The organism is Nocardia sp. NBC_01730 (genome assembly GCF_035920445.1).
GTDB lineage: Bacteria > Actinomycetota > Actinomycetes > Mycobacteriales > Mycobacteriaceae > Nocardia.
This window is the reverse complement of record NZ_CP109162.1, coordinates 1-57671: the sequence shown is the minus strand read 5'-3', so window position 1 is coordinate 57671 and position 57671 is coordinate 1. Positions and strand designations below refer to the sequence as shown.

At 66.7% G+C, this 57671-nt stretch carries 49 protein-coding genes, 3 rRNA genes and 2 pseudogenes (1 of these 54 running past the window's edge); 20 read left to right on the top strand and 34 right to left on the bottom strand.

The features are described from left to right. Both OHB12_RS00270 and OHB12_RS00265 read left to right on the top strand, forming a co-directional pair. Window positions 1–1924, top strand: partial view of a GcvT family protein gene (locus OHB12_RS00270; protein WP_327115018.1) — the 3' portion only. It extends 539 nt beyond the left edge of the window; the window shows 1924 of its 2463 coding nt (coding positions 540–2463); its start codon lies off the left edge, out of view; the stop codon is at window positions 1922–1924. A gap of 50 nt (window positions 1925–1974) precedes the next feature. Next, window positions 1975–2388, top strand: coding sequence for a glycine cleavage system protein H (locus OHB12_RS00265; protein ID WP_327115016.1), 414 nt, complete (start codon window positions 1975–1977; stop codon window positions 2386–2388). A 163-nt stretch (window positions 2389–2551) separates the two neighbouring features. Here the strand turns inward: OHB12_RS00265 and OHB12_RS00260 are convergent, their stop codons facing one another. Beyond that, on the bottom strand, window positions 2552–3220 hold the full coding sequence (locus tag OHB12_RS00260; protein WP_327115015.1) for a GntR family transcriptional regulator: 669 nt from the start codon (window positions 3218–3220) through the stop codon (window positions 2552–2554). A gap of 193 nt (window positions 3221–3413) precedes the next feature. On the opposite strand from OHB12_RS00260, the gene OHB12_RS00255 reads away from it, so the two are divergent. From OHB12_RS00255 to OHB12_RS00220, 8 genes are all read left to right on the top strand, one after another. Then, window positions 3414–4646 carry a sarcosine oxidase subunit beta family protein gene (locus OHB12_RS00255; protein ID WP_327115013.1) on the top strand — a complete coding sequence of 411 codons (1233 nt, stop codon included), beginning with the start codon at window positions 3414–3416 and terminating at the stop codon, window positions 4644–4646. A 13-nt stretch (window positions 4647–4659) separates the two neighbouring features. Continuing rightward, window positions 4660–4938: a sarcosine oxidase subunit delta gene (locus OHB12_RS00250; protein WP_327115011.1), complete on the top strand. Its 279-nt coding sequence runs from the start codon at window positions 4660–4662 to the stop codon at window positions 4936–4938. Then, window positions 4935–7799, top strand: coding sequence for a 2Fe-2S iron-sulfur cluster-binding protein (locus OHB12_RS00245; RefSeq protein WP_327115009.1), 2865 nt, complete (start codon window positions 4935–4937; stop codon window positions 7797–7799). The genes OHB12_RS00250 and OHB12_RS00245 overlap by 4 nt, the downstream gene beginning before the upstream one ends. Beyond that, a complete protein-coding gene (locus tag OHB12_RS00240; RefSeq protein WP_327115007.1) occupies window positions 7792–8373 on the top strand; it encodes a sarcosine oxidase subunit gamma in 582 nt (193 codons plus the stop codon). The genes OHB12_RS00245 and OHB12_RS00240 overlap by 8 nt, the downstream gene beginning before the upstream one ends. A 151-nt stretch (window positions 8374–8524) precedes the next feature. After that, on the top strand, window positions 8525–9193 hold the full coding sequence (locus tag OHB12_RS00235) for a GntR family transcriptional regulator (protein ID WP_327115005.1): 669 nt from the start codon (window positions 8525–8527) through the stop codon (window positions 9191–9193). A gap of 418 nt (window positions 9194–9611) precedes the next feature. Beyond that, entirely contained in the window at window positions 9612–10697 is a 1086-nt protein-coding gene (locus OHB12_RS00230; RefSeq protein WP_327115003.1) for an S-(hydroxymethyl)mycothiol dehydrogenase, read from the top strand. After that, window positions 10694–11320 (top strand): MBL fold metallo-hydrolase, encoded by a 627-nt coding sequence (locus tag OHB12_RS00225; protein WP_327115001.1) that lies wholly within the window; start codon window positions 10694–10696, stop codon window positions 11318–11320. Before OHB12_RS00230 ends, OHB12_RS00225 begins: the two co-directional genes overlap by 4 nt. Window positions 11321–11710: 390 nt before the next feature. Then, window positions 11711–12514 (top strand): IclR family transcriptional regulator, encoded by an 804-nt coding sequence (locus OHB12_RS00220; RefSeq protein WP_327114998.1) that lies wholly within the window; start codon window positions 11711–11713, stop codon window positions 12512–12514. Between the two features lie 316 nt (window positions 12515–12830). Here the strand turns inward: OHB12_RS00220 and OHB12_RS00215 are convergent, their stop codons facing one another. The 4 genes from OHB12_RS00215 to OHB12_RS00200 all read right to left on the bottom strand — a co-directional run bounded on the left by OHB12_RS00215 (window position 12831) and on the right by OHB12_RS00200 (window position 16570). After that, complete coding sequence (locus tag OHB12_RS00215) at window positions 12831–13952, bottom strand: aromatic ring-hydroxylating oxygenase subunit alpha (protein WP_327114996.1); 1122 nt, start codon at window positions 13950–13952, stop codon at window positions 12831–12833. A 62-nt stretch (window positions 13953–14014) separates the two neighbouring features. Further along, on the bottom strand, window positions 14015–15184 hold the full coding sequence (locus OHB12_RS00210; protein ID WP_327114994.1) for an NAD(P)/FAD-dependent oxidoreductase: 1170 nt from the start codon (window positions 15182–15184) through the stop codon (window positions 14015–14017). Continuing rightward, window positions 15181–15540 (bottom strand): bifunctional 3-phenylpropionate/cinnamic acid dioxygenase ferredoxin subunit, encoded by a 360-nt coding sequence (locus OHB12_RS00205; protein WP_327114992.1) that lies wholly within the window; start codon window positions 15538–15540, stop codon window positions 15181–15183. The genes OHB12_RS00210 and OHB12_RS00205 overlap by 4 nt, the downstream gene beginning before the upstream one ends. Before the next feature lie 364 nt (window positions 15541–15904). Then, window positions 15905–16570 (bottom strand): GntR family transcriptional regulator, encoded by a 666-nt coding sequence (locus OHB12_RS00200; RefSeq protein WP_327114990.1) that lies wholly within the window; start codon window positions 16568–16570, stop codon window positions 15905–15907. Window positions 16571–16765: 195 nt separating this feature from the next. Between OHB12_RS00200 and purU the strand changes: the two genes are divergently transcribed. Continuing rightward, window positions 16766–17614 (top strand): formyltetrahydrofolate deformylase, encoded by an 849-nt coding sequence (gene purU / locus OHB12_RS00195; protein ID WP_327114988.1) that lies wholly within the window; start codon window positions 16766–16768, stop codon window positions 17612–17614. A gap of 84 nt (window positions 17615–17698) precedes the next feature. Here the strand turns inward: purU and OHB12_RS00190 are convergent, their stop codons facing one another. Further along, entirely contained in the window at window positions 17699–18040 is a 342-nt protein-coding gene (locus OHB12_RS00190; protein ID WP_327114986.1) for a helix-turn-helix domain-containing protein, read from the bottom strand. Between the two features lie 92 nt (window positions 18041–18132). On the opposite strand from OHB12_RS00190, the gene OHB12_RS00185 reads away from it, so the two are divergent. The 4 genes from OHB12_RS00185 to OHB12_RS00170 all read left to right on the top strand — a co-directional run bounded on the left by OHB12_RS00185 (window position 18133) and on the right by OHB12_RS00170 (window position 21581). Next, window positions 18133–19560: an L-serine ammonia-lyase gene (locus OHB12_RS00185; RefSeq protein WP_327114985.1), complete on the top strand. Its 1428-nt coding sequence runs from the start codon at window positions 18133–18135 to the stop codon at window positions 19558–19560. Between the two features lie 362 nt (window positions 19561–19922). Further along, on the top strand, window positions 19923–20252 hold the full coding sequence (locus OHB12_RS00180; protein WP_327114984.1) for a plasmid stabilization protein: 330 nt from the start codon (window positions 19923–19925) through the stop codon (window positions 20250–20252). A gap of 65 nt (window positions 20253–20317) precedes the next feature. Further along, on the top strand, window positions 20318–21007 hold the full coding sequence (locus OHB12_RS00175) for a serine protease (RefSeq protein ID WP_442799922.1): 690 nt from the start codon (window positions 20318–20320) through the stop codon (window positions 21005–21007). A gap of 370 nt (window positions 21008–21377) precedes the next feature. Continuing rightward, entirely contained in the window at window positions 21378–21581 is a 204-nt protein-coding gene (locus tag OHB12_RS00170; protein ID WP_327114982.1) for a cold-shock protein, read from the top strand. 395 nt (window positions 21582–21976) lie between these two features. Here the strand turns inward: OHB12_RS00170 and OHB12_RS00165 are convergent. Together OHB12_RS00165 and OHB12_RS00160 are read right to left on the bottom strand one after the other, a co-directional pair. After that, window positions 21977–22438: pseudogene (locus tag OHB12_RS00165) on the bottom strand (hypothetical protein); the annotation flags it as partial. Beyond that, window positions 22439–22826: pseudogene (locus tag OHB12_RS00160) on the bottom strand (cytochrome P450); the annotation flags it as partial. A 530-nt stretch (window positions 22827–23356) separates the two neighbouring features. Between OHB12_RS00160 and OHB12_RS00155 the strand changes: the two are divergent. Beyond that, window positions 23357–24127, top strand: coding sequence for a hypothetical protein (locus OHB12_RS00155; protein WP_327114979.1), 771 nt, complete (start codon window positions 23357–23359; stop codon window positions 24125–24127). 50 nt (window positions 24128–24177) lie between these two features. Here OHB12_RS00155 and OHB12_RS00150 read toward each other — a convergent pair whose 3' ends face one another. Then, window positions 24178–24687, bottom strand: a complete 510-nt coding sequence (locus OHB12_RS00150) for a hypothetical protein (RefSeq protein ID WP_327114977.1) — start codon at window positions 24685–24687, stop codon at window positions 24178–24180. Window positions 24688–24958: 271 nt separating this feature from the next. Here OHB12_RS00150 and OHB12_RS00145 point away from each other — a divergent pair, with 271 nt between their 5' ends. Both OHB12_RS00145 and OHB12_RS00140 read left to right on the top strand, forming a co-directional pair. Then, window positions 24959–25558 carry a DUF6968 family protein gene (locus tag OHB12_RS00145; RefSeq protein ID WP_327114975.1) on the top strand — a complete coding sequence of 200 codons (600 nt, stop codon included), beginning with the start codon at window positions 24959–24961 and terminating at the stop codon, window positions 25556–25558. Window positions 25559–25766: 208 nt separating this feature from the next. Continuing rightward, complete coding sequence (locus OHB12_RS00140; RefSeq protein ID WP_327114973.1) at window positions 25767–27134, top strand: WS/DGAT/MGAT family O-acyltransferase; 1368 nt, start codon at window positions 25767–25769, stop codon at window positions 27132–27134. 14 nt (window positions 27135–27148) lie between these two features. Here the strand turns inward: OHB12_RS00140 and OHB12_RS00135 are convergent, their stop codons facing one another. The 16 genes from OHB12_RS00135 to steA form a co-directional block, all read right to left on the bottom strand. Then, the gene (locus tag OHB12_RS00135) at window positions 27149–27643 is read right to left on the bottom strand and encodes an anti-sigma factor (RefSeq protein WP_327114971.1); all 495 of its coding nucleotides are present in this window, start codon (window positions 27641–27643) and stop codon (window positions 27149–27151) included. After that, on the bottom strand, window positions 27616–28095 hold the full coding sequence (locus tag OHB12_RS00130; RefSeq protein ID WP_327114969.1) for a Dps family protein: 480 nt from the start codon (window positions 28093–28095) through the stop codon (window positions 27616–27618). Before OHB12_RS00130 ends, OHB12_RS00135 begins: the two co-directional genes overlap by 28 nt. A gap of 366 nt (window positions 28096–28461) precedes the next feature. Next, window positions 28462–29220, bottom strand: coding sequence for an acyl-[acyl-carrier-protein] thioesterase (locus tag OHB12_RS00125; protein ID WP_327114967.1), 759 nt, complete (start codon window positions 29218–29220; stop codon window positions 28462–28464). Between the two features lie 207 nt (window positions 29221–29427). Then, complete coding sequence (locus tag OHB12_RS00120) at window positions 29428–30417, bottom strand: hypothetical protein (RefSeq protein WP_327114965.1); 990 nt, start codon at window positions 30415–30417, stop codon at window positions 29428–29430. Between the two features lie 25 nt (window positions 30418–30442). Next, a complete protein-coding gene (locus tag OHB12_RS00115; protein ID WP_327114963.1) occupies window positions 30443–31018 on the bottom strand; it encodes a PadR family transcriptional regulator in 576 nt (191 codons plus the stop codon). 107 nt (window positions 31019–31125) lie between these two features. Next, entirely contained in the window at window positions 31126–32544 is a 1419-nt protein-coding gene (gene der / locus OHB12_RS00110; protein WP_327114961.1) for a ribosome biogenesis GTPase Der, read from the bottom strand. Next, complete coding sequence (gene cmk, locus OHB12_RS00105; protein WP_327120808.1) at window positions 32541–33248, bottom strand: (d)CMP kinase; 708 nt, start codon at window positions 33246–33248, stop codon at window positions 32541–32543. The genes der and cmk overlap by 4 nt, the downstream gene beginning before the upstream one ends. A gap of 35 nt (window positions 33249–33283) precedes the next feature. Beyond that, entirely contained in the window at window positions 33284–34342 is a 1059-nt protein-coding gene (locus tag OHB12_RS00100) for a pseudouridine synthase (RefSeq protein ID WP_327114959.1), read from the bottom strand. Window positions 34343–34351: 9 nt separating this feature from the next. Then, the gene (scpB, locus tag OHB12_RS00095; protein WP_327114957.1) at window positions 34352–35008 is read right to left on the bottom strand and encodes an SMC-Scp complex subunit ScpB; all 657 of its coding nucleotides are present in this window, start codon (window positions 35006–35008) and stop codon (window positions 34352–34354) included. A 117-nt stretch (window positions 35009–35125) separates the two neighbouring features. Then, window positions 35126–36112, bottom strand: coding sequence for a segregation and condensation protein A (locus OHB12_RS00090; RefSeq protein ID WP_442800057.1), 987 nt, complete (start codon window positions 36110–36112; stop codon window positions 35126–35128). A 635-nt stretch (window positions 36113–36747) separates the two neighbouring features. Beyond that, on the bottom strand, window positions 36748–37608 hold the full coding sequence (locus OHB12_RS00085) for a ParA family protein (RefSeq protein ID WP_327120804.1): 861 nt from the start codon (window positions 37606–37608) through the stop codon (window positions 36748–36750). 584 nt (window positions 37609–38192) lie between these two features. Next, complete coding sequence (xerD, locus tag OHB12_RS00080) at window positions 38193–39146, bottom strand: site-specific tyrosine recombinase XerD (protein ID WP_327114955.1); 954 nt, start codon at window positions 39144–39146, stop codon at window positions 38193–38195. Between the two features lie 6 nt (window positions 39147–39152). Then, on the bottom strand, window positions 39153–39812 hold the full coding sequence (locus OHB12_RS00075) for an NUDIX hydrolase (protein WP_327114953.1): 660 nt from the start codon (window positions 39810–39812) through the stop codon (window positions 39153–39155). 10 nt (window positions 39813–39822) lie between these two features. Continuing rightward, window positions 39823–41538 carry a CTP synthase gene (locus tag OHB12_RS00070; protein WP_327114951.1) on the bottom strand — a complete coding sequence of 572 codons (1716 nt, stop codon included), beginning with the start codon at window positions 41536–41538 and terminating at the stop codon, window positions 39823–39825. Window positions 41539–41696: 158 nt separating this feature from the next. Beyond that, the gene (locus OHB12_RS00065; RefSeq protein WP_327120802.1) at window positions 41697–42632 is read right to left on the bottom strand and encodes a copper transporter; all 936 of its coding nucleotides are present in this window, start codon (window positions 42630–42632) and stop codon (window positions 41697–41699) included. A 13-nt stretch (window positions 42633–42645) separates the two neighbouring features. Next, window positions 42646–43854: a putative cytokinetic ring protein SteA gene (gene steA, locus OHB12_RS00060; RefSeq protein ID WP_327114949.1), complete on the bottom strand. Its 1209-nt coding sequence runs from the start codon at window positions 43852–43854 to the stop codon at window positions 42646–42648. A 590-nt stretch (window positions 43855–44444) separates the two neighbouring features. On the opposite strand from steA, the gene OHB12_RS00055 reads away from it, so the two are divergent. After that, entirely contained in the window at window positions 44445–44864 is a 420-nt protein-coding gene (locus OHB12_RS00055; protein WP_327114947.1) for an SRPBCC family protein, read from the top strand. 9 nt (window positions 44865–44873) lie between these two features. On the opposite strand, the gene recN is transcribed toward OHB12_RS00055, so the two are convergent. From recN to OHB12_RS00025, 6 genes are all read right to left on the bottom strand, one after another. After that, a complete protein-coding gene (gene recN, locus OHB12_RS00050) occupies window positions 44874–46658 on the bottom strand; it encodes a DNA repair protein RecN (protein ID WP_327114945.1) in 1785 nt (594 codons plus the stop codon). Then, a complete protein-coding gene (locus OHB12_RS00045) occupies window positions 46636–47595 on the bottom strand; it encodes an NAD kinase (RefSeq protein WP_442799921.1) in 960 nt (319 codons plus the stop codon). The genes recN and OHB12_RS00045 overlap by 23 nt, the downstream gene beginning before the upstream one ends. Then, window positions 47592–48413 (bottom strand): TlyA family RNA methyltransferase, encoded by an 822-nt coding sequence (locus OHB12_RS00040; RefSeq protein ID WP_327114943.1) that lies wholly within the window; start codon window positions 48411–48413, stop codon window positions 47592–47594. The genes OHB12_RS00045 and OHB12_RS00040 overlap by 4 nt, the downstream gene beginning before the upstream one ends. 1 nt (window position 48414) lies before the next feature. Next, entirely contained in the window at window positions 48415–48717 is a 303-nt protein-coding gene (locus OHB12_RS00035) for a hypothetical protein (RefSeq protein ID WP_327114941.1), read from the bottom strand. 25 nt (window positions 48718–48742) lie between these two features. Beyond that, window positions 48743–49633 carry an HAD-IIA family hydrolase gene (locus OHB12_RS00030; RefSeq protein ID WP_327120797.1) on the bottom strand — a complete coding sequence of 297 codons (891 nt, stop codon included), beginning with the start codon at window positions 49631–49633 and terminating at the stop codon, window positions 48743–48745. Between the two features lie 680 nt (window positions 49634–50313). Next, complete coding sequence (locus OHB12_RS00025) at window positions 50314–51195, bottom strand: tetratricopeptide repeat protein (RefSeq protein ID WP_327114939.1); 882 nt, start codon at window positions 51193–51195, stop codon at window positions 50314–50316. Between the two features lie 129 nt (window positions 51196–51324). Here OHB12_RS00025 and OHB12_RS00020 point away from each other — a divergent pair, with 129 nt between their 5' ends. After that, the gene (locus tag OHB12_RS00020; RefSeq protein WP_327114937.1) at window positions 51325–51699 is read left to right on the top strand and encodes a hypothetical protein; all 375 of its coding nucleotides are present in this window, start codon (window positions 51325–51327) and stop codon (window positions 51697–51699) included. A 362-nt stretch (window positions 51700–52061) separates the two neighbouring features. On the opposite strand, the gene rrf is transcribed toward OHB12_RS00020, so the two are convergent. The 3 genes from rrf to OHB12_RS00005 all read right to left on the bottom strand — a co-directional run bounded on the left by rrf (window position 52062) and on the right by OHB12_RS00005 (window position 57273). Next, a 5S ribosomal RNA gene (gene rrf, locus OHB12_RS00015) occupies window positions 52062–52178 on the bottom strand. A 106-nt stretch (window positions 52179–52284) separates the two neighbouring features. After that, a 23S ribosomal RNA gene (locus tag OHB12_RS00010) occupies window positions 52285–55416 on the bottom strand. Window positions 55417–55754: 338 nt separating this feature from the next. Further along, window positions 55755–57273: ribosomal RNA gene (locus OHB12_RS00005) — 16S ribosomal RNA — on the bottom strand. Together the 16S, 23S and 5S rRNA genes form the textbook arrangement of a ribosomal RNA operon. Window positions 57274–57671: the final 398 nt, after the last annotated feature.

The window sequence follows — 57671 nt, the reverse complement described above, 5'->3', positions numbered from 1 at the left end:
TGGGCGGGTCACGGGGGTGGACACAACGAACGGGGTCATTCCGGCGGACATCGTCGTTTCGTGTGCGGGCTTTTGGGGGCCGGACATCGGGGCGATGGTCGGCATGAACGTGCCGCTGCTTCCACTGGCCCACCAGTATGCCAAGACAGATCAGATCCCCGAGCTCGTGGGCCGCAACAGCGAACTCGCCGAGGCCGGCTTCCCGATCCTTCGCCACCAGGACCACGATCTCTATTACCGCGAGCACGGCGATCGTCTCGGAATCGGAACATACGCCCATCGCCCGATGCCGGTCAGCCTGCGCGACCTCGAGGAAAGCGACGCGGTCTCCGCCTCGGACATGCCCTCGATGCTTCCGTTCACCGGAGAGGACTTCGCCCCGTCGTGGGAGCAGAGCAAGCGTCTCCTTCCCGGTCTCGAGTCCGCCAAGATCGACACCGGTTTCAACGGCGTCTTCTCGTTCACGCCCGATGGCGGACCACTGATCGGCGAGTCCACCGACGTGGCGGGATTCTGGATTGCCGAAGCCGTGTGGGTCACACACTCCGCCGGCGTCGCTCGCGCGGTCGCCCAACTCCTTGTGGACGGGCGAAGCGAAATCGAGTTGCACGGCTGCGACGTGCACCGCTTCGAGGAGATTCAGCTCGCACCCGACTACGTCAGCGAGACTTCGCAACAGAACTTCGTCGAAATATATGACGTGCTACATCCGCTGCAGCCACGCGTTTCGCCTCGAGACCTGCGCGTGAGCCCCTTCCATGCTCGCCAGCGGGAACTCGGCGCATTCTTCCTCGAAAGCGGCGGGTGGGAGCGCCCCCACTGGTTCGAGGCCAATGCCGGTTTGCTCGATGACCTTCCGGAGGAGTGGACGCCCCCCGCTCGCGACGCGTGGTCCGCGAAGTTCCACTCCCCGATCGCTGCAGTCGAGGCCTGGCGTACCCGCACGTCGGTCGCTATGTATGACATGACCCCACTCAAGCGCCTCGAGATCAGCGGGCGCAGCGCCTCTAGCCTCTTGGAGCGCCTGACGACCGGAAAGATGGACAAGTCCATTGGGTCGGTGACGTACACGCTGGCGCTCGACCGCGCCGGTGGGGTGCGCAGCGATCTCACCGTCACGAGGCTGTCCGCCGACACCTTTCAGGTCGGCGCCAACGGAAACCTCGACCTCGACTATTTCCTTCGCCAGGCGCCCGGTGACGGCAGCGTGCAGATCCGTGACATCACCGGCGGCACTTGCTGCATAGGCCTATGGGGCCCGCGGGCCCGCAACTTGGTGCAGGCCCTCAGTAGCGACGGCTTCTCGAACGAGAGTTTCAAGTATTTCAGGTCGAAGAATGTCCGTATAGCCGGCGTTCCGGTCACCGCCATGCGTTTGTCATACGTCGGCGAGCTGGGCTGGGAGCTGTACACCTCGGCCGACAACGGTCTTCGGCTGTGGGACGTTCTGTGGCAGGAAGGCCAGCAGTACGGCGTGATCGCCGCAGGCCGAGCAGCATTCAACAGCCTGCGCATCGAGAAGGGCTACCGCGCGTGGGGCACCGATATGACCACCGAACACAACCCCTACGAGGCGGGCCTCGGCTTCGCCGTTCGCCCGCAGAAAGGGGAGTTCGTCGGCCGTACTGCGCTCGAGGGTGTCAGTGACGCGACGGTCGCCCGGCGCCTGGTCTGCCTGCGGGTCGATGACGGCCGGTCCGTCGTGCTCGGACAGGAACCGGTTTTCCTGGACGGCCGCCCAGTCGGCTACGTCACCAGCGCCGCGTTCGGCCACACGGTCGGCGCACCCATCGCCTACGCCTGGCTGCCGGCGACCGCAGCACCCGGAACGCCAGTAGAGATCCAGTATTTCGACCGGCGCGTCGCCGCCACGGTCGTGGCCGAACCGATGGTCGACCCGGAGATGAGACGAATCAAGGCCTGACCGCTCGGGTCCCACGCCGCCAAACCCGCTTCGAACATCAGAAGGAAGCCATGAGAGCCCAGCCGATCCCGACGGACCGCCGCTATACCGCAGGCCATAGCTGGTTGGCCGTCGCCCCGGGCGAGCATCTCGCCGACTACCCGATTCGATGCGGCGTCGCCGAGGCCGCGGTAGAGGGCGTGAACGTCGTCGCGTTGGACCTGCCCGCGGTCCGCAGCACAGTCACGGTCGGCGCGCCGTGCGCGCTGATCTGGACCTCGGCACGAACAGCGATCACCGTGGCCGCACCGATCACCGGCCTGGTCACATTGGCGAACGCCGCGGCCGTGGACGATCCGAGGCTGGTGGCCGCCGATCCGTTCCACGCCGGATGGCTTTTCGCCGTTCTCCCCACACCGACTGCGTCGACCGAGGGGTTACTCACCGCGGTCCAGTACGCCAACGGACTCGGTGCCGCGACATGACCCGTCGAATGCGCACCCGCCCGTGGGCATCCACGCACCGATCCCCACCCGGATCGCGGCAGGACCGTCAGCGGCGGACGTCGTCATCCGAGGCAGGCCGCGGCGCCCGACCTCGGGCGAGACAGGCCGCGAGCGCCGACCACCGCGGCCGGCAGCACTCCCATCACAGCACGGCGCGGACGGCCTGTTCGAACCCGACGACGTGCGCGAGGGCGAGCTCGGCGGCGCTGTCCGCGTCGCCGTCGACGATGGCGTGCAGCAACTCGGCGTGCTCACGCACATGCCCGGCGACATCGGGCAGCCGGTCGAGGAACAGGCACCAGATCCGGGTGGCGTGGGCGTCCTGGCACACCAGGACGTCCTCGAGGTAAGGGTTGCCCGCCGCCCGGTAGATCTCGCGGTGGACGCGCACGTCCTCCCGGAGAACCTGTCGGCGGTCGCCGCCGCGCTCGAGACGGGCGATCTCCGCGGCGAGTTCCGACAGCCGGGCGCGTGCGTCGAGTGGCGCAGTCCGGGCGGCCCGCGCGGCCGCCACCGGTTCGAGCTGCTTGCGAATCTCGGAGATATGCGCGAGATCGGTGATGTCGACGGTTGTCGCGAACGTTCCGCGGCGCGGGTAGGCCACGACCAGCCGGTCGCGCTCGAGCCTCTTGAGCGCTTCGCGCACGGGTGTGCGGCCGAAACCGAGCTCGCCTGCCAAGCGCTCGTCGTTGATGGGCTCGCTCGGCCGAATGTCCAGCAGGACCAGTCGCTCGAGGATGAGCTCGTAGGCACGGTCTGCATTGGAGGCGAGAGGTTGTGCAACCACCGTCGCCTGCGTTCGGACGCTCACGTTCCTCTTTCTCGGGGCTTGTCGGGATGGGTTCATGGAGACCCTTGACCTTTGCGTGCCAAGAATCATACTCTATCCACCGACTGATATATCAGTCTGCCTCATCTGAGCGGCGGGGCGACTCCGGGTGGCGACCGCGACGCCACCCGGACCGCCCCCCGTATCCGCTCCACAACCTGACGGAGGCCACCCGATGAGACCACAGACCCCGGGCGCTCACCTGCCCGAGCATCCCGACTTCCTCTGGCGTAACCCGGAGCCGAAACGCTCCTACGACGTCGTGATCGTCGGCGGCGGCGGGCATGGGCTCGCGACCGCCCACTACCTCGCGAAAAACCACGGGATCACGAAAGTGGCGGTCCTGGAGAAGGGCTGGCTCGCGGGCGGCAACATGGCCCGCAACACCACACTGATCCGCTCGAACTACCTGTGGGACGAGAGCGCGCGAATATACGAACACTCGCTGAAACTGTGGGAGAGCCTCGAGGACGACCTCGGCTACCCCATCCTGTTCAGCCAGCGCGGCGTGCTCAACCTGGCGCACAGCCTGCAGGACGTCCGCGACAGCGTCCGCCGGGTCGAAGCCAACAAGCTCAACGGCATCGACGCGCAGTGGGTCGAGCCCGACGAGGTCAAGAAACTCTGCTCGATCGTCAACACCTCGTCCGATATCCGCTATCCGGTGCTCGGTGCGACGTACCAACCCCGCGCAGGCATCGCCAAGCACGACTATGTCGCCTGGGGGTTCGCCCGCCGCGCCGATCAGGCCGGCATCGACATCATCCAGGGTTGCGAGGTCACCGGCTTCGTCACCGATGGTGACCGGGTGACCGGCGTGCGGACCTCCCGCGGAGACATCGCCGCAGGGCAGGTCGCGCTCTGCGCGGCCGGCCACACTGCGGTGCTCACCGAGATGCTCGGAATCCGAGTTCCGGTGCAGAGCCACCCGCTGCAGGCGCTGGTCTCCGAGCTGCTCGAGCCCGTGCACCCCACCATCGTCATGTCCAACGCCATCCACGTCTACGTTTCCCAGGCGCACAAGGGTGAACTCGTGATGGGTGCGGGTATCGACTCGTACAACGGCTACGGCCAGCGGGGCGCGTTCCACATCATCGAACGCCAAATGGCGGCGGCGGTCGAGCTCTTCCCGGTCTTCGCCCGCGCGCACCTGCTGCGGACCTGGGGTGGAATCGTCGACGTCACCCCCGACGCCTCCCCTATCGTCGGCCGCACCCCGTACCGCAACGTGTATCTCAACTGCGGCTGGGGCACCGGCGGGTTCAAAGCGACACCTGGCGTCGGCTGGTGCCTGGCCGACACCATCGCCCGCGACGAACTCCATCCCTACACGGCACCGTTCAGCCTGGATCGTTTCATCACGGGTGCGCTCGTGGACGAGCACGGCGCCGCCGCCGTGGCGCACTGACCTAGGAGCGGCAATGCAACTCATCGAATGCCCATGGTGCGGACCCCGCGAGGAGACCGAGTTCCATTACGGCGGCCAGGCGCATGTCGCCTACCCGCAGGACCCGGCGGCCATGTCCGACGAAGAATGGGCGCACTACATCTTCTTCCGGGCAAATCCGAAGGGGCCCTTCGCCGAACGGTGGAGCCACAGCGCCGGGTGCCGGCGCTGGTTCAACGCCGTGCGCGACACCGCCACCTACCGATTCCACGGCGTGTACCGCCTGGACGAGCGGAAGCCGACGATCTCGTGAACGCATCGCATCGCACGCCGACCGGCGGTCGCATCGACCGCGACACCACCTACGAATTCACCTTCGACGGCCGCACCTACACCGGGCACCCGGGCGACACGCTCGCGTCAGCGCTGCTCGCTCACGGCGTGCACAACGTCGCCAGTAGCGTGAACCTCGGCCGCCCCCGGGGGATCTCGGCGGCATGGGCCGAGGACACCGGCGGCATGGTCCAGATCGAGGAACCGTTCCCCGAGCCGATGCTGCTCGCGACCACCATCGGGTTGTTCGACGGCCTGGTCGCCCGCGGTATCTCTGGAAAGGGCCGACTCGCCACGATCCCGGATGTCGCCGAGTACGACGCCCGGCATGTCCACGCCGACCTCTTGGTCGTCGGCGCCGGTCCGGCCGGGCTGACCGCGGCGCTGACCGCGGCCCGAGCTGGCGCACGGGTCCTGCTGGTCGACGAGCAATCCGAGGCGGGCGGCTCCCTGCTCGGCGGCACCGACACCATCGACGGCGTCCCCGCGCTCGACTGGGTGGCAGCCGCGGTTTCCGAACTGGCCACCTACCCGCACATGTTGCACCTGCAGCGCACCACCGCGTTCGGACACTACGACGACGGCTTCGTGCTCGCGCTCGAGCGACGCACCGACCACCTCGGGCCCGAGGCGCCGGCTCACGTCTCGCGGCAGCGGGTGTGGCGGATCCGCGCGCGGCACGTGCTCGTCGCGGCCGGTGCCCACGAGCGGCCCGTCGTGTTCACCGACAACGACCGCCCCGGCATCATGCTGGCGCACAGCGCGCGTACCTTCCTGCACCGCTACGGCGTCCGAGTCGGAGAGCAGGCGGTCGTCTTCACCACTAACGACAGCGCCTATCTCGCCGCGATCGACCTGCACGACGCCGGCGTCCACATCAACGCCATCATCGAGGCCCGCGACCGGGGGCCGCAACGCTGGCAGCGAGAATGCGACAAGCGGGGGATCACGATCCGCACCGGATCCGTGGTCCGCGGCACCCGCGGTACCAACCGCATCACCCATGCCGTCGTGTCCGCGCGCTCCCACAGCGACACCTCGCCCTACGTTCCGCTCGCGTGCGACGTGCTGCTGGTCAGCGGTGGCTGGAACCCGGCGGTGCATCTGTTCAGCCAGGCCCGCGGCAAACTGCGCTATGACAACGTCCTCGGCGCGTTCCTGCCCGATGAGCAACTTCGCGGTGTCTCGGTCGCAGGCTCCGCCAACGGAGTCTTCGCCCTGTCCCAATGTTTGCATGAGGGCAAGAAGACCGCTGCCGCAGCGATTCTCGAACTCGGATTCGCCCCGACGTCGCCGTCGAGCGAGGCGACCGTCGAGGGCGATGCGGAGCAGACGCCCCCTTTGGTGCTCTGGCGCGTCCCCGACGCCGCCGGGGAAGAGAGCGCGTTCGTGGACGTACAGCGTGACGCGACTGTCGCCGACCTGGCTCGGGCGATCGGCGCGGGCATGCGGTCGATGGAACACATCAAGCGTTACACCACCATCGGCACCGCGCACGACCAAGGCAAGACCTCCGGGGTCGTCTCCTCCGGCATCGCCTCCGAACTTCTCGGAGTTCCGATCGAGGACCTGGGCACCACCACCTTCCGCCCGCCCTACACCCCGGTCTCGTTCGCTGCGCTCGCAGGCCGGGACCGGGGCTCTCTGTTCGACCCGGAACGTGTGACCGCCATACATGACTGGCATGTCGCCCACGGTGCGGTGTTCGAGGACGTCGGACAGTGGAAGCGGCCGCGGTACTACCCGCGTCCCGGCGAGGATATGGACGGCGCCGTTCTGCGCGAGTGCGCGGCTGTGCGCGGCGGAGTCGGCATCCTCGACGGCTCCACCCTCGGCAAGATCGACGTGCAGGGTCCGGACGCAGGCGAGCTGCTCGACATGATCTACACGAACATGATGAGCAGCCTCGGGGTCGGCAGGGTCCGGTACGGCGTCATGTGCGGGGTCGACGGCATGGTTATCGATGACGGCACCGTCATGCGCCTGGCCGAGGACCGATTCCTCGTGTTCACGACCACAGGCGGAGCCGCGAAGATCCTCGACTGGATGGAGGAGTGGATCCAGACCGAATGGCCCCATCTGAAGGTCCACCTGACTTCCGTCACCGAGCACTGGTCGACCTTCCCCGTCGTCGGGCCTCGCTCTCGTGACGTCGTCGGCGCGGTCTTCCCCGACCTCGATATCTCCAACGAGGCGTTTCCGTTCATGACGTGGCGGGACACCCGCCTCGGCGACATCCCGGTCCGGGTCGCGCGGATCAGCTTCTCTGGCGAGCTGGCCTTCGAAGTCAATGTCGACAGCTGGTACGCGCTCGCGGTGTGGTCCCGGCTGCTGGAAGCCGGCCGAACCCGAGGCATCACCCCGTACGGCACCGAGACCATGCACGTGCTGCGCGCGGAGAAGGGGTATCCGATCGTCGGGCAGGACACCGACGGAACCGTCACCCCGCACGATCTGGGCATGGCGTGGGCCGTGTCGAAGAAGAAGCCCGACTTCGTCGGCAAGCGCTCGTTCAGCCGGGTCCAGAACAGCAACCCACAACGCAAGCAGCTGGTCGGGCTGCTGCCCATCGACCGGCAGACCGTGCTGCCTGAGGGCTCGCAGATCATCGAGTTCCGCGAGGACGGGGTCCTCCCGCCGCCGCCGGTGCCGATGCTGGGACACGTCACCTCCAGCTATCGCAGCGCCGAGCTCGATCGCCCCTTCGCCCTCGCGCTGCTCGAGGCCGGGCGCTCCCGCATCGGGGAGACCCTGCACATTCCCGTCAAAGGCACCCTGGTCCCGGTGCAGGTCACCGGATCCGTCCTGATCGACCCGGAAGGAGCACGCCGCGATGGCTGACACCCTCGCCCCCGTCAGCCCCCTGCAGGGCCGGGAGCACAAGATCTCGGCGCTACCCGAGTCCGTCCGTCTGAGCGAGGAGCCCTTCGTAGCCATGGTCGATCTGCGCATCGATGCGCCCGGCTGGGCCGCGCCGGTGTCGGGGGTCGGCCTGCCGACCGTGGCGTCCACCTTCGCGCGCTCCGATGCCACCACCGTGATCTGGCTGGGGCCCAACGAATGGCTGGTCACCGACACCATCCGCACCGGCAGAGCCCTCGAAGCCGACCTGCGGGCCGCCGTCGCCCCGCACGGCGGCGCAGCGGTGGACGTGTCAGCGCAGCGAACCACGCTGCGACTGCGCGGTACACACGCCCGCGACGTACTGGCCAAGGGCTGCTCGCTGGACCTGCACCCGAACGTCTTCACCGCTGGCTCGGCCGCGCAAACCACCCTCGCCCGGGCCGGCATCGTGCTGCTCGCCCTCGACGAGACCGGCACCGACCACCGCATCCTCGTCCGATCCTCCTTCGCGCGTTACCTCACCGACTGGCTACTCGACGCGGCCATCGAGTTCAGCCCGGACGGGCGGTGACGGCGGAGCGCATAGGTGACGGCCGGACGGCCTGAGGCACCCGATCCCGGATCCCGCCCGATCCGGGATGGGCCTGCGCACAACCGTGCGCACCGATGTAGCCTGATGGCTGTCTGATACTTCAATGCGTGTAAGAGATGTTTCAGGGGGCATGGTGACACCGTTGCCGCGGCCTTCGAGCAGGGTCCGCACGTCGAACAGCGAGTTACTCTCCGACCGCGCCTACGTGGCAATCCGAGACAAGCTCATCTCTCTCGACATAGCCCCCGGCGACACCATCGACGAGGAGCGGCTTGCCGCTGAGCTGGGCGTCGGCCGAACTCCGGTGCGCGAGGCGATCAAACGCCTTGCCCATCAAAAACTGGTTGTCATCTATCCGCGCCGGGGCAGTTATGCGTCGGAAATCGATGTCGCCGACCTCGAGTCGATCTGCGACATCCGCGAGCGGCTCGAAGGGTTGGCCGCCGAACAGGCCGCCCGCCAGGCCCGGTACGAAGAACGTCAGGAACTCCAGCGCCTGCTCGCCGAGTTCAACGGCTGCACGGACCCGACGGCGCTGCTCGAGCTCGACACCGCGATGCACCGGACGGTGCACCGACTGGCCCACAACGAGTATCTGCGTGACATCTTGATGCAGAGTCTCGACCTGTCGCTACGGATATGGAACATGGCGCGCGAGCGGCTGCCCCACCTCGAGCATCACGTGCACAGTCAGGCCGAGGTACTGCGGGCGATCCTCGACCGTGACCCGGAGCGGGCGGGCGAGCTCGCCCAGCGGCACGTACGCGAGTTCGAGGACGAGGTCCGGGAGATGTTCTGAATGGCGTAGCCGGCTGTGCCGGATCGCCAGGCAGGACAAAACGGGCTCTGTGACACTGCGGTGCACGTGCCTCCGGGCTGGAGCTTCGTGGCCGATGCATAGTCCACGATGTGCACACGGGTCCTTCCACCAGATACAGCGCCCGTCCCTGTGACGCCGATTCCACCGCACCCCTTGACCCCGAAACGCCACCACTCTAACGTGGTGATATATCAGTTGTCGCCACAAAGTGTGACAGGCGCGCCAGGTGAGCGGCTTCCGCGACCAGACGACTCGGAGACCTCATGCCGCGCTATGTCTACGACTTCCGCGAAGGCAGCCGAGACCGAACCGACCCACTCGGCGGTGTGATCCCGGTACGTCTGCGCCGGCAGTCCACCCGCGCACTCGCGCGGCCAACGAAAGCTAGGAGTTCACGATGCCGCAGCAGGTACGCGGGGTCATCGCCCGCGCGAAGGGTGCCCCGGTCGAAACCGCGACCATCACCATCCCGGATCCCGGCCCTGGCGAGGTTGTGGTCGCGATCGCCGCGTGCGGGGTGTGCCACACGGACCTGACCTACCGCGAGGGCGGCATCAACGACGAGTACCCCTTCCTGCTCGGCCACGAGGCCGCGGGCGTCATCGAGAGCGTCGGCCAGGGCGTGGACACCGTCACGGTCGGCGACTTCGTGATCCTCAACTGGCGGGCAGTGTGCGGAAAGTGCCGGGCCTGCAAGCGCGGTCGGCCGCAGTACTGCTTCGACACCTACAACGCGACACAGAAGATGACTCTCGAGGGCGGCACCGAACTGACCCCGGCGCTGGGCATCGGCGCGTTCGCGGACAAGACCCTCGTACACGCCAGGCAGTGCACGAAGGTCGACCCGTCCGCCGACCCCGCGGTGGTCGGGCTGCTGGGCTGCGGGGTCATGGCAGGCCTGGGTGCGGCCGTGAACACGGGAAACGTCACCCGCGGCGACTCGGTGGCGGTGATCGGCTGCGGCGGTGTCGGCGACGCCGCGATCATGGGCTCGCGGCTGGCCGGGGCGAACAAGATCATCGCGATCGACCGCGATCCCCGCAAGCTGGAGTGGGCCACCGAGTTGGGCGCCACCCACACGATCAACGGCGCCGAGGTCGACGTCATCGCGGCCGTGCGGGAGCTGACCGGCGGCTTCGGCGCGGACGTGGTGATCGACGCGGTCGGTCGGCCCGAGACCTGGAAGCAGGCGTTCTACGCGCGCGATCTGGCCGGAACCGTGGTGCTCGTCGGCGTACCGACCCCGGACATGACCCTGGAGATACCTCTGGTGGACTTCTTCTCCCGCGGCGGCGCACTGAAGTCGTCCTGGTACGGCGACTGCCTGCCCGAGCGTGACTTCCCGATGCTCGTCGACCTGTACCAGCAGGGCAGGCTGCCGCTGGAGAAATTCGTCACCGAACGCCTCGAGCTCGACCAGGTCGAGGAGGCGTTCGCGACCATGCACCGCAACGACGTGCTGCGCTCGGTGGTGGTCCTGTGAGTCTGCGTATCGATCGGGTCGTCACCTCCGGCACCTTCAGCCTCGACGGCGGCACCTGGGAGGTCGACAACAACATCTGGCTGATCGGCGACGACACCGACGTGGTGATCGTCGACGCCGCGCACGCCGCGCAACCGATTATCGACGCCGTCGGGGGCCGTCAGGTCACCGCGGTGCTCTGCACCCACGGCCACAACGATCACGTCACCGCCGCCCCCGAACTCGCCGAAAAGCTCGACGCCCCGCTGCTGCTGCACCCCGGCGACGACGTGCTGTGGAGGATGACCCACCCCGACGAGCGGTACCGGCGTATCGACGACGGGCAGCGCATCGGAATCGCCGGCACGGAGATCGAGGTCATCCACACCCCGGGTCACTCGCCGGGCTCGGTATGCCTGCACATGCCCGAGGCCGGAGTGTTGTTCTCCGGCGACACGCTGTTCCACGGCGGCCCTGGCGCCACCGGCCGGTCCTACGCGGACTTCCCGACGATCATCGACTCGATCCGCGACCGCGTGTTCACCCTGCCCGAGGACACGCTCGTACACACCGGGCACGGCGAGGCCACCACGATCGGCGTCGAGTCTCCGCACCTGGCCACCTGGATCACTAGAGGACACTGACGATGACCGACCGTTACACCAGTGCGCAAGTGCCCGCCGTGAGGTGTCGCTCCAGCAGGGCATCGAGGAAGGTCACGGCGCTCCAGCCAGCTCCGTACCAGGCCGATGATCGGCGCAGGCCTGCCGGGGGCAAGTACGTATCCCGCCGATCATCGCGCAGCGGCTGAGCCGATCTGGTCTCACCGGCCCCTCTCGATGCAGCGCGCACGCAATCGTCGACTGCCATCGTCCCGACCTGAGGACAGCCGCTGTCTCGGTGACCATCGTCGGCGCACGCGTCTATGCCGCCGTGCGTCATATGTAACCGACCAGCGCGGCGACAACCCAGAGCGCAATACGCACCATGTTTCTCATTAGGCAACAACGAGCGGCTGTGCCTATAGTTGCGCCATGAAGAACGGCACGGTGAGAGCGGCGAACGGGGCGGCGGGAACCACAACCGGCGGCGTGCAGTCGGTCGACCGTGCGGTGAGTGTGCTCGAGATCCTGGCCCGACGCGGCGAGGCGGGTGTCAGCGAGGTCGCCGCTGACGTCGGCGTGCACAAGTCGACAGCGTTCCGGCTGCTCAGCGCCCTCGAAGGGCGCGAGCTCGTCGAACAGACCCACGAGCGCGGCAAGTACCGCCTCAGCTTCGGCATCCTCCGCCTTGCCGGAGCGGTCCCTCGCCGGCTGGACATCCCGGAACAGGCGGGCCCGGTGTGCAGGACGCTCACCGCACAACTCGGCGAGACAGTGAACGTGGCCGTGCTGCGGTCCCATTTCGTGGTCAACCTGTGCCAGGCACGGGGCCCGTCGACCGTCAGCACGCACAACTGGATCGGCGAATCGACCCCGCTGCATGCCACCTCCAGCGGCAAGATTCTCCTCGCGCACATGAATGCCGAGCAGCGCAGAGACCTGTTGACAGCGGCAGGTCTCAACCGACTCACACCACGGACGATCACCTCCGCCGAGACGCTGGAAGAGCAGCTCTCGATCGCCCTGCGCGACGGCTACGCGTACACCGTCGAGGAGTTCGAGGAGGGCCTCAACGCCATCGCGGCGCCGATTCGCGATCACACCGGCGAGGTGGTCGCGGCGGTCAGCGTGTCTGGTCCGGTCTACCGGTTCACCGAGCGGTGGCTGCATGAGATCGCACGGGACGTGATCGCCGCCGCCGACGCGATCAGCCGCAGGATGGGCTATCTCGACTGATTTCCGTTTCCGGGGCGCGGGGTCAGTCGCTCTCGGCCGTGCATCGCCGCGCCGCTTGGGCACGTACGAAACTTGGGCTCGTCCCTCGATGCGGAGACGCGCCACGGTTACATGGAAGACCCGATATGCCGAACCCGTCAGTCACATGCGGGCGGTGCCGCTCACGCGTTCGAACTCCACCTCCGGCTCTAACCGGAATCGAGAAAGTTGGTGTCGAGGCCGGGGAGCAGCGCGCGGGTGCGGTCAGAGCCTATCGTGAGTTCGCCAGGCAGTACGGTTCGATACTCCCGAGCGAGGTCCCGGATATAGCGAGCAGTCAGTCGGCGATCTTGGTGCGCAGCCAGTCGTGGAACGCACCGATGTGGTGTTCGCTGGGAACCAGCACCCCGCCGTCGCGGTAGGTCCGCGAGCTCATCGCGGGCTGGCACCGCTCGCACGCATCGAAGTCCTGCTGGTTGACCCGATGAAACAGCTCCACCGAACGGCTGAGGTCCTTGCCGGCGGTGACCACCTCGGGCAGGTAGAGCCAGTCGCATTCGACGACCGTGTGGTCGGCAGCAAGCGGGAACATCCGATGCACGATCACATGATCGGGCACCAGGTTGACGAACACCTGCGGCTTGATGGTGATCGCGTAGTAGCGCCGGTCCTGATCCTCGGCGACACCAGGGATCCGGTCGAGTCCGTGCGAGCCGTCGACCGTGAATCCCTCGATGTTCGCGCCGAATTCGGCACCGTGACCGACGTAGTACTGCGCAGCGTAGCCGTCCGCGAATTCCGGAAGCACCTCCGTGAGCTCCGGGTGGATCGTGGCGCAGTGGTAGCACTCCATGAAGTTCTCGACAATCAGCTTCCAGTTCGCCTTGACGTCATAGACGATCCGGCGGCCGACACTGAGCTCGGCGATGTCGTAGCGGGCGATGGACTCGAGGTCGCCGAGCCGGTCGCGCACCTCCCGCAGCACCGTCTCATCGAATGACGGCGGCTGGTTGGCGAGACAGACCCAGACGTAGCCGAGCCACTCCCGCACGGCGATGCGCCGCAGGCCGAAATCGACCCGGTCGATGTCCGGCATCTTCGTCAGGTTGGGCGCGGCCACCAGCTTGCCATCCAGGTCGTAGGTCCAGGCGTGATAGGGGCACTGGAACGCGCGCTGGACCTCCCCGCTCTCCTGGGTACACAGGCGCGCACCGCGGTGGCGACAGACGTTGAAGAACGCACGCACCTCCCCCGAGCGGGACCGTGCGACGAGCACACTCTCGCGCCCGACCTGCACGGTCTTGAACGCGCCTGGCTTCTCGAGGTCGGCGGCGCGCACGATGCAGAACCACATCGCCTCGAAGACCTTCTCCTGTTCGAGGGCGAAGACCTCGGCGTCGGTGTAGTAGTGGCCGGGCAGCGTGGCGATCAGACTCTCGGGCAGGCTGGCGGTGGTCACGGCAGGCTCCTTCTTCGGTGTCGATGTTGTGTTCGATCTCGCTGGAGGTGTCCGGTTCCCGGTCACGAGGCGGCGGACAGGCTTGCGAGCCGGCGCCGCCAGCGGGTGAACAGCCGCGGCCGGTCGACGCCGAGGACCGCGACCGGCAGGCCCTCGCGGCGGTACACGACCAGGAAGCTGGTCCCATCGAAAACGCCGTCCTCAACGGTGATCTCGTCGTCGGGGTGGGCGATGCCGGCAAACTGGATTCGCTTGCCGTACTGGTCGGACCAAAAGTAGGGCGGCTTGGCGGACGTTCCTTGGTGCAGCCCGCCGGCAAGCAACGTCGAGACAGCGATGGCCGGACGCTCCATCGCCGCAGTCCAGTGCTCGACCCGGTGCCGCCGGCCGAGGAGCGGCTCGTGCCAGGATGCGCAGTCCCCCACGGCGACCACGTGCGGGATCGACGTCACCCCGCCCTCGTCGCACAGCACGCCGTTGCCCAATTCCACGGGACCGCCGTGCAGCCACTCGATGTTCGGGATTGCGCCGACGCCGACGAGTACCACATCCGCGGGCAGGTGTGTACCGTCGGCGAGCTCGACCCCGGTGACCCGGTCGCTGCCGGTCAGCCCGGCGACGCCGACCCCACAGCGCAGCGTCGTGCCGTGCTCGGTGTGCAGCCGCGCTACCGCAGCGCCGAGCTGGGCCCCGAGCGGCCCGGCCAGCGGGGTGGGCGCGGCCTCGACCACGGTCACCTCGAGACCGAGCTTGCGGGCGGTCGAGGCGACCTCGGCACCGATGAACCCGGCGCCGATGACGGCGAGCCGGGCGCCGTCGCGGAGCTCGTCCCGCAGTGCCAGCGCGTCGTCGAGAGTACGCAGCACATGCACACCGGCCATCGCTTCCGAGCCAGGCCACTGGCGCGCACGGGCTCCGGTGGCGATCACGACACCGTCGGCGCTGATCCGGGTACCGTCCTCGAGCTCCACCGCTCCCCCCGCGGCGTCGAGCCGGGTGGCATGGGCACCGAGCAGCCAACGCGCGCAAAGGTTCTCGTCGTCGAGCTCGAGGGCCAGGGTGTGGGCGTCGATCTCGCCGGCGAGGAACTCCTTCGACAGTGGCGGGCGGTCGTAGGGCCGATGGGCCTCGGCGCCGACGACGGTCAGCTCGCCGTCGAATCCCTGGGCGCGCAGGGCGCGAGCGGCGGAGAGACCGGCCAGCGAGGCGCCGATGACCGCGATGGTCCTCATCGCCCGGCCTCCAGCCTCCGCACGGACATGCTCGGAGGCAGGTTCGGTGCAGCGCTGCTGAGCTCGACGTGGATGACACCGTCGATGATCTCCACCCGATGGGTACGCACCGGCAGCTTGGCAGGCGGGGCGTCCACCGCACCGGTACGCAAGTCGAACCGCGAGGCGTGCAGGGGGCATTCGACCTGGCAGCCCTCGAGCCAGCCGTCTGCCAGAGAGGCGTCCTGGTGGGTGCAGGTGTCGTCGATGGCGTACAGCTCGCCGTCGTCGGTATGGAATACCGCGATCGGGGGGACCGCCTCGATACGACGGGTCGCACCGCGGGGTAGCTCGGATAGTAGGCAGACTTCGAGCATGAAGGGGCCTCTCTGTAGCGCCTAGCGAAACTCGATTCGCGATATGCAACAGCGTGCGTGGGGTCACACTCGGTTGTCAAGAGCGCGTGTAAACGAGCGCTCCCGTAACCATGTGCCACAGTGACTCATTCGATGAAGTGGTACGGCGCCAGCGGGGCGGACGCCGGGATCAACGCGGCGTCGATGGGCGGCCTACACCGCGCCGGTTCAGGTCACACTCCGTTTCAGCGCCGCGCCGTTGGCCAGAGAGTCGCGCGTTCGACGACCATTCGACCCTGGACCGGTCGACCTTGCCCAGGCACGACAACTCCCGTCGTGCAAGCTTTCCCAACAGATGGCGCAGCGGACAAGGCCGGCGCTGCGGTCAGACGACGGCGCGTATCGCGCGTTCGAAGCCGGTGACGTGGTCGCGCGCGAGTTCGGCCGCACGGTCGGCCTCGCCGTCTGCGATCGCCCGCAGCAGCGCCACATGCTCACCCACATGTTGGGCGACTGTCGGCATACGGTCGAGGAACAGGCAGAAGATCCGGGTAGCCAGGTCGTCGTGTCGGACGAGTACGTCCTGCAAGTGCAGGTTGCCGGTCGCCCGGTAGATCGCCCGGTGCACGGTCAGGTCCCACCGCATGAGCTCTCGACGATCGATCCCGGCGACGTCGAGCCGCTCGGTGCGGTCCGCCAGATCCCGCAGCTCCGACCGGATCGCCGCGTTCGCCACCTGCGCGGCTCGACGTGCGGCGAGTGGCTCGAGCACCTGCCGGATTTCGGAGATGTGCGCGAGGTCGGTGATATCTACGCCGGTCGCGAAGGTCCCTCGGCGCGGGTATGACACAACCAGCCGGTCCATCTCCAGCCGCTTGAGCGCTTCGCGGACCGGCGTCCGGCCGGCCCCGAGGTCCCTCGCCAGCTCGTTCTCGACAATCGCCGCGTTGGGCCGGATGTCGAGCATGATCAATCGGTCCCGGATCGCCGCGTACGCACGCTCGGCCAACGAGTCCGGCACACCCTCGGGAATCGGCGCGACAGTGCTCACAACGAGCATCCTATGCCGTCGGATCGGGACGCTTGACCCCGTTCACACTCGTGCAATATGCTGTGAATCATATTGATATATCAGAACTATATTTCTGATATTCGAACGGAATATCCGTCCAGTCTCTCGATCGAGCAGCCCGCGCGACGAAACACCCGGCGCCGCTCCCCTATCGCCGAACGCCCAGGAGACCCCGTGACGCACAACTTCACCCTGACACTCAGCTGCCCACAGCGGCCGGGCATCGTCCACGCGGTCAGCTCGTTCCTCATCCAGCGTGGGTGCGACATCATCGAGCACCAGCAGTTCGACGACACCAGAGGCGGGTCCCTGTTCCTGCGCACCTGCTTCAACTCCGGGCGCGAGGCGCAAGGCGCACAGCTGAGCACAGCGTTCGAATCCGTCGCTACCGAGTTCGGCATGACGTTCACCCTCGGTGACGAGCGCGTTCCGCGCATTCTCGTGATGGTCTCCCACCTCGGCCACTGCCTCAACGACCTGATCTTTCGATGGCGCGCGGGCAACCTGGGCGGTGAGCTCGTCGGCGTGGTCTCCAACCATGAGGACCTGCGGCCGATGTCCGAGGCGGCCGGGCTGCCGTTCTACCACGTCCCCGTCTCCATGACGACCAAGCCGCAAGCCGAGGCGCGCCTGCTGGAACTGGTTGACGAGCGGCAAGTGGACCTCGTCGTGCTCGCCCGCTATATGCAGGTGCTGTCCGACGAGGCCTGCCAACTGCTGCACGGACGGGCCATCAACATCCACCACTCGTTCCTGCCCGGTTTCAAGGGCGCCAAGCCGTATCACCAGGCCTACGACCGGGGCGTCAAGCTGGTCGGCGCCACGGCCCACTACGTCACCCCCGACCTGGACGAGGGGCCGATCATCGAACAAGAGGTCATCCGCATCGACCACACCTTCGACCCGCTGCGCCTGGCCACCGTGGGCCGAGACGCCGAGGCGCTGGCGCTGTCCCGCGCAGTCCGCTGGCACTGCGAGCGCCGGGTTCTACTCAACGGCCACAGCACCATCGTCTTCCAGTGAAAGCCGTGTCTACACCACGCATCCCCGCGGATCGGAGTTACACCGGCGATCACTCCTGGCTCTCGCTCCAGCGCGGCGAAACGCTCACAGATTCGCCTCCCCCGGTGGCGGTGATGCAAGCGAAGGGCACGCCTTGATCCTCGGTTTGCGGCGTCCCTTCACCTTGAACGAGTGATCCGAGGATTGCGCGTATCCGCGAAGCGCCTGTTCTTGGGCGACCTGGGAGCCCTCACGCAGCCATGGGAGTTTCGCGCGGGCCGCGGTGAGCAGTTTCCCCAGCTTCGCGAACGTCGGCTTGGCACCCGATTTCTGTTGGTGGACGGCCTCATTCCACAACCACCGACACCGCCCCCACTCGGCCAGAAGCGCCGCTTCGGCGGTGGCACCCGGCCGAAGCCGGTACGTGTACCGCACCACCTCATCCACACACGCACTCTATCCAGGAGCACCGACATGCCCGACCAACAACACTTCGTCCTCCGCCGCCTGAACGCGACGGTATCCGAGACGAAATCCCGATGACCATCAGCGTGTTCGACCTGTTCTCGGTCGGCGTCGGCCCCTCCAGCTCCCACACGGTCGGACCGATGCGGGCGGCGCAGAGATTCGTCGAAGACCTGTCCACACTCGGGGCGCTCCACCAGGTGGCCGGTGTCCGCGTCGATCTGTACGGCTCGCTCGCGGCCACCGGCGCCGGGCACGCGACCCAGCCTGCCATCCTGCTCGGCCTCGAGGGACACCGGCCCGAGACGATCGAGACCGAGAAGAAGGAATCGCGGCTCGAACAACTGCGCGCCACCGGCACCATCGCGCTCGGCGGCCACGTTCCGATCGCCCTGTCCGAGGACAAGATCGCGCTGCACCCTCGCACGGTGCTCGACTTTCACCCCAACGGCATGACCATCACCGCGACGACCGCCGACGGACGCACGGTGCACGAGCAGACCTACTTCTCGATCGGCGGCGGCTTCGTCGTGACCGAGGCCGAGGCGGCGGCGAGCAGTGCAGCAGCGACGAGGATCGACGCAGCCGCCGCGGACGGCACCCCCGGGGCCTCGAACACCGCGCTGTCATTCTCGTCCGCCGAACGGCTGCTGGAATTGGCTGAGCACAACGGCATCTCGGTCAGCGAGGTCATGCTCGCGCACGAGACCGCCACCCGCAGCGAGCACCAGGTTCGCGAGCGGCTGCTGCACATCCGAAACGTGATGGTGGCCTGCGAGCGGCGGGGCATCGTGCAGACCGGACTGCTGCCCGGGCGGCTGCGGGTGCGTCGCCGGGCGGGCGACTGGTACCGACGCCTGCAGGCCGAGGACCCGGACCGCGCACCTGAGTTCGCCGAGGACTGGGTGAACCTGGTGGCATTGGCGGTCAACGAGGAGAACGCCGCCGGCGGCCGCATCGTCACCGCCCCCACCAATGGGGCCGCCGGGATCATCCCCGCGGTGCTGCACTACGCCGCCCACTACACCGAGGCAGGCCGCGTCGACCCCGACGACACCGCGATCCGGTTCCTGCTCACCGCCGGCGCCATCGGCTCGCTGTGCAAGGAACGCGCTTCCATCTCCGGCGCCGAGGTCGGCTGTCAGGGCGAGGTCGGCTCGGCCGCCTCCATGGCCGCCGCCGGGCTCGCCGAGATCCTGGGCGGCACCCCGCCCCAGGTCGAAAACGCCGCCGAGATCGCCATGGAACACAGCCTGGGCCTGACCTGCGACCCCATCGCCGGACTTGTCCAAATTCCCTGCATCGAACGCAACGCCATCTCCGCGGGCAAGGCCATCAACGCCGCCCGCATGGCCCTGCGCGGCGACGGCACCCACCGCGTCAGCCTCGACGAGGTCATCGAAACCATGCGCGCCACCGGACACGATATGAACTCGAAATACAAGGAAACCTCCACGGGCGGCCTCGCCGTCAACGTCCCGGTCAACATCGTCGAATGCTGACCCGCCAGCGGTGGTTCGGCGAACTGGGTCGTGCGCCAGGAGCCGAGTCGACGCTGGGTGTTCAGTGCCGCAGGGGGTGCAGTATCGAGCGACCGGTCGGCCCTGCTGACAAGGGCCGAAGACATTGCACCGCAACAGGTACGCACTGAATCCGCCGACGGGCCTCGGCAACCTGCCTCCCACCGCTCCCTTCCCGGTCACGCGCGATTGCACGGGGTTCGTGACGGCGAGAACCCGCGGCACAGCGCGGCACCGTCGCCGGCATGCGCGTGAAACTCTTCCGGACTGAGCGAATGCCATCCACCGTCCACGGCGCGGTTGGAATGCCGATGCGCGGGTAGTCGCGATCCAGGAGGTGTGAGATGCCCAAGGAATGGAGCAGCAAGGAAGAACGGCAGTACGAGCACGTCAAGGACTCGGCGAAGGGCCGGGGCGCGAGCACGGAACGCGCGAAAGAGATTGCCGCGCGCACGGTCAACAAGAACCGGGCACAGCAGGGCAGGACCAAGACCGCGAGCCGGACCTCCATAGTGGACAAGTCTCCGCAGCAACGGGGCGGTCAGCGCTCCGGGCGCGGTGGGCTGAAGGGCCCGACGCGGGACCAACTGTACAACGAAGCGAAGAAGCGCAATATCAACGGTCGCTCCCGGATGACCAAGAGCCAGCTGGAAAAGGCGTTGGGCCGCAGCTGAGCCACAGCAGTCCGATCGGCGCCATACGGCCGGAACCCAATTCAGCTGGAAAGCAAGGAACTTCGATGCGCAATTGCACTACCGGACCGACGTGGTCACACACGGCGCTCGCCGCGATGGGCGCCGCAGCACTGGCCATCGGCGGAGCCGGAACCGCACAGGCCCGGTCCGACCCGCCCGCCGTCGGCGGCGGTTCGGGAATCATCATCGACAGCCGCGCCGAGTGCACACTCACCACCGTCGGCCACGACCGTGACGGGCGGCTACTCGGGCTGACGGCTGGTCACTGCGGTGACCAGGGCGCGACGGTCCGCGCGGAAGCCGATCCCAGCTACGGGGTGGTCGGCCGCTTCGTGCACTCCGATCCCAGACTGGACTACGCGGTCATCGAATTCGACCAGGGTCGGATCACGCCCATCGCTCGGGTGGGTGCGACGACCATCACCGGGATCGGCGCGCCCGCGCAGTTCCCGACGGTGGTGTGCAAGAAGGGCCGCACCACCGGCACCAGCTGCGGCGTTGCCTGGGGCGACGTGCGCGCGACCAGCAACGAGACCTGGACTCAGATGTGCGTACTGAAAGGCGATTCCGGTGCGCCTGTTCTGGTCGGCACCACCCTGGTCGGCATGGTGAACGCATACCTGGGCATTGGCTGCTTCGGTCCGGAAGTCGGCACGAATATCAGCACGATCATCGCCGATCTGGAAACGCGCGGCGACGTGGGCGCCGGCTACCGGCCGCTACCGGCCGGATGATCAGCCACCCGCGACCGCTCCTGTCGGACCGAACCGGAAGGTCACACTGCTGGGCGCCTTCTCAGGTGTTGCCAAGGCCGCAATCGATCGCGCAGGCGCCTCCGGCTACAAGTCGCTGACCGGCACTTGGCCGAATAGGATTGCGGCCAGGCCGGATTCGGTCATGCCGCTATTGCGGATAGTCGGCCGCCGTCAACACCTGATTCGGCGTGTCCGGCGAGGAGGCGGCGGGCGCCACGCCTGGCCCGCTCGATGTTCGTTAGCTCACAATCACGCCGAGAACCACCGTTCCATGGCATGCTTGTTCAGTGAGATCAGGCCGATCGACGTGATCCGCTTGGCTCATCTACAGAAAAGAATGAAGTAAGCAATGACTCAAGGCAGTGTGAAGTGGTTCAACAGCGAAAAAGGCTTCGGCTTCATCGCGCAAGACGGTGGCGGTCCTGACGTCTTCGTTCATTATTCCGCCGTGTCCGGCTCGGGATTCAAGTCCCTTGAAGAGGGGCAGCGCGTGGAGTTCGAGGTCGGCCAAGGACAGAAGGGCCCGCAGGCCCAGGACGTCCGCGCCATCTGATCGACGCAGCTTGGTAAAGCCCCGCGCTACGGCGCGGGGCTTTTGCGCGTTTTCGGGTGCGCTTACCACAGCGACCACGGTCTCAGCCTCTACGGCGACCAGGTTGCAAGCTCGACGAGGCGTCGCCGACACCGGCGACGAGCTACCGCAACGACCACTCCAAGATGGTCGTGCAACTGAGACAGCCCTGCACCGTCCGCTACCGCCGACGCACGGCCGGGAACAGCTGATGTCATTCCATCTCTGGGTGGACTGTCACACGACCGTGAGCGGCAGCGGTATTCCCGGTCGGTGAAGGTGAAGGCAGCGCCGGTGCTGAAGCGGGTCAGCGCGACCTCGCCCGCCTCGCGGAACGGCCGGTCGCCGAGCACGATGTCGGCGCTCCAGCTGTGCTCGTCGGTCGCGGCGACCCGGGCGCAGAAGCGCGGTTTCCGGTCGGCCGGTCGCCGCGGCGGGCGGTGGATCGGCCGGACCTGGGCATGCGGGTTGGTGGCCAGGGCCGTCGCGTCGAAGGTCGGATCCTCGATGTCGTGGCACATCGACATGACGTAGTCGTCGCCCATCGGCTCCACGTCCGCCAGCGCTCCACAGTGGTCGAGCCAGAACTCACCGTGGTTGTGGTCGTCGATGCGGAAACCGAAGTCCATGAACTGGGGCGGCGCGCCGATATCGAGTTGCAGGCCTTTGAAAATGGTCTCCACGCCGTCGCCGGTGAAGCCGAGCGCCTCCTGCATGCGGCGGGTGTAGACCGGGCTGGCGACCTGCCACTCCTCGATGGCGACCGCGGTCATGCCCTCGCGACCGAAAGCGGCGAGGGAGTGTGCCATGCCGGAGCGGTCGACGAGGTGCCCGCACAGGATCTCCGCACGGTCGCCCTCCGGGACACCCATCAACTCGGAGATCACATCCATCCGCAGCTTGCCCGCGAACTCATCGATCCAATCGAATCTCTCGCGCGCCAGCGCCGGTTCGAGATGGGACAGCGTCCAGAAACGACATCACCCGATGCGCGTGTGGACCCCGCGCCGCCGCATCCAGCGACACACCGTTCGCACTCGACAATCGCCCGCTGTCCCGAAACGCCGCGGTCACATCCGCATGCCCCGACAGCGCCCAGAAACCCCGATCAGGATTGTGATACAGCGGCGCCTCGCTACGCAGCCGGTGATACGTCGGATACGGATCCTCATGGAACCCGTAGTCGTACGGGCCGAACCGCACAGGTTGCAAGGAAGCGGCCTTCATGGCGCACACCCCAGTTTCGATAACGGGTTCTCGTCGGAGCGCGCCCGATCGACATCACCGAGAGACATGTAGCTGGACATGCGTCTGGACACTACCGCTAGCAAATTTGCAGGACAATGCCGATGCACAATCGCGTCGCGTCGAATCGCCGCATCCCCACGGGCCGGACGCCCGCCACCGGACCGAATGACGCATCGGCAGGCCGTGGCGAATCCGTGCGGGCTTCCGAAGACCGGTGCCACCTGCCGCTCGAACACTGTCGAAACCGTCTCTGGCCCTTGCCGCTACGACGAATTTCGAGGTTTGACACAGCGGGAGACGAAGATGGTGCCCCGAACCGCAGGACGCATCCCGCTGAGCCCCGCGCGCCGCCCGCGCGCCGAAACTCGTCCGGCCAGAACGCTCATCGGTTGCTACACGCGCTGCTAGGCTCCTCTGCGACCTCAGCGGCTGTTCTTGCGCTACCGGAAGTGCGCGGGTCCGCTCGAGCAGGACGCAGCTGCGAAATCTCATGACGGAATGGATAAATCATGCAACTCCGCGGCGTCACTGCGGCAGCGATACTGGCCATCGGTTCCCTGACTCTCAGCACCGGCGTGGCACATGCCGAGCCGACGACACCCGACAACATCGTCTACTCGGTCCGACTAGTGGACAAGACGGTGGTCGCCGCGCTCAAAGACGGAACGTTCGAGTTGTTCAAGGCACTTCGGGACCACGTGGGTACCGACGCGAACGCCCGGCTGACCGAGCGGAACGGTGTGCTCGTCGACAGCAACGGCGCCCGCGCCGACGCCGCGCAAGTGATCGACGTGGTCGACATCCTGGACCGTGACGGGCGTGTCGCCATGACGTTGCCGCTGGACGTCCGGGTCGCCGGCACCGCGATCCCGGTGCGGCCGGAGTTGAAGAAAGACGCCACGATGCTGGAGCTGACGCCGACCAGGCCAGAGGCGCTGGCGATCGGCGAACCGCTCGTCGCCCAGCCGGTGGCGTCGAGGACCGAAAACCAGCGCGCCCGTGACGAATTCGCCGGCCAGTTCGGTCTGGCCACCGCCGTCGGCGGCTTCATCGGCACCGCCATCGGCGCCACGATCGGCTGCGTCGCCACGATCGTGGTCGGCTGTGTTGCCGGCCTGCTGACCGGCGCGACCCTCGGCGGCATCCTCGGGTCCATCGCGATCGGCGGCCCCACTCTCCTCACAGCGGGCGTGGACCTGCTCACCACATTGCAGGCGGCCGACGGCACCACCCGCTGGGCCGACAAGCCCGCGCAATCCGCATCGGCGCAGCCGAACTGACAGCTGGTCCCGGCGGCGCGCACGCCGCCGCCGGGACGAGCACCGCGCCGCTACAGCGGCGCGGTCGTCGTGTTCGAGCGCCCCACGCGCTCGTCGTTGATCAAGTGGTAAGCCCAGCCGAGATCGTCGAGTGCCCGCTCCCATCTGGCTTCTGCGTCGCCGCCGCGGGGGTTGCGGCTGAGCAGGAGCAATGCCTCGGCCGCGTCAGTGGAGCGTGCGGCGGCGTCGAGCAGGACCGGTACCGGATCCACGGTGGTGCCCGCCGCGAGAGCACCGATCCGGTCGTGCAGCCACTGTGCGTCGAAACGGACTTGTTCCGCGGCATTCTCACCGTCCACCGGTTGCGCGCTGACCGCGGCGGCCTTGGCAGCCTGGTCGTCGTCCGTGGTGGTGATGACCTGCCGCAGCTCACTGCTCGCCACCCGATGTAGCAATCCGACCAGCATGGCCCGCTCCGTGTTCGGACCGCGTAGACCGGTGTCACCCAGCCGCGCGCCGACCTCGTCCGGGTCGACACGCAGAATCGACAAAACCGCTCGCAACTGCGCAATCGTGACCACTTCGTCCGCCCCTCTTCATCGTCGCGGGCCCACCATCACATCTCAGCGACGGTGTGCCAAGCCCACAGCACGTTAACCACCCGGTAGCCATCTTGCGGGATCGAGCGTGTCGAGACAACCACCACCGACATCGTGGTGCTTCTCCCGTCCCGATCCGGCCCTGCGTTCCAGGTCACGCGAACCGCAGGGTAAACCTGCGAGCAGGTTGGGTACTCCATCATCTATGGGAGCGATACAGGCGCGGGTCACTGGCGACACGACCACGCCCGCAATGCGCGAGTCCGAACACGGCGATGCGATCGCGAGCACGAAATGGCGGCGGATCAGGGAAGTGATCGCGACCCGGACCATCGCCGACGCGACGCGGGAAGTGTCGATCGAAGTCGGCAAACCGCAGATGGCCCCCGGCGACACCGGTGTGGTGTGCGGATTCCGCATCCAAGACATCGGAGAGCGCTGGGCGCACGGCGCCGATACGATCGCGGCGCTGTACCGCGCCCTCCAGGAGATCGCCGCCGAGCTGCGACAGGCCAACGACCGAGGGGCGCAGTTCGAGGTGACCGAACCGTCCGATCCACGGTTCCCCGCCGCCCCCACTCGGCCGTCCCGTGCCGCAGCGACAGCGGATCACGAGCCGCAGGCGCTGATTGCCGCGCGCACTCTGCGCGACGCCGACAGCTCGCTGTCGATCATCATCGGCAGGCCGTACCTCGCGGCCGACGGACGTCATCTATGCCGGTTCCACATCAGCGAGCAGGGCTCTTCCGTCGCCACCGGCGTCGACGAGATCCAGGCGCTGCACACCGCGGTCAGCATGATCAGCGAACGCCTGGGGCTGCCGCACGATTGGCCGGTCAGCCGCCTGTCCTGAGCCGACGCGCAATAAAGACGCAATAAAAGAACGGCAAGCCGCCCAGCCGGTTCGGATTCGGCATCGAATCATCGGTTGGTGGATTGTCGTCGACCGCGCGGTACCGCTCTGGCGTTATGAGCAGTGGGCATGCCCGACGCCGACACCTGCCACCCTGAACTCGAACCAGATCGTGGCGAAGCTGCAGCGTCGTCAGGAGGGACTGCCCATGGATTTCATTTCGCCGGTCGACGCCCTATTTCTCATCGCGGAATCACGAGAGCACCCGATGCACGTCGGTTCGCTACAGGTTTTCGATCCGATGGAAAGCACAGGATCCGAGTTCGCGCGACGCGCGTACGCGACCTTGGCGGCCGACCGGAATTTCCATCGCACCTTCCGCAAGCGCCCGGCCCGGCTGTTCGGTTCCCCCCAGCTGGCGTGGACCGTGGACGGTACCGTCGACCTCGACTACCACGTACAGCGTTGGGCGCTCCCGGAATCCGGGAATCTGGACGCGCTGGTAGAAGTCGCCGCCGGACTGCACAGCACGCTGCTCGACCGCCATCGGCCGCTGTGGGAAGTGCATCTGATCGAAGGGCTCGCGGACGACCGGGTCGGCGTGTACGCCAAAATGCACCATGCCCTCATCGACGGCGTCGGCGCCCAGCGACTGCTGCAGCGGACACTCACCAGCGACCCCGACTCCGGCGAAGCGCTGGTGCCCTGGCATCTGCCGTCATCCGGCCGACGCACCGAGAACCTACCCCGCCAACGCTCGCTCGGCGCCATGGCACGCGGGATGCTTGCAGCGGCGGGCACCGCGCCGACGGCCTTGCGCCTGGCCCGCGCGGCGCTGGTCGAACAGCAGCTGACCCTGCCGTTCGCCGCGCCGCGCACCCTGTTCAACGTCCCGATCGGCGGGGCACGCCGCTGCGCCGCCCGCTCCTGGCCGCTCGATCGGGTCCGGCAGGTCAAGAAGGCGACGGACGCGACGGTCAACGACGTGGTGCTGGCCATGTCGGCGGGCGCGCTGCGCACGTACCTGATCGAGCACCAAGCCCTTCCTGATAAGCCCTTGGTCGCGATGGTGCCGGTGTCACTGCGGCAGGATTCCGACGACGGCGACGACACCGACGGCAACGCGCTGGCGGCGCTGCTGTGCAACCTCGCCACCGATCTCGCCGACCCGGCCGCGCGGCTGGCGGCGATCAGCTCCTCGATGCGGCGCAGCAAGGACATCTACCGCTCGCTCTCCCGCGCGCAGGCCGTCTCACTGTCCGCGCTGACGCTGAGCCCGCTAGCGCTGTCACTGCTGATGCCCGCCACCATCGCGCTGACCAGCCCGCCGTTCAACATCGTCATCTCCAATGTGCCAGGACCACGCGAGCACCGGTACTGGAACGGCGCCCGCCTGGACGCCACCTACCCGCTCTCGATCCCGATCGACGGCCAAGCGATCAACATCACCCTCACCAGCAACGCCGACAACCTCGACATCGGCATCGTCGCCTGCCGCCGCAGCGTGCCCGACGCGCCCGTGCTGCTCAACCACCTGGAGTCGGCGCTGGCCGACCTCGAGGAGGCGGTCTGCTGAGGCCGGGGCCGGGCTCAGCGAATCGGCCATCCCCCGGTGACGGCGGTGTCATCGGATATTCCTCGTTCCCAACTGAATTCGATGGCGGTCGGATACCCACGCGCATCTGTTTCAAAAGGGTCACGGGACATCGACGTAGAGCTGGTGAGCATCCGGACCAACTCCCAGCTCAGCGGGTCGCCGCTGACCTCGACTTCGTGTTCGGCGATCGCGTCGACCCGCACGACCATCCGGTTCGCGCTGTAGGTGAACGCACAGCCGAGCAACGAGCCCGGCACAGCGTCGATCATCAGCATGGTGGCGATCTCGTTGATCGCCAGCCGGATGTCGGCGGCCGCGGCGAGGGGAAAGTCGGCCACCAGGCACACCGTATCGGTCAGCCCGCGCACCATGGCCAAATGCTGTGCGGCGGCGGGAATCCGGACGGCGACCGTGGTGGTAGCCGCGGCTTGCGCACCGAACGCGCCGGTGACCATGTGCATCACACCGCGGCGAGCTGCGCCTGCCACATCCAGTGCAGCTGCTCGAGTCGGGCGGCGATGGCCAGGAAGAGGTCCTGGGTGACCGGGTCGGCCTTCTCGGTCGCGGCGATACGCTCGCGCAGCCGCTCGATCACCGCGGCGAGGTTGCCGACGATCGCATCGATGACGTCGGTGTCCTGTTGCCAGCCGTCGCTGATTCCGAGAGCGCCGGAATCCCTGGCCACCATCGCAGCGCGTCCGTCCGGGCTGATCCCTACGGCGGTGCAGCGCTCCGCAGCGGCGTCGGTGAATTCCCTTGCCGCCGTGACCAATTCGTCCAACGCCAGGTGCACCGAACGGAAATTGGCACCGATCACGTTCCAGTGTGCCTGCTTGGCGATCAGCGACAGGTCGATCAGGTCGATCACTGTCGCACGCAGTGTCTGGCCCGCAATACGCTGCTGCTCCGGGTCGAGGGTGCTCGTGATGGGTTCGATCATCGCTCCCGCCTTTCCGCATCGGTCACTGGTCATCGACGGGCTACCCACCTGCGCAGCGTTAAACCACTTGCGCAATCCTCCGACCGGACCGAAACGGCTGTTGCCGGTGGTCCGCCGGCAGCTCGCGACCGACGGCGATATCGTCCGTGCGGCAGCGGTAGTCGCGCTACGCCAGGCCACCGATGAGCAGGGTGAGCCGATCGAGATCGTGGACCGCATGCGCGACCGGCTGGTTCCGCTCGCGCGGCGGGAGCGCGAGCAGCCACCACCTTCCTCGGTGAGCGTGCGGTGTTCGGCGATCCGATCGACGAACCCAGGTTCGCGACCGCGTATCCGGCAGCCATGCACCGTCGAGAAGCTGGCGCGTCAGCGCGGGGTGATGCGCGCGACCGCGCGGGACTCCGCGCCGATGGCGAACCAGAGATCGAGGGAGGAGCCCGTGCGGCGCGCGATGAGCTGGAGGTCGTCGCCGAAGCGCACCGGCTTCGCGTACTCGATGACGGTGCGGTGCGGGCCGGATTTCAGTTCGGCGTGATCGGCGAGGATCTCCTCGACGGCGCTCAGGTAGACCGCGTTGTTCACATGGTCGAGCAAGTCGATGTCGGTGACCCGGAGCGGGAACGGACGGGTCTGGACGCCGGGCTCGTCGGCGGGCGGCATCGGGGCGGTGAGCGCGGCCTTCCAGCGCAGCCGGTGTTCGGTCGTGCTGGCCAGCATCGGTGCCATGAAGCGGTCGCTCATCCGGGCCGGAACGCCGGATTCGGTACCGAAATGGATCAGGAAGGCCTCCGTCTCCATCAGCCCGCCCCGGGTTCCGCACACCTGGACGCGCATGTTGCACCAGCGGTTGGACAGGGCCGAGCACCAGCGGCGCAAGGTGACCCGTTCGCCGATTTCGATGGGTTTGAGCACGTCGATCACCGTCCGGCGGACCACCCACCCGAGGTGGGTGTCGCCCTCCTCGACAGCGTCGAGATGCTCGTACCCGATGTCCTGCAGATATCGCGCGACAGCGTCGAGCCGCAGCCGCTGGTCGGGGGCGGTGTCGGCGACACGGACCGGCCATCCGGTCTCGAACGGAGTTCCCTCGGTCGGGGGTTCCGGCAGCACGCTGGGAATGACCATGATCGAATAATGCCAGGTGTTTGCTGATACCGCACAACCGGACGCGCTGAATGATAAAAGTGCAGTTGGTGATATTCTGCCGTAGATAGCCGATAGTGCGCCACTTTGGCATGAGGGGGAGGCGGGGAGGCGGGCCCGGCTCTCGGGAACCGTCACGCTGGTCGTCGATCCCACCGTGGCGCGACTTATCGGCATGCCACGGCGGGTTCAGGCGCTGTGCTTGTCGACCAAGGCGCGCAGGGTCTCGAAGGCAGGTTTGGGGATGTAGCCATCAGTCATGAGCCCGAGCTGATGGAAGAGGTCCGGGTTCGCACTGTCGGCGTCGCGCAGCGCGAAGTGGGTGTATCCGCTCAGGCGCAGCGCCTCCGCCTCGGCGGCGACGATCCGGACGACAATGTCGACCACCTCGGCCTGCCGACGCGGCGTCCGGTCGGGCCCGGTGGGCCAGCCGTGTTCGGTGATATGCAACGGCGGGTGGTCCAGGCCCGCCGGGGCCAATACCGCGGCGCGGTGGTGCCGGAGCAGTCCGGCGACGGCATCGGCGAGTTCGGTGTCCGGAACGGGGCGGAAGACGTCGGGGAAGAAGTCCAAGCCCACATAGTCCAGGTCGCGGACGAACTCCACTCCCCCATACTCGGTCAGCGTCGCCGGAAACGATGCGGCGGGCCCGAACAGCGGAGTGCTGTTGAAACCCACACGCAGGTGGTCGAATCCGAGCTCGCGCGCCCGCGCCTTGCCCGCGGACACGCCACGCACGATCGCTTGGACGACGTTCGGGTAGTAGCCGTCCAGCATCGGGTTGTCCGTGACATCTGGCTCCTCGGCCACCTGCAGGGTGCTGGTTATCGCGCCGAACTGCTCGACGAGTTGGCGCACGAAGCGGCAGTAGCCGTCGACATTTCCCGATGCGGACCGGTACTGGGCGACGAGATCGAGCGTGCGTCCACGCTCGGCGTACCGTGCCGCGTCGACAGGTGCGGCGGTCGCGTGCCGCGTGCTGACAGCGGTCCCGTCGTCGAAGGCAATGTAGGCGCGCACCAGGAACGGGCGGCCCGGTCGCCCTTGCAGCAGGTCGAGCGCGGCGGATATCTCTGCCGGGTCGTCCGGTGGACCGACCGCCAGTCCCCCACTGTCGTCGCCCGCCGCGCCACCCGGGTACACCCCGAACAGCAGGCCATCGGCGTGTGCTTTCGACATTTCTCGCGGTCCTTTCGATTCGAGGTCAGGTGGCCGTCGGCCAGCGCAATACACCGGTGCGGATGTCGTCGACGACCGAGTCGATCCAGTCCAGTTCGGCGCGGGCCAGGGCAAGCGCGTATTCGGCCTCGATGACGAACAGGCGCGGAACGTCGCCCCTCAGCACCTCGGCGAGTCGCTCGGCGTCCGCGGCGGTACGTTCGCGCAGTCGCGCGGAACGTTCAGCGAGGGCAGCGACGGCGCCGTCCGAGCCGAGGGCGCCGAGGTAGGCGACCGCACCGAGGAAGCGGGAGAACTCGCGGCCCGGATCGCGGATCTGGGCATCCAACCGCCGCACGAGTTCCTCACTCCCCGCGTCGGTCAGCGCGTAGACCGTCCGCTCCGGGCGGTTGCCGGAGCGCTCCTGGTCCTGGGCCGCGATCCATCCGACGTCGGTCAGAGCCCGTACCACGGTGTAGAGCGAGCCGCGATTGATCGCGACCGCGTAGTCGTCACTGCGTCCCCGCAGATCGGCGAGCATCTGATGCGGATGCGACGGCCGTTCCAGTAGCAGGCCGAGCACCGCGAGCACGATCGGGTTGTCGAGTGTCCGGCGGGGCATAATCTATCTATATCAGTCTAAATAGACTATTTGCAAACGCGGCTGCCGCCGAGGCGGACAACACGAGGCCCCGAGGAGCGAACTCCCCGGGGCCTCGTGGCAGTGGACTATTTCCTGGAACGATCCCGCTTCTCCCGGACCCGCACCGAGATGCGGACAGGCGAGCCGTCGAAGCCGAACTCCTCGCGCAACCTGCGCTCCAGGAAGCGGCGGTAGCCTGCCTCCAGGAAGCCGGTGGTGAACAGCACGAATGTCGGCGGCCGCGTGGTCGCCTGCGTGGCGAACAGCACGCGGGGCAGCCTTCCGCCGCGCATCGGCGGCGGAGTCGCGGCAACCACGTCCTTCAGCCAGGTGTTCAGTTTGCCCGTCGAAATCCGCTTGTCCCAGGATTCCAGCGCGGTCTCCATGGCGGGCACCAGCTTCTGCACCGCGCGACCGGTGTGCGCGGAGATGTTCACCCGCTGCGCCCACGGCACCCGGATCAGATCCCGATCGACCTCGCGCTCCAACTGCAGACGACGGTCCTCGTCGACCAGATCCCACTTGTTGAACGCCAGCACGAGCGCGCGTCCCGAGTCGGCGACCATGCTGATCACCCGCAGGTCCTGCTCGGTGATCGGCTGCGAGGCGTCGATCAGCATGATCGCCACCTCGGAGGCCTCCAGCGCGGACTTGGTGCGCAGTGACGCGTAGAACTCGGTGCCGCTGGCGTTGGCGACCTTGCGGCGCAACCCCGCCGTGTCGACGAACTTCCAGATCTTGCCGCCCAATTCGACGAGGGAGTCGACCGGATCGACCGTCGTACCCGCCACATCGTGCACCACCGAACGCTCGTCGTCGGCCAGCTTGTTCAGCAGGCTCGACTTACCGACATTCGGCTTGCCGACCAGCGCGACGCGACGTGGTCCGGTACCGCCGGTTCCCTCCCGCGGGGTCTCCGGGAGCACCTGGAGCACGTCGTCGAGCAGATCGCCGGTGCCGCGGCCGTGTGCGGCGCTGACCATCCGGGGCTCGCCGAGACCGAGGGACCACAACGCCGCGGCTTCGGATTCCACACGCTCGTCGTCGACCTTGTTGGCGACCAGGATCACCGGAATCCGGGACCGACGCAGCCTCTTCACCGCCGCCTCATCGGTGGCGGTGGCGCCGACCACGGCATCGACCACGAGCAGGACCGCGTCAGCGGTCTGCATGGCCAACTCGGCCTGCCTGGCCACCGACTGCTGCAGCCCCTTCGCGTCGGGCTCCCACCCGCCGGTGTCCTGGACAAGAAAACGGCGGCCCGCCCAGTTCGCCTCGTAGGACACCCGGTCGCGGGTCACACCGGGAATATCCTCGACGACCGCCTCACGACGGCCCAGGATCCGGTTCACCAGCGTCGACTTACCCACATTCGGACGGCCGACGACGGCCAGCGTCGGCATCGCGACATGCGCCTCTTCCCCGAACTCACCATCGAGATCGGTCAGCTCCCAGTCGGATTCGTCGCTCCAGATACCGTCGCCGGCCAGCACATCCTCGCTCATCGGTCACCTCCTGCCCGGTTCGCCGAAAGCTGCTGCGCGACAACGTGGTACAGCTCGTCGATGACCTCGTCCATGGTCAGCTCGCTGGTGTCGACCAGCACCGCGTCCTCAGCAGGACGCAGCGGGGAGACCTTGCGTGTCGAGTCGAGGGTGTCGCGACGCTGCACGTCGGCGAGCACGCCCGAGAAGTCGTCGCCGCGGCCCTCGAGGATGTTCTGCTGGTTGCGCCGATGGGCGCGCGCCTCCGGGGAGGCGGTCAAGTAGATCTTGGCGTCTGCCTCGGGCAGCACTACAGTGCCGATGTCGCGGCCCTCCACCACGATTCGCTGCGCGGCCGTCGTGATATCGCGCTGCAACGCGACGAGCAGCTCGCGCACCTCGAGCACCGCCGAGACCGCGGAGACCGCCTTCGTGACGGCATCGCCGCGAACTTCCGACGCCACGTCCTCACCGTCGAGCTGGATCACCTCACGGCTGGGGTCGGTGCCGATGGACAGCGGCAATTCCTTGACCGCGGACGCGACGGCGGCCGAATCGGTGAGCTCGATGCCCGCGCGCAGCACACGCAGCGTCGCGACCCGGTACATGGCGCCGGTGTCGAGGTAGCGTGCGCCGAGCCGGGTGGCCAGGCGACGGGAAACGCTGGACTTGCCGGTACCGGAGGGCCCGTCCATGGCGACCACCAGCGGGCTCGTACCGGACATCCGCGCCGGCGCCTCGACCGGGACCTCCACACCGTTCACAACGACACCGCCTCGTAGAGTTTGCCGATTTCATCGCGGCCGAGCACACGCAGCGTGCCGGGCCGTTGATCGCCGAGCGCGACCGGACCGATATGGGTGCGCACCAGCCGGGTGACCGGATGGCCGACCGCGTCCAGCAGGCGGCGCACGATGTGCTTGCGCCCTTCGTGCAACACCACCTTCACCAGGGAACGTCCTTCCCCCAGCTCGAGCACCTGGAAACGGTCGACCCCGGCCGGCCCGTCCTCCAGCTCGACGCCGTCCTTCAGTCGTTTGCCCACCGCGCGGTTGACCTCACCGCTCACCGTCGCCAGGTAGGTCTTGGAGACCTCGAAGGACGGGTGCATGAGCCGGTGCGCGAGGTCGCCGTCGTTGGTGAGCAACAGCAGGCCCTCGGTGTCGGCGTCGAGTCTGCCGACATGGAACAGGCGCTGACCGGCGGCGATCCGCTCGGCCACGATGTCACCGACGCATGGGCGGCCCAGGTCGTCGGACATGGTCGACTGCCAGCCCTTGGGCTTGTTGAGCGCGACGTGCACCAACTCCTCGCGCACCATCACCCGCGTGCCATCGACCCGCACCACCGCGTGCTGCGGGTCGATGCGCAAGCCCTGCTCGCGCACGATGAGGCCGTCGACCTCGACGCGGCCCTGCGCGATCATCTCCTCAGCGGCGCGGCGCGAGGCGACACCGGCCTTGGCGAGCACTTTCTGCAGCCGCTCGCCCTCACCCCATGGCAGCTTCGCGGGGGCGGCCTCGGTGGGATCCACGTTCTGGCGACGGGCGGGTTTGGCGTTGCTCAGCAGTGTGGGCTGCGCGACCTGGCGTTGCGGCTTCGGCTTCTTCTTGCCGGTCGGGGTGGGCTGGGCGCCGTGCCGCGGCGAGTTCGCGGCCTGGGCGGTACCTCGTCCCGCGCCACTGCCCTGTTGGGCACCACGAGTGGTATGCCCTCGTTGCGCTGAACGGGCGTCGCGTGCGCCTGCGCCGCCCCGTTCGGGCTGGGCGCCGCGTTTCTTACGATCCGGTGTGCCATCTCGGCGAGCGGGGGTATTCATGTTGTCCTGTCACTGTTCGGTGCCGAGATCCAAATCGGCCTCGGCGGGTTTCTTCAACCTGGTGTACCGGGGGTCGGTCTCCAAGCTCTCGTTGATCTCGTCGATCAGGTCGACGCCCGGAAGTAGGGGCGCCAGCGGCGGCAGGTCGCTCAGCGATGCGAGCCCGATCCGTTCCAGGAACAGTTCGGTCGTGCGGTACTGCGTCCCGTTGGTCTCCGGGTCGACGCCTGCCTCGGCGATCAAGCCCCTGGCCAGCAGCGTGCGCATCACCCCGTCGACGTTCACGCCGCGCACCGCGCTGACCCTGGTCCGGGTCACCGGCTGACGGTATGCCACCACCGCCAGAGTTTCCAAAGCCGCCCGTGTCAGTTTCGAACGGGAGCCGTCGAGCAGCATCCGTTCCACATACTGCGCGTACTCGCTGCGAGTATAGAAGCGCCAACCGTCACCTACGAAACGCAGATCGATGCCGCTGGACCGGGCGGACAGCTCCGCGGACATCACACGCAAGGTGGCCTCCACCCGCTCGGTGGTGTCGTTCAGGGCGGCCGCGAGCTGCTCTACCGGGGCCGGAGCGTCCACGATCAGCAGCATCGCCTCCAGCGCCGAGCGGAACTCGTGGTCGTCCAGCGGTTGCGGGGTGAGTTCCGCCACTGCCTCACTCACGACTGCGTCTCCTTGGTACTCGGCTCCGTCGTGCGCGACCGCGCACTGTGCCCTCGGCTCACTCCCGGACGCTCACTCACGGACGTGCCCCGCCGATGGCATTGTCGTTCTGCTCGCTCACCCGTAGTCCTCCTCGATAGTCACGGTGTCCACCTGTTCGGCGGCGTCGTCGCCGATCCAGCTGACCGACAGCGGGCCGAGCGGGTCAGGCTGGTCGAACTCGATCGCCTTGCCGCGATACAGCTCGAGCAGCGCCAGAAAGCGGGCGACGATCTGGACGGGTACCTCGCAGTCGGCGACCAGCTCACCGAAGGTGGTCCAGCAGCCCGCACCGCGCTGTTTGAGCCGCTCCAGCACGAGCGCCGCCTGTTCGGCAACCGAGATGGCATGCGTATGCAGGTGGTCGAGCCCGACCTTGGGCACCGGGCGGGGCCGGAAGGCCGCCGCGGCGATCACGGCGAACTCGACCGCCCCGACACCCAGCGTAACCTCGGGCAGCAGGTCGGCGTAGCGCTCCTCCAGTCCGACCGCGCGCGGATAGCGGCGCAGCGCAGCGGCCTCCAACTCGGCGAGCAACTCGGCGACCTGTTTGAACGCCCGGTACTGCAGCAGGCGGGCGAACAACAGGTCGCGCGCCTCGAGCAGTTCGAGGTCCTCGGTGTCGGTCATCTCGCCGGACGGCAGCAGTCGTGCCGCCTTCAGGTCGAGCAGAGTGGCTGCGACGACCAGGAATTCGGTGGTCTGGTCCAAGATCTTGTCCGCCCGCAACGTGTTCTGCCGCGCCATGTTCGCGGTCAACGCCTTGGTATAGGCGATGAACTCGTCGGTCACCTTGTGCAACGCCACCTCGGTGACATCCAGCTTGCGCGAGCTGATCAGGGTGAGCAGCAGATCGAATGGCCCCTCGAAGTTGCTCAGGCGCAGCCGGAATCCGGAGGACTGGTCGGGGCTTTCGTCTACGGGGGGCGTCTGCGCGGGAGTGCTGGCCGCAGGATCGGCCGTCGCTGTGCCGACGGATACTGTGGCTTTCGCACGGTGGGACGGTTCGACGCTTGCGCTCGCACCGCCGGGCTGCGGACGGCATGTCGGTTCGGCAGCCTCCATCTGTGGCTCCGGATCGACTACCTGCGGCGATCCCTGTGGTACAGCGTCCGGCGAATCCTCCGAAACAGCGTTGGTCGTCCTGTCCGGCACAACGTTCGGCAGATCCCCTGGCACCGCGTCAGGCAGGCCATCGCGCACAGCGTCGAGCGATTCCTCCAACGCGGCCGCGGGCACGCTGTTCGGCACAGCGGCAGGCAGGACGTCCGGCTCGGCGGCAGGCGCCACCGACGAATCACGCTGTTCTGCGGCGGTATCGCGCGCAGCCGCCGCTGTGAGGGACTCGGGTTCGGTCGTCGACGGTTCGTGCACCGACCTGCCCGGACTGGATGTGAAGGGCGGGTTCGCGGCCTCGTTGTCCGATTCGGTCCGCCCGCTGATGTCGCCCACGATCGCGGCGTTCGGGCGCAGCGTCGACGCGCCACGGCCCGCGTTGATATACGCTGCCGCTGCGTCGCCCAGCGCAGGAGAGCTTCCGGAAGCGGCGCGTTCGAGTGGTAATTCTGTGGGTTCGTCGGCAATCTCTGACACACCCGCATCGCACGCGCCACCATCCGGTGTGGGGGTCGCACCCGCGGCGGAAGCACCCGTGCCGGGTGTGTGGGTAGTTCTGGCGGACTCGGGGTCGGAAGAGCCGATCACCGGCCCGACCGGTGGATGACTTCCCGCGCCATCGCCCGATATGCTTCCGCCCCACCGGATTTCGGCGACCACGTGGTAATGGGTTCGCCTGCGACACTGGCGTCCGGAAAACGGACGGTGCGCGAGATCGCAGTGTCGTAGACCAGGTCGCCGAACACCTCGACGACTCGCGCCATGACCTGGCGCGAATGCAACAGCCGAGCGTCGAACATGGTGACCACTATTCCGTACAGGCTCAGCCTCGGGTTCAACCGGTCGCGCACCTTCTCCACGGTGTCGTTGAGCAGCGCGAGCCCGCGCAGCGAGAAATACTCGCATTCCATCGGGATGATCACGCCGTCCGAGCAGGCCAAGGCGTTGACGGTGAGCAGGCCGAGCGAGGGCTGGCAGTCGATCAGAATGTAGTCGTAGCGGTTGCGCACGGGGTGCAACGCGCGACCGAGCGACTGCTCCCTGCCCACCTCGTTGACGAGTTGGATCTCCGCGGCGGAGAGGTCGATGTTGCTCGGAAGCAGGTCCATGTTCTCAACGCGGGTCTGCATCAGCACGTCGTCGATCGACACCTTGGAGCCGATGAGCAGGTTGTGCACAGTCGAGTCGAGATCGTGGTGGGCCACACCGAGTCCCGCGGACAGCGCGCCCTGCGGGTCCAGGTCGACGAGCAGCACTCGGCGGCCGTATTCGGCCAGTGCGGCGCCGAGGTTGATGGTGGAGGTGGTCTTGCCCACCCCGCCCTTCTGGTTGCACATCGCGACGACCAGGGCATCGCCGTGCCGGTCCAGCGGCGGCGGGTCCGGGACCAAGCGCAACGGGCGTCCGGTCGGACCGAGCGTCGTATCCTCCGGCACCGGCTCCATCCCGCTGCCCCACAGCGTTTCCGCCGCGGCGTCCGAGTACGGGCCCGGTCGCGGGCCCATAAGCGGCTCCGCCCCAGCACCCATCGGCGGCTTTGCCGCTCCGGCTGTCGTCACGATCCGCTGCTCCTTATACGTTCCTGCCCGTTGCCTCGCCGAGCGTAGCGAGGCCGATCTGGGCCCGACCTCGCTTTCGTACGGTCCAGCTCTCGATAGACGCTACAGCTTGGCGGCACTCGAGTGCCGCGCCTGCGCGCGGCGTGTTCGCCACGCGCTGGTCAGCGCCATTCCGGGCTTCCGTCGAAATAGACGTCGCACCCGTTGTGTTCGTCGTCGATGCTGCCCGGTCCGCCTCCCCACGCGATCCGGCCGAGTTGCCGGAAAGTGCTCGCAGCGGACGATACCCGCTGTTTGCGCCGCCGAGAACTCGGCGGTGCCGTCCGCCGCGGCGCACGGCGCCCGGCAGGACGACCAGTCGGGCCAACCAACACAACGTACTTCGCAGACACGGCTCGTCCTCGCACACGAGTAGCAGTCGAGCCCACTGTGCGAGGAAGTGAGCAGGTTCGCGACGTCGACCTCGCACGTCAGCGGGCACGGGGGTGGGCGGTGGCCCAGACTTCGCGCAGGATGTGGACCGTGACGAGCGTGTAGATCTGAGTCGTGGTCACCGACGCGTGGCCGAGAAGTTCCTGCACGACACGAACGTCGGCGCCACCGTCGAGCAGATGGGTGGCGAAAGAGTGACGCAGAGTGTGCGGCGATACCGCCGCTGCGATGCCCGCGCGTTCGGCGGCGCTCTGCATGACCTGCCAGGCGCTCTGACGGGACAGGCGTCCGCCGCGGACGTTCAGGAACAAGGCTGCGGCGTTGCCCTTTCCCTGCGCGGCGAGCGTCGGCCGCCCACGCACCAGGTAAGCGTCCACGGCGGCGAGGGCGGGACGGCCGATCGGAACCATGCGCTGTTTGCCGCCCTTGCCGCACAGCACGACCGCGCGCTCCTCGATGTCGAGATCGTCGACGTCCAGCCCGACCGTCTCCGAGATCCGGGCGCCGGTCGAATACAGCAGTTCCAGCAGCGCGCGGTCGCGCAGCCCGCGCGGTCCGCCGTCCGCACCCGCAGAGCCGTCCGGATTGTCCACGGGCGCACCGCCCGCGGCCTCCAGCAGTTTCCGCACCTGGTCGTAAGGCAGCGCCTTGGGCAGCCTGCGGCCTGGTGTCGGCGGCTTCACCGAATGCGCGACGTCGGTACCGGTCAGTCCCTCCGCCGCGGCGAAGCGATGCAGCCCGCGCACGGCGATCAGCGCGCGGGCCACCGAACTCGCCGCGAGCGGCGGATGGCTGCTTCCGCCGGCACGCAGCGCCATCGTGAACTGGGCTACGTCGGAGTCGGCGACCTGATCCAGCGAGCCGATGCCGCGCCCGGTCAGGAAGTCGAAGTAGCGGCCGAGATCGCGCCGGTAGGCGCCGAGGGTGTTGCGCGCGACGCCGCGCTCGACCGCGAGGTGATCGAGATACGTATCGAGCTCCCGCGCGAGCACCGTCGATCAGTCGTCGGACTTCTGCGCCGCAAGGCGGCGCAGGAACGCGGTGGGCTGCCCGACCCATGGCGCGTCCGCCGCCCGTAGCTCGATGCCGCCTGCCCGCGCGGCCGCCAGCGCGAGTACGCCGGAGACCGCGGTGGCGTTGACGATCTCCCCCGCCAGCGCCGCGCGGACGGCCGCGTCGACCGGCATCCGGACCACCTCGAGGTCGGCCTCCTCCAGCTCCGGTTCGGGGCGGTGGGTCTCGTGCAGGCCGCTGGCCAGGTAGACCCGCAGCGCCTCGTCGGTGAAGCCGGGCGAGAGCACCACGTCCACCAGCACCGCCCATTCCCGCGCGGCCAGCCCCGTCTCCTCGGCCAGCTCGCGCTGCGCTGCGACGAGCGGATCCTCGCCGGGAAGGTCAAGCAGACCGGCGGGCAGCTCCAGCAACCGTCTGCCGATCGGATGACGGTACTGGTTGATCAGCACCACGTTGTCGTCATCATCGATCGCGGCGACGGCGACGGCCCCGTGGTGCTCGATCACCTCACGTTCGACGACCCGCCCGCCCGGCATCGACACCTGGTCGAGCCGCAGCGCCAGGATGGCGCCGCTGTAGACGGTCTCGGTGGATACGGTCTCGAAGTCGTGGCTGCCTGGTTCGGCAGCTCCCCCGTCGGTCATGCCGCTATCCCTATTCCGTCGCACCCGCGAGTTCTTCGCCCGGAATGTCGACCGGGAGTTGTTCGGCCGCTTTGTATTTCAGCGCCGCCGAGACGAGTGCCGCGAACAGCGGGTGCGGGCGGGTCGGGCGACTCTTCAACTCGGGGTGGGCCTGGGTGGCGACGAAGAACGGGTGCACGTCGGCGGGCAACTCGACGAACTCGACCAGATGCCCGTCCGGCGAGGTGCCGCTGAACTTCAGGCCGCTCTCGGCGATCTTGTCACGGTAGGCGTTGTTCACCTCGTAGCGGTGCCGGTGGCGCTCGGAGACGTGCTCGCTGCCGTAGGCGTGCGCGACGACCGAGCCCTTCGCCAGGGTCGCGGGGTAAGCGCCGAGCCGCATGGTGCCGCCGAGATCGGCCTCACCGGCCACGGCCTGCTCCTGGTCTGCCATGGTGGAGATGACCGGATGCAGTGTGTCGGGCTCGAACTCGGCAGAATTGGCCTCGGTCAGGCCGACGGAGCGGGCCGCTTCGATCACAATGCACTGCAGGCCGAGACACAGGCCGAGCAGCGGAATGCCGCGGGTGCGCGCGTACCGGATGGCGCCGACCTTGCCCTCGATGCCGCGGATGCCGAAGCCTCCGGGGATGAGCACCGCGTCCACGTCGCGCAGCGCGTGCTGCGCGCCCGCCGGAGTCTCGCACTCGTCCGAGGGCACCCAGCGAATGCTGACCTTGGCGCGCGAGGCGAATCCGCCCGCACGCAGCGCCTCGGTGACCGAGAGGTAGGCGTCGGGCAGGTCGACGTACTTGCCGACGAGCGCCACCTCGACCGTCTCACGCGGCGAGTGCACCCGATCGAGCAGGTCGCCCCATACGGTCCAGTCCACGTCGCGGAACGGCAGCCCGAGCCTGCGCACTACGTAGGCGTCCAGTCCTTCACGGTGCAGCACGCGGGGGATGTCGTAGATCGACGGCGCGTCCGGGGTGGAGATGCAGGCGTCCACCTCGACATCGCACATCAGCGCGATCTTGCTCTTCAGCGCCTGCGGGACCTCACGGTCGCAGCGCAGGATCAGCGCGTCGGGCTGGATACCGATGTTCCGCAGCGCCGCCACCGAGTGCTGCGTCGGCTTGGTCTTGAGCTCGCCAGAGGGCGCGAGGTAGGGCACCAGCGAGACGTGCAGGAAGAAGACGTTGTCCCGGCCGACGTCGTGGCGGATCTGGCGGGCCGCCTCCAGGAACGGCTGCGACTCGATGTCGCCGACGGTGCCACCGATTTCGGTAATCACCACGTCCGGGGCGTGCCCCTGCAGATCCGGGCCGCTCATCGCGAGGATGCGGCTCTTGATCTCGTCGGTGATGTGCGGGATCACCTGCACCGTGTCGCCGAGGTATTCGCCTCGGCGCTCCTTGGCGATGACCGACGAATAGATTTGCCCGGTAGTCACATTCGCGTCCCGGGACAGGTCCCGATCGAGGAACCGCTCGTAGTGGCCGACGTCCAGATCGGTCTCGGCACCATCCTCCGTCACGAACACCTCACCGTGTTGGAAGGGGTTCATCGTGCCGGGATCGACGTTCAAGTACGGGTCGAGTTTCTGCATCGTGACGCGCAGCCCACGCGCCGTCAGCAGCTGACCGAGGCTGGAGGCGGTAAGACCTTTACCCAATGAGGAGGCGACTCCACCGCTGACGAAGATGTGCTTCGTGGCCGTTCGCGCCTGAATCCGTGTTTGACCCACGGGTCTTCACGGTAACACGAATCCGCCCGTCCGTTCGACGCCACGCATGTTTGCCACCCGATCGCCACAGCATCCTTCAGAGCCGGGCATCCGCTGCTGTGAGCCGGGTCGCCGGTCTCTCTGATCGGGCACGAATGCCAGCCGGAGAAACCGCCGGTTCAGCCGGGCAGGGCGGCGAGGGTGAGGGAGGTGGCTTTGGTGCCGGTGCCGTAGCGCCCCGCGCCGCCGTTGAGTTGTTCGCCGAGGCCAAGGACGGTGGTGACGCGACCGATTTCGCGGTCGAGATTGTCGACGGTGGTGACCTGGGCGGCGAGGGCCGCGTCGGTGCGGACGACGGCGATCGGGCCGGGACCTTCCGCGGCACCGGGGCGGCCCGCCAAGACCACGCCCGAACCACGGCCGCGCAGGGCCCCCGCGAAGCGGGCGATGTCGGAGCCATGAGCGGACTCGGCACCGTTTCCGGTGACCACGACGGCGAGCTGTGCGGGACGGACCGGCGTGTCACCGTAGGCGAGGAAACCGCCACCGCGCAGGGTCTCCAGGACCAGGCCTAGCTCCTCCGGGGTGCTGCGGGCTTGCCCGTCGACCGGGTCGAGCAGCAGGACCAGGCCGAGAAGATCGCCCGCCATGCTGCCCTGATCGACCGCGCCGGTGCGCAGCTGAGTGCCGGCGGGAATGACGTTGGTGACGGCGGTGCGCATCCGGTCCCCCTCGGCGGCGTCGACGAAGGCGTCGGTGAGCGCGATCCGTCCGGTCACCGCGACCCCGGACGTCTCCAGCGCCTTGGTCACTCCCTCGACGTCGCCGGGATCGGCGTCCTGCGTTGTGAACACCACGACGCTGCGGTCGGCGAGGGTGCTCGCCAGGATACGGCTGGACGATCCGGCGATGAAGCGATCGGCGGACGTCAGTTCATCGGCGAGCCGCCGACTGTGTTCGGCGAGCACGTCCACCTGTTGCCGGAGATCGGCCTTGTCCGCGCGTAACCCGGACAGCAGATCCGCCGCCAATGTCTGCGATCCGAGCACCACTCCGATCGCCAGGGCGAGAAAGATCCCCACGATCGAGATGGCATGTTGCCGCATCGAAACCATCATTCTCCCTGAATTATTTGTCGCCGACGAGCCCGTGTACCCAGAGCGCGAACCGGTTCCAAGTCTCGATGGCCCAGTCCGTGACATCCCCGCCGCTGTTGGCCGCGAGCAGCACGACGATCACCGCGACCAACGCGGCGAGCACCACCAGCGCGATGGCGATCCCGGAGACCCGGTTGCCGTAGAGCGTGGCGACTGCCTTCGCGTCGGTCAGCTTGGTACCGACCTTGAGCCGGGTGAGGAAGGTCGCCGGATTGCTGCCGCGGCGGCCGCGGTCGAAGAAGTCGTCGAGCGAGGCCGCGGCGCCCACGGTGACGATGAGCGAGGCGCCGTGGTGGTCGGCTAGCAGCAGCGCCAAGTCGGCCGGCGAGCCCGACGAGGGAAACGTCGTCGCGCCGATGCCGAGATCCTGGATGCGTTCGAGTCCCTTGGCGTGACCGTCCGTGTCGGCGGGCAGGATCACCTCGGCTCCGCACTTCATCGTCGCGGAAGTGATCTCGTCCGGGTCGCCGATGATGAGGTCGGGTCGGTAGCCCCGCTTCACCAGGGTGTCCGCACCACGGCCGACCCCGATCATGATCGGCACGTACTCCTTGATGAACGGTTTGAGCCGCGCGAGATCATCGGCGTGATCCGGGCCGTCCGCGACGACGACGACGTGCCGGTGCTTCATGACCAGCTCTAGCTCCGGCACGCCGATACCGTCGATGAGCAGCGGGCTTTCGGTGCGGATGAACTCGATGGTGTTGCCCGCGAACGCCTCCAGGTGATCGGCCAGCCCGTTGCGCGCCGCGATCATCCGCTCGACGACGGCCGATTCGGTGAGCTCGATGCCCTCGACCAGGACCTCCGGCTCCTTCTTGATCATCTTGTCGGCGTAGACGACACCCTCGTCGATACGGACCTTGCTACCGTCCTTGATCTTGCCGAACGCGTCCGAACTCACTGTGTCCAGCAGCAGAATCCCGTTCGCCACCAGCACTTCCGGGCCGAGGTTCGGATAGCGGCCTGAGATAGACGGCGAGGTGTTGATCACCGCCACCACGCCGGCCTCGACCAGCTGGTCGGCGGTCATCCGGTCGATGTCCATCTCGTCGAAAACGACGATGTCACCCGGTCCCACCCGCTTCAGCAGACGCCGGGTGTTGCGATCCACCCTGGCTGTCCCGGTCAGACCGGGCGGCGTATCGGTGTTCTTCGACAACAGCGCCAGCATCCTCATGTGGCCGATGATGGCGGCAAACTCTCAACCATTGGTGGAGGCGCGCCGTATCATCTAGCACATCCGTCACTGCGATAGCTCCACGCACCACACGGTTCCGACCCCTCTTCAGCATCGATCCACCGGCCGGATTCAGGATCGGGCGTGCTACAAAAGGCCGACTTACACCATATTTTCCTGTTCGGAACGCCCTGGGTGAACGAGCGACAGCACAGAACCCCAGACATGGATTACCTTCACCGCCATCGCAGGAGACCGAAACGACGCGACGCGACCGAGCGCTCCCCAAGCCAGCTCTCCGTTCGAATTCGCCATCCAGCGAATGAGCCGCTATCGATCCGATCCGAGGCGGAGTGCCGAACTGTCGATCCCGATTCAGGTCACGTGAATCCCAACTGCCGGACGCCTGCTCGCTAATTTCATTGAGGTTCAAGATCAGCCCAGCAACCCGTCTGAGACGGTTCCCGTACTGGGCACATCAGCCATCATGACGCGCTCGCCACTGACTGTGATGCGGACAACACGATCAGCGAGCGGAGCAAGGCGTACCTATATGCTGCCCGTCACAGGTAACTCGAAGAGGAGGCCCCATGGCCAGCACCACCGTCGACGCCGTCATCGCCGCGCCGCGCGATGTCGTGTACCGGCTCTTCGCCGACCGCGAAAGCATCAGCCCCTACCTTCCGGTCCAGGTCAAGCTGACCAAGCCGGGCCTGACCGAACGTGAGGGCGTCGGCGCCCAGCACATAGTCGGACTCGGTCCGCTCGGCATCACCGAGGAGATCACCAAGCTGGTGCCCGGCGAGCGGATGGAATACAAGATCGTCAAGGGCGCGCCGGTGAAACGGCACGTCGGCATCGTCACCTTCGCTGACACCGACAACGGCACCCTGGTCTCCTACACAATGGAGTCCGACCCCACACTCCCCGTGCCCGCCAAGGTGCTGGAGTTCGGCCTGAAGAACCTGATCGGCCAGTTCATCAAGGGCGCGCAGAAGGCCGTGCGCTGATCGACGCGATCACCGCGTCGCTACCTCGGTGCCCGACTTCTCGGCACGCGCCGTAGCCAGCAGCTCCTCCGCGTGCGCCCGGCCGGTCTCGGTGTCGTCGAGACCGGCAAGCATGCGGGCCAATTCGATGACACGCTCATCCTTGGTGAGCGCACGAACGCCGCTGTCGACTTTGCCCTTGCCGTTGTCGGACTTGTCGACCACCAGGTGGGTGTCGGCGAACGCCGCCACCTGTGGCAGATGGGTGACCACGATGACCTGATGCGTGCGGGCGAGCCGGGCCAACCTGCGGCCGATCTCGACCGCGGCCCGGCCGCCGACGCCGGCGTCGACCTCGTCGAACACCATAGTCGCGCCGTGGTCGGAGTCGGCGAGGACAACCTCGAGCGCCAGCATCACGCGCGACAACTCACCACCAGAGGCACTCTTGCTCAATGGCAGCGACTGTGCGCCCGAATGCGCCGACAGGCGGAACTCGACCTCATCGATGCCAGATGAACCGGCGTGCAGTTCCTGCCCGCCGACGGTGAGCGGCGCGGAGTCCTGCGGGCTCGCGGGCAGCGGCCGAACTTCGACCGCCAGGCGCGCCTTGCCCATCGCGAGGCCACCCAGCTCGGCACTGACGGCGGCCCCCAGTTTGCCCGCCGCCTTGGTTCGCGCGGCGCTCAGTTTCTTCGCCGCCTCCCGTACCCGCTCGGCCGCGACGTCCACCTCCGCGGCCAACTTGGTCAGCGCCTCCTCGGACACGTCGAGCGAGCCGAGCCTGGTTCGCGCCTCGTCGGCCCAGGCGATCACACCGTCGATGTCGGGCGCGTACTTGCGGGTCAGCGTCTTCAGCTCGGCCTGCCGAGTGAGCAGCGCGTCCAGCGCGCCCGGATCCGAAGGCAGGTCCGAGAGGTAGCCGCTCAGCTCGGTGGTCAGATCGACCACCACGGCAATGGCGTCGGCCAGGCGAGGCATGAGGGCGATCAGCGCGGGATCGTCGGCCGATTCGATGCGGGCGCGCGCGGCACCGAGCAATTCCAGTGCGCCGGAACCGTCTTCGGGAGCGTCGGCCGGTCCGGCCAACGCGTCGCGCGCGGTGGCCGCCGCCTCACGTAACGAGTCCAGGTCGCTGAGCCTGCGGACCTCGTCGACGATGCGCACGTCCTCGCCGAGCTCCGGTGCGATGGCGTCGATGTCGTTCAGCGAGTGTTTGAGCCGGTCGGCCTCGAGCGCCAGATCCCTGCTGTGCGCGGTCCGTTCGAGCAGTTCGTTCCTGGCTTCCAGCCAGGAACGGCGCTGGACTTGGTATTTCCGCAGCAGCGGACCCACGGTGTCGGCGGCGAACTGGTCGAGCGCGGACAACTGCTGATCGGGGCGCTGCAGGCGCAGCTGGTCGTTCTGGCCGTGCACCGTCAACAGGGGCGCGGTGAAATCGGCCAACACCGAGGCGGGTACGCCGCGACCGCCGAGGTGCGCGCGAGACCGCCCGTCGCTGCCGACCGTTCGGATGGCGATGATGCTGCCATCGTCGTCCCGTTCGGCCGCTGCCGCTTCCAGAACCCGCGCGACCTCGGCACGGGCCGCATCGTTGACGTCATCGATGGTGAACCGGCCCTCGACCACGGCACGGGACGCGCCGAGCCGGACCCGGCCCGCATCGGCCCGCGCGCCGCTGAGCAGATGCAGGCTGGTCACCACCATGGTCTTGCCTGCTCCGGTCTCACCGGTCAGGCAGGTCAGCCCCTCGTGAAACTGCGCTGTGGCTGTGGAAATGACGCCAAGACCGTCAATCCTGATCTCTGTCAGCACTTGTGCTCTCCGTTCGCCGTCGGCCACGCCAGCCTGTCACGGGCAATTGGAACTTGCGCACCATCCGGTCGGCGAACGGTGCGGAGTCCAGCCGCACCCAGCGCACCGGCTCGGCGCCGCGGACCGCTTCCACCCGGCCGCCCTTCGGCAGTGCGAGCGTGCGCCTGCCGTCCAGGAAAACTATCGCATCGTGACCGGTCGCAACGGATTCGACCGCGATCCGCGACTCCGGGCTGGTCACCAGCGGCCGCGCGAACAAGGCATGGGCATTGCTCGGAATCACCAGCAGCGCTTCGAGTTCCGGCCACACCACCGGGCCGCCCGCGGAGAAGGCGTAGGCGGTCGATCCGGTCGGCGTCGCGATCAGGATGCCGTCGCAGCCGAACGCGGACACCGGGCGACCATCGACCTCGAGCACCACTTCGAGCACGCCCATGCGCGAGGCGTTTTCGATGCTCGCCTCGTTCAACGCCCAGCCGCTCTCGACCACCTCGTCCTCGACCCGGACCGTGACGTCGATGGTCATCCGGTGCTCGATCGTGTAATCGCGCCGGACCACCTGCGCCAGCGCCTCGTCCAAGTGCTCGGCCTCGGCCTCGGTGAGAAACCCGATGCGGCCGAGGTTGATTCCGAGGACCGGCACCGCGGCCGAGCGCGCCAACTCGGCGGCGCGCAGGAACGTTCCGTCGCCACCGAGCACGAGCACCATCTCGCAGCCGACCGCCGCTTGGAGGCCATGCTCGACCACGCGCAGCGGGTAGCCGCCCGGCTCGGCCTCGAATCGGGTGCTGTCCGCCTCGTCCGCGAGCACCCGCAGGCAGATGCCCGCGTCCGCGAAGATCTTCGCCACCCGGTGGGCGGTCTCGATGATCTCCGCCCGGCCCGGATGCGACACCAGTAGGATCTCCCGGCATCCGGCCCGTGCCAGCACGTTCACTGTGGACCCTCCTCAACCGCACGTTCGACGAGGACCGCGACCTGCTCGCCGTCGTCTTCGAACTGCCCGTCCTTGCGCAGCCACAAGAAGTATTCGACATTGCCCGACGGCCCTGGCAAAGGGCTCGCCACTACGCCGACGGTACGCATGCCGAGTTCCGCCGCCGCGGCGGCGACTGTACGGACCGCTTCGGCCCGCAGCGCGGAGTCACGCACCACACCGCCTGAGCCCACACGCTCCTTACCCACCTCGAACTGCGGCTTCACCATCGGCAACAGGTCGGCGCCTGGCGCCGCGCAGGCCGCCAGCGCGGGCAGGACCACGCCGAGCGAGATGAACGACAGGTCGCCCACCACAAGTTCGACAGTGCCGCCGATCGCTTCGGGAGTCAGGTGGCGCACATTGGTGCGGTCGAACACCCGGACCCGCTCGTCGCTCTGCAGACGCCAGACCAGCTGGCCATAGCCGACGTCGACCGCGATCACCTCACGCGCCTCGCGCGAAAGCAGGACATCCGTGAAGCCGCCGGTAGACGCGCCCGCGTCCAGGCACCGCTTACCCGCGACCGAGAGCCCCTGCGACTCGAACTGCTCCAGCGCGCCGAGTAGTTTGTGCGCCCCGCGCGATGCCCAGGAAACCTCGTCGGGTTCCGCGCGCACCACCAACGGCGTGCCCGATTCCACGGCGGTCGCTGCCTTGACGGCAACCGTTCCAGCTATCAGGACGCGGCCCGCACCGATCAGCTCGACCGCGTGCTCTCGCGATCTCGCCAATCCGCGGCGAACCAGTTCCGCGTCCACTCGCGAGCGTCGGGCCACTTCAGATCTTGTCCACCGTGGCCAGTGCTCGAACGAGCACGTCGTGTGCCTGCTCCAGGATTCGGGCGCGACGGGTGATATCCGCGCCGGATTCGGCGCTGTCGGCCGCCACCGTCGCTCCGGCCCAGCCGGTGCGTGTGTCGAGTTCAGCGAGCAGGCTGTCGACCTCTCCGCTAATCCGGTCCGGGTCGGCAGGCTCCGGTTGCCCTTGCACGCCCGCAAGATGCTGACCGGGCAACGGGACCCCGGGGCGGGGGCCGTTCGCCCCGGCGGCGTGCATTCCGGGGCCGTTGGAACGGGGCATGGGAGTAGTCATCGTGGCGTCAACGCTATCGGATTTCCGAACTGGACGCGCGAACCGTCACGGCTCGTCCAGGGTTGCTTCGCAGGGCTTCCCCCAGGTCGGTGTCGGACGCGAGATCAACGGGCGAATAGTTGAGAGCGTCCAGGGAGTCGGAGACATAGGTGGGAATCTGGTCGGCAGCGGCGTCGCGCAGCTCGTCCAGGGTGCTCACGCCGGTCAGCACCAGCAGCGAATCGAGGCCGACGCGGTTGGCGCCTTCGATGTCGGTGTCGAGACGGTCGCCGACCACCAGTGCGCTGCGAGTGTCCGCGCGGACGAGGGCGTCCTCCAGCAGGGGTGCGTACGGCTTGCCCGCCACGATCGGCTCCCGGCCGGACGCGGCACGCAGCGCGGCGACCATAGCGCCGTTGCCCGGAGCGAGGCCACGTTCGTTCGGCAAGGTCCTGTCGGTGTTCGCGGCGACCCACAGCGCGTCCGCGCGCAAGGCGTAGGCGGCCTCGGCCAAGTCCGGCCACGCCGTGTGGGGTGAATGTCCTTGCACCACAGCCGCAGGAGCGGCACCGTCGAAGCGCCGAATCGCACGGAGACCTACCGCGTCCACCTCGGCCGCCAGATCATCGGTGCCGACGATCAGCACCCGCGCGCCCTGGTCGAGCCGCTCGCCCAGCAGACGGGCGGCTGCCTGCGCGCTGGTCACCACGTCGTCGGTCGTCGCGGGAAAGCCGAGCTCGGTCAAGTGCGCGGCCACGACGTCCGGGCCCCGGCTGGCATTGTTCGTGACGTACACCAGCCGCTGAGCCGCCGCGCCCGCGTCGGCCAATGCCTGTGGGGCACCCTCGATCACCGCATGACCGCGATACAGTGTGCCGTCCAAATCCAGCAGCAGGGCTTGGTAGCGATCCCGTAGTCGCTTCACACCACTCTCACTCCGTGTCACCCGATCGGCGCCTTGCCGACTCACACCACCGGGCCCTCCGGCGGCACAGCCATCTCGGCAAGTCCGAGCCATTCGAACACTACGCCAGACGAAGGACAGGAAAAGCGTGGCGTCAGCCACTGTGTGGCTCGGATCGTCGGTGCCGTGTGGCGGATTCGAGCACACTGGTCAGTGCTGATCAAGTATCGTCCGGCTGGACCAAATCCGTTCCGGCACTGCGCGTCACGCTTGTCGACCACTGTTCGAATCCGGCATGCGCGTGGGCAGCAGCATCGTGAGGCACGCTCAGATGTGCGGAACGGACACCGCCGTGGCGCCGCTGCAGGGAACGAACACCCACCACACACGGCGTGGGTGCTGTCCCGCGTATCGGGAGAAGCCGGTCACCGACGCGCCGAGCCGCTACGCGGGACGGGTTCGAATCGGACGGCATCGGGGTGTACTTCAGCGACCCCCGTCGGCCGGGTCCTCACGAGAGTGGCGAAACGACACGGCCGCATTGGCCTGCTGCACTTCAACCCGAGCATCTTCCGATCCGCCGTTGCTGTCGGTGCCCGAGCTGATCGAGCGACTTCACCGTCGGCGCTGCTTTTCCGCCGCCCGAGCCGGGCGTCCTTTCCCTTTCCGAGGGGGCTGTCCGGCTGGGTCGCCCACGCCGGCTACAGGTCGATGTCACCCGTGAGTTCGGCGGCGCGTTCTTCCGCGTCGGTTTCGCCGTCAAGGTCGGCGGAGGCGGCATTGAGGAACCAGGTGAGGCCGTCATCGGTGCGGCCTGCGGCGACGAGTGCGTCGGCGTAGGCATAGAAGAGGCGGGCCGCGGCCGAACCGGTGCGTGACAGATCGAGATCCGACGTCTGCAGGGTCACAACGGCTTGATCGTACTGGCCGAGGTCCATTCGGGCTCCCGCGACGACGATACGCAATTCAGTGGCCTCGTCCCCGCGCAGGGCACGGGCCTCGTCGCTGCGACCGAGCTCGATCGCTCGTTCGGCGCGGCCGAGGCCACGTTCGCAGTCGGCCATCACGGCCAGCAGGCCGGACCCGCCGGACATGCGGCGGGCAGTGCGCAGCTCCGACAGGGCTTCGGCCCACTCGCCCGCGTGATAGGCGGCAACCCCTGCCGTTTCGCGGACCACGGCGATCCGACCGGCGCGCTGGCGCGCTGCCCTGGCATGCGCGAGTGCCAAACCCGGATCGTCATCGATGAGTCGCACGGCCATCACGAGATGACGGGCGACCGTCTCCGCGTTGCCCTTGTCGAGGCTGAGCAGATCGCGGCGGACTGCAGGGTCGAGATCGGCGGGCTCGACGTCGTCCGGCAGATCCGGTTCTTCCGGACGCGGCGGTCGGCGGTCGGCCGAACGGCCACCACCGGCGCGGGCGCCCTCGCCGCCGCGACGGCGATCCTGCGGCGCATCACCGCGCGCGGCCCACTCGGCGCGGTCCGAGTCACCGCGACGGTCGCCTCGGTCGGACTCACGACGCTCACCGGCATCACGGCCATCGCTCGAGCCACGATCCTTGGCATCACCACGGCGCACGAAGCCGGAGTCGCCTCGCCTCCCGCCACCGCTGCGGTCGGCCGAATCGGCGCGACGGGTGAACCCACCGCGCTCCCCCGAGGCGCCGCGACGGGCATCGCTTCGGTCCCCTGAATCGTCACCGCGACGGTGGAAACCACCACGCGAACCCGCGCCACGGTCGGCGCCGCCACGCTCGCCGGAGTCACCACCTCGACCGAAACTGCCACGCGAATCACCGCGACGCTCGCCGGAACCGCCGCGACGGTCGACCCCTCCACGCCCAGCGGACCCGCTGCCGCGGTCGGACCCGCCGCGCTTGGCCGCGTCGCCTCCGTGGTGGAAGCCACCGGAGTCACCAGCACGATTGGCGCTACCTCGGTGGCCGGAGGGGTCCTGCCGCCTGAATCCACTGCGTTCGGAGGAGGTATCGCGCTGGCCGGAGCCGCTGCGCTCACCCGAATCGCCACGCTTGAACCCACCGTCGGATTCTTCGCGGCGCTTGAACCCACCGCGCTCCGATGAATTGTCGCGTGGACTGGAGCCGCCGGACTCACCGCGTCGTTTGAAGCCACCGCGTTCACCGGAGTCGTCGCGGCGGTTGAATCCACCGCTACGCTGGCCCGAGCCGGAGCGCGGACCGCTCTCACGGCTGTCGCCGCGTCGACCGGACCCGGAGTCGGGAGCGCCGCGCCGGAAGGGCTTCCGATCGTCGTTTTGTTCCGGCACGGTGCTCCCTTTCTAAATTTCACAAGAAGTAAGTAGGGCCCCACAAATTCAATCATGCGCCGACGGTGGGGCGGGGGCACGGCAAGTGGTCCGAGCACGGCCAAGTGCTCAAACGCCGATAGGGGACCCTGGTGTGGGTCCCCTATCGTGAAAGGATGTTCCGGCGGTGTCCTACTCTCCCACACCCTGTCGGGTGCAGTACCATCGGCGCTGGCAGGCTTAGCTTCCGGGTTCGGAATGGGACCGGGCGTTTCCCTGCCGCTATGGCCGCCGTAACTCTGTGAAACTGTTCACGCGGCGCAACTCCCGGGGTGTTGTTGGGGGGTTGCGGTGCGGGCGTGTGTTGTTTCAGATACTGCACAGTGGACGCGTAGCTTCTTTGTTGGTAAGTCCTCGGCCTATTAGTACCGGTCACCTCCACACGTTACCGTGCTTCCAGTTCCGGCCTATCAACCCCATGGTCTGTAGGGGGCCTTAACCACTCGGTGGTGGTGAGAAACCTCATCTTGGAACAGGCTTCCCGCTTAGATGCTTTCAGCGGTTATCCCTTCCGAACGTAGCTAACCAGCAGTGCCCTTGGCAGGACAACTGGCACACCAGAGGTTCGTCCGTCCCGGTCCTCTCGTACTAGGGACAGCCTTCCTCAAGTTTCTGACGCGCGCGGCGGATAGAGACCGAACTGTCTCACGACGTTCTAAACCCAGCTCGCGTGCCGCTTTAATGGGCGAACAGCCCAACCCTTGGGACCTACTCCAGCCCCAGGATGCGACGAGCCGACATCGAGGTGCCAAACCATCCCGTCGATATGGACTCTTGGGGAAGATCAGCCTGTTATCCCCGGGGTACCTTTTATCCGTTGAGCGACACCGCTTCCACTTGCCGGTGCCGGATCACTAGTCCCGACTTTCGTCCCTGCTCGACATGTCTGTCTCACAGTCAAGCTCCCTTGTGCACTTGCACTCGACACCTGATTGCCAACCAGGCTGAGGGAACCTTTGGGCGCCTCCGTTACATTTTAGGAGGCAACCGCCCCAGTTAAACTACCCACCAGGCACTGTCCCTGAACCAGATCATGGTCCGAGGTTAGAAGTCCAATACGATCAGAGTGGTATTTCAACGATGACTCCACGAACACTGGCGTGCCCGCTTCATAGTCTCCCACCTATCCTACACAAACCGTACCGAACACCAATACCAAGCTATAGTGAAGGTCCCGGGGTCTTTTCGTCCTGCCGCGCGTAACGAGCATCTTTACTCGTAATGCAATTTCGCCGAGTCTGTGGTTGAGACAGCAGAGAAGTCGTTACGCCATTCGTGCAGGTCGGAACTTACCCGACAAGGAATTTCGCTACCTTAGGATGGTTATAGTTACCACCGCCGTTTACCGGGGCTTAAATTCTCAGCTTCGCACCCCGAAGGGCGCTAACCGGTCCTCTTAACCTTCCGGCACCGGGCAGGCGTCAGTCCGTATACATCGTCTTACGACTTCGCACGGACCTGTGTTTTTAGTAAACAGTCGCTTCTCTCTGGTCTCTGCGACCACACCCAGCTCAGACCGCGAGGGTCATCACCAGACGTGGTCCCCCTTCTCCCGAAGTTACGGGGGCATTTTGCCGAGTTCCTTAACCACAGTTCTCTCGATCGCCTCGGTATTCTCTACCTGACCACCTGTGTCGGTTTGGGGTACGGGCCGTGTATCAACTCACTAGAGGCTTTTCTCGGCAGCATAGGATCACTGAATTCACCTCAATCGGCTACGCATCACCTCTCAGGCACGTGTTGTGCGGATTTGCCTACACAACGCCCTACAGGCTTACACCAGTACAACCACTGACTGGCCCAGCTACCTTCCTGCGTCACCCCATCGCTTGACTACTACCAGCCGGGGTCGTGTGCAGCCCCTCACTCGAGACCCGAAGGCCTTCTCGGAGGTTTTGGACACTTAGCACAACTGATTCATCATGGGCGCGGATACACGGGTACGGGAATATCAACCCGTTGTCCATCGACTACGCCTGTCGGCCTCGCCTTAGGTCCCGACTCACCCTGGGCGGATTAACCTGGCCCAGGAACCCTTGGTCATTCGGCGGACGAGTTTCTCACTCGTCTTTCGCTACTCATGCCTGCATTCTCACTCCCACACCCTCCACCACTGGATCACTCCGTGGCTTCCCTGGATGCAGGACGCTCCCCTACCCACCCGAACCACTGCACACCCGACCGGAGTCGGATGCGGATGTATTGTTCGAGTGCCGCGGCTTCGGCGGTGTACTTGAGCCCCGCTACATTGTCGGCGCAGGATCACTTGACCAGTGAGCTATTACGCACTCTTTCAAGGGTGGCTGCTTCTAAGCCAACCTCCTGGTTGTCTTCGCGACCCCACATCCTTTTCCACTTAGTACACGCTTAGGGGCCTTAGCCGGCGATCTGGGCTGTTTCCCTCTCGACTACGAAGCTTATCCCCCGCAGTCTCACTGCCACGCTCTCACACACCGGCATTCGGAGTTTGGCTGATTTCGGTAAGCTTGTAGGCCCCCTAGACCATCCAGTAGCTCTACCTCCGGCGTGAAACACGTGACGCTGCACCTAAATGCATTTCGGGGAGAACCAGCTATCACGGAGTTTGATTGGCCTTTCACCCCTACCCACAACTCATCCCCTCAGTTTTCAACCTAAGTGGGTTCGGGCCTCCACGACGTCTTACCGTCGCTTCACCCTGGCCATGGGTAGATCACTCCGCTTCGGGTCTAGAACACGCGACTGGAACGCCCTATTCGGACTCGCTTTCGCTACGGCTACCCCACACGGGTTAACCTCGCCACATGCCACTAACTCGCAGGCTCATTCTTCAAAAGGCACGCCATCACCCCACACCCGAAGGCGAAGGCTCTGACGGATTGTAAGCGCACGGTTTCAGGTACTATTTCACTCCCCTCCCGGGGTACTTTTCACCTTTCCCTCACGGTACTAGTCCGCTATCGGTCACCAGGGAGTATTCAGGCTTACCGGGTGGTCCCGGCAGATTCACAGCAGATTTCACGGGCCCGCTGCTACTCGGGCACCCACTACAACAGAGCACGTGTTTTCGTCTACGGGACTCTCACCCTCTACGACAGGCCGTTCCAGACCACTTCGACTAACACGAACTTTTCTGACTGTTGCTTGCCACGGCAGTGACAAGAAAGTGAGCCCCACAACACCACACGGACAACCCCTGCCGGGTATCACATCCGCATGGTTTAGCCTCATCCGCTTTCGCTCGCCACTACTCACGGAATCACAATTGTTTTCTCTTCCTGCGGGTACTGAGATGTTTCACTTCCCCGCGTTCCCTCCACACACCCTATATATTCAGGTGTGGGTAACACGACATCACTCGTGCTGGGTTTCCCCATTCGGAAATCCTCGGATCTCAGCTCGGTTGACAGCTCCCCGAGGCTTATCGCAGCCTCCTACGTCCTTCATCGGCTCCTGGTGCCAAGGCATCCACCGTACGCTCTTAAACACTTACTAACAAAGATGCTCGCGTCCACTGTGCAGTTCTCAAACAACACACAAGACCGAACCTGACTCAGCACCAGCCGAGGATCCGAAAACCCTCGCGGTATGACTGAAGACCCAGCCTTGTCGTTATCTTGCCCAAGAGGAAACACTCGCGTGTTCTCTCAGGACCCAACAGTGTGTCGATATATTCACCGCGACCAACCACCGAGGATTGATCGAATGCGATAAAAGCTGTCAGCGTTCCACCCATGAGCGTCCGCAGTCCCACAGATGAGGACTCAACGGTCTCTGGCATCAACGTTTACCATCCCCGACTCTTCGGGGTGCGATGCAGAAGTGCTCCTTAGAAAGGAGGTGATCCAGCCGCACCTTCCGGTACGGCTACCTTGTTACGACTTCGTCCCAATCGCCAATCCCACCTTCGACGGCTCCCTCCCACAAGGGGTTAGGCCACCGGCTTCGGGTGTTACCGACTTTCATGACGTGACGGGCGGTGTGTACAAGGCCCGGGAACGTATTCACCGCAGCGTTGCTGATCTGCGATTACTAGCGACTCCAACTTCACGGGGTCGAGTTGCAGACCCCGATCCGAACTGAGACCGGCTTTAAGGGATTCGCTCCACCTCGCGGTATCGCAGCCCTCTGTACCGGCCATTGTAGCATGTGTGAAGCCCTGGACATAAGGGGCATGATGACTTGACGTCGTCCCCACCTTCCTCCGAGTTGACCCCGGCAGTCTCTCACGAGTCCCCGCCATTACGCGCTGGCAACATAAGATAAGGGTTGCGCTCGTTGCGGGACTTAACCCAACATCTCACGACACGAGCTGACGACAGCCATGCACCACCTGTACACCGACCACAAGGGGGCCTACATCTCTGCAGGTTTCCGGTGTATGTCAAACCCAGGTAAGGTTCTTCGCGTTGCATCGAATTAATCCACATGCTCCGCCGCTTGTGCGGGCCCCCGTCAATTCCTTTGAGTTTTAGCCTTGCGGCCGTACTCCCCAGGCGGGGTACTTAATGCGTTAGCTACGGCACGGATCCCGTGGAAGGAAACCCACACCTAGTACCCACCGTTTACGGCGTGGACTACCAGGGTATCTAATCCTGTTCGCTACCCACGCTTTCGCTTCTCAGCGTCAGTTACTTCCCAGAGACCCGCCTTCGCCACCGGTGTTCCTCCTGATATCTGCGCATTTCACCGCTACACCAGGAATTCCAGTCTCCCCTGAAGTACTCAAGTCTGCCCGTATCGCCTGCAAGCTCACAGTTGAGCTGTGAGTTTTCACAGACGACGCGACAAACCGCCTACAAGCTCTTTACGCCCAGTAATTCCGGACAACGCTCGCACCCTACGTATTACCGCGGCTGCTGGCACGTAGTTGGCCGGTGCTTCTTCTACTCCTACCGTCACTCTCGCTTCGTCGGAGTCGAAAGAGGTTTACAACCCGAAGGCCGTCATCCCTCACGCGGCGTCGCTGCATCAGGCTTTCGCCCATTGTGCAATATTCCCCACTGCTGCCTCCCGTAGGAGTCTGGGCCGTGTCTCAGTCCCAGTGTGGCCGGTCACCCTCTCAGGTCGGCTACCCGTCGTCGCCTTGGTGGGCCGTTACCCCACCAACAAGCTGATAGGCCGCGGGCCCATCTCGCACCGATAAATCTTTCCACCCTCGGACATGCATCCAAAGGTCCTATCCGGTATTAGACCCAGTTTCCCAGGCTTATCCCGAAGTACGAGGCAGATCACCCACGTGTTACTCACCCGTTCGCCGCTCGTGTACCCCGAAGGGCCTTACCGCTCGACTTGCATGTGTTAAGCACGCCGCCAGCGTTCGTCCTGAGCCAGGATCAAACTCTCCGTTGAAGACTCCAACCACACCCGAAAGGGTGCAATCAAAAGTATTTAAACCAGAGTCCGAAAACCCAGCAAAACAAAACGCCAACAAAATGTTGACTAAAATGTCCAACCTTCCAAACGGGGGGTATGAAAGGCCGGAACCAATAAAATATTGGCACTGACATTCATCGACACACTATTGAGTTCTCAAAGAACACACGCACACACATCCAGACCGGACCAACCAGACCTTCTGCGAGGCAACCGTTCCAGCCTAACCAGACCATGGAGCGAAGTCAAGCTCGACCCCGATCTTGTTTGGCTTGTCAGGCGCTCCTCGTCCTACCCTCGTTTCCCGGTCCTTCCGCTCAGCGTTTCCGCTGGGCTTCTCGGCTCCGGGTCGGTGTCCGTGTCGCTCTGACTTG

Excerpts from the sequence above, each read along its gene's own strand:
- der (WP_327114961.1), bottom strand. The coding sequence starts at position 32,544 with ATGAGCGAGGATGTGCTGGCCGGCGACGGTATCTGGAGCGACGAATCC.
- OHB12_RS00065 (WP_327120802.1), bottom strand. The coding sequence starts at position 42,632 with ATGGTTTCGATGCGGCAACATGCCATCTCGATCGTGGGGATCTTTCTC.
- OHB12_RS00130 (WP_327114969.1), bottom strand. The coding sequence starts at position 28,095 with ATGATCGAACCCATCACGAGCACCCTCGACCCGGAGCAGCAGCGTATT.
- OHB12_RS00205 (WP_327114992.1), bottom strand. The coding sequence starts at position 15,540 with ATGCTCGAAGTCTGCCTACTATCCGAGCTACCCCGCGGTGCGACCCGT.
- OHB12_RS00175 (WP_442799922.1), top strand. The coding sequence starts at position 20,318 with ATGCGCAATTGCACTACCGGACCGACGTGGTCACACACGGCGCTCGCC.
- OHB12_RS00265 (WP_327115016.1), top strand. The coding sequence starts at position 1,975 with ATGAGAGCCCAGCCGATCCCGACGGACCGCCGCTATACCGCAGGCCAT.
- OHB12_RS00235 (WP_327115005.1), top strand. The coding sequence starts at position 8,525 with ATGGTGACACCGTTGCCGCGGCCTTCGAGCAGGGTCCGCACGTCGAAC.
- OHB12_RS00180 (WP_327114984.1), top strand. The coding sequence starts at position 19,923 with ATGCCCAAGGAATGGAGCAGCAAGGAAGAACGGCAGTACGAGCACGTC.
- OHB12_RS00255 (WP_327115013.1), top strand. The coding sequence starts at position 3,414 with ATGAGACCACAGACCCCGGGCGCTCACCTGCCCGAGCATCCCGACTTC.
- OHB12_RS00120 (WP_327114965.1), bottom strand. The coding sequence starts at position 30,417 with ATGTCGAAAGCACACGCCGATGGCCTGCTGTTCGGGGTGTACCCGGGT.
- OHB12_RS00055 (WP_327114947.1), top strand. The coding sequence starts at position 44,445 with ATGGCCAGCACCACCGTCGACGCCGTCATCGCCGCGCCGCGCGATGTC.
- OHB12_RS00115 (WP_327114963.1), bottom strand. The coding sequence starts at position 31,018 with ATGCCCCGCCGGACACTCGACAACCCGATCGTGCTCGCGGTGCTCGGC.
- OHB12_RS00075 (WP_327114953.1), bottom strand. The coding sequence starts at position 39,812 with ATGACCGACGGGGGAGCTGCCGAACCAGGCAGCCACGACTTCGAGACC.
- OHB12_RS00035 (WP_327114941.1), bottom strand. The coding sequence starts at position 48,717 with ATGCCCCGTTCCAACGGCCCCGGAATGCACGCCGCCGGGGCGAACGGC.
- OHB12_RS00170 (WP_327114982.1), top strand. The coding sequence starts at position 21,378 with ATGACTCAAGGCAGTGTGAAGTGGTTCAACAGCGAAAAAGGCTTCGGC.
- OHB12_RS00185 (WP_327114985.1), top strand. The coding sequence starts at position 18,133 with ATGACCATCAGCGTGTTCGACCTGTTCTCGGTCGGCGTCGGCCCCTCC.
- OHB12_RS00085 (WP_327120804.1), bottom strand. The coding sequence starts at position 37,608 with ATGGAGCCGGTGCCGGAGGATACGACGCTCGGTCCGACCGGACGCCCG.
- OHB12_RS00230 (WP_327115003.1), top strand. The coding sequence starts at position 9,612 with ATGCCGCAGCAGGTACGCGGGGTCATCGCCCGCGCGAAGGGTGCCCCG.
- steA (WP_327114949.1), bottom strand. The coding sequence starts at position 43,854 with ATGAGGATGCTGGCGCTGTTGTCGAAGAACACCGATACGCCGCCCGGT.
- OHB12_RS00220 (WP_327114998.1), top strand. The coding sequence starts at position 11,711 with ATGAAGAACGGCACGGTGAGAGCGGCGAACGGGGCGGCGGGAACCACA.
- OHB12_RS00100 (WP_327114959.1), bottom strand. The coding sequence starts at position 34,342 with ATGAATACCCCCGCTCGCCGAGATGGCACACCGGATCGTAAGAAACGC.
- OHB12_RS00090 (WP_442800057.1), bottom strand. The coding sequence starts at position 36,112 with ATGGAGGCTGCCGAACCGACATGCCGTCCGCAGCCCGGCGGTGCGAGC.
- OHB12_RS00250 (WP_327115011.1), top strand. The coding sequence starts at position 4,660 with ATGCAACTCATCGAATGCCCATGGTGCGGACCCCGCGAGGAGACCGAG.
- OHB12_RS00210 (WP_327114994.1), bottom strand. The coding sequence starts at position 15,184 with ATGAGGACCATCGCGGTCATCGGCGCCTCGCTGGCCGGTCTCTCCGCC.
- OHB12_RS00145 (WP_327114975.1), top strand. The coding sequence starts at position 24,959 with ATGCGCGAGTCCGAACACGGCGATGCGATCGCGAGCACGAAATGGCGG.
- OHB12_RS00140 (WP_327114973.1), top strand. The coding sequence starts at position 25,767 with ATGGATTTCATTTCGCCGGTCGACGCCCTATTTCTCATCGCGGAATCA.
- cmk (WP_327120808.1), bottom strand. The coding sequence starts at position 33,248 with ATGTCCGGTACGAGCCCGCTGGTGGTCGCCATGGACGGGCCCTCCGGT.
- OHB12_RS00125 (WP_327114967.1), bottom strand. The coding sequence starts at position 29,220 with ATGGTCATTCCCAGCGTGCTGCCGGAACCCCCGACCGAGGGAACTCCG.
- OHB12_RS00155 (WP_327114979.1), top strand. The coding sequence starts at position 23,357 with ATGCAACTCCGCGGCGTCACTGCGGCAGCGATACTGGCCATCGGTTCC.
- OHB12_RS00240 (WP_327115007.1), top strand. The coding sequence starts at position 7,792 with ATGGCTGACACCCTCGCCCCCGTCAGCCCCCTGCAGGGCCGGGAGCAC.